Here is a 48,546-nt window from a genome sequence, read left to right on the forward strand (position 1 = left end):
CCGGCTGCGCCGAACTCGACACCGCCCAGCGCGAAGCGCTCGCCCGCACCCTCTGACCCCCCCCCCCCCCCCCCCCCCCCCCGCCGGGGGGGCCCCCCCCCCCCCCCCCCCCCCCCCCCCCCCGCCCCCGTGCGTATGCCGCGCCGTCCGTCAGCCCTTGATCATCGGCCAGGCGAGCAGCCGTGGGTAGGTCCACAGCTCGCCACGGGTCGCCTTGATCGTGCCGATGATGGCGCAGACGATCGCGGCGAGGCCGTTGACGCCCATCAGGACGACGACGGTCAGCAGCGGGACCGCCAGCCCGCCGCTGGAGCTGTTGAAGCTGTCCGCCGCCACCGAGAAGATGATGGCGCTGGCGAAGTACAGCACCAGGCCGATGGCCGACATGATGGCCTGGGTGATGCCGAAGTTCATCCCCTCGGTGGCGTGGTGACGGATGTACGGGTCGTGCTTGTGGCGGTCGTTGGAGCGGATCGACATCGGGACGATCCAGCCCAGGAAGGCGCCGAGACCGCAGCAGATCGCCGATCCGGCGGTGATCGTCAGCAGGGCGCCGAGGTGGGCCCACATCGCCGGACCCGTGGAGTTGGCGGGCGGCCGGCCGTCGTATCCCTGCTGGTACCCCTGGCCGTAGCCCGGGTCGGACGGGTAGCCGTAGCCGCCGGGGGCGGACGGGTAGCCGTAACCGCCGCCGGGAGGGGCGCCGTTGTTCCAGCCCGGCTGCGCGCCGTACGGCTGCTGTGGCCCGCCTGCCTGTGGGCCGTATCCGGGCTGGTGGTAGTCGGACATGCTCTGCTCACCCCGTGGTTGCTGCGTGCTTCGCTCCGCCCCGTCGGCGCGTCGTGGCGCGCGCGGGCGGCTTCCCGTTCCTTCGAGCCTACGGGACCCGTCCGACAGCGGGTGCGGCCGTACCGCTCGGCATGCGCGCGCGGAAGACGAACGCGGCCAGCACGCCGCCGATGAGCCCGAACAGATGGCCCTGCCAGCTGATGCCGCTGTCGGACGGCAGGGCGCCCCAGATGATCGAGCCGTAGACCGCGCCGACGATCACGCCGATGGCGATGTCGAGCGGTTTGCGTTCGATGAAGCCGCGCACCAGGAGGTAGCCGAAGAGGCCGAAGACGACGCCGGAGGCGCCGGCGGTGTTGCTGTGCGGGGCGGCGGTCAGCCAGACGCCCAGGCCGCTGGCGACGATGACGAGGGCGACCACGCCGACGAAGCGGCGCACCCCGCTGCGCAGCGCGGCGACGAGGCCGAGCAGCAGCAGCGGCAGGGTGTTGGCGGCGAGGTGGCCGAAGCCGAAGTGCAGGAAGGCGGCGGGCACGATGTCGACGAGCTCGGCGGGCTCGCGCGGCTGGATGCCGAAGGAGTCCAGGGCGTTGCCGGTCGCGGTATCGACGGCCTCCAGCAGCCAGAGCAGGGCGATCCAGCCCAGCATCAGGCAGATCGCGGGCTTCGCTCGTGAGGTCATCTCCCGCCCTCCCTTCCTCTCCGGCTCGCTCCCGGCGGGTCGGCGCCGGGCGGCACCGCGATGGGTGCACAGGTAAGAACGGCCGTGACGGGGTCCGCGGTTCCGCCGGATAGGCTCGATGGTGTGGAGCCGCCGCACAACAACACCAGTAAGGACCCCGGCCGACGCCGCCCGTGGGTCGTGGGGATCTCCGGCGCGTCCGGGACGCCGTATGCCGCGTCCGTGCTGCGCGGGTTGCTGGCCGCCGGGGAGGCGGTCGATCTCATCGTCAGCCGGGCGTCGCGGCTGACGCTGCTGGACGAGACGGGAATCACGTTCCGGGATGCGCACTGGCGCGGCGACCTGCGCGAATGGCTGGCGCGCGGTGCTGACGGGAAGCCGGGGACGTTTCCGGTGACGGAGGCGGAGCTGGCGGACGTCCGGTATTGGCCGGCCGGGGATCTGGCGGCGGGGCCGTCGTCGGGTTCGTACGCCGTGAAGGGGATGCTGATCGTCCCCGCGAGCACGGCGTGTGTCGCGGGGGTGGCGCTCGGGCTCTCGAAGGATCTGCTGCAGCGGGTGGCGAGCGTGACGCTCAAGGAGCGCCGGCGGCTGGTGGTCACGGTGCGGGAGACCCCGCTGAACGGACCGACGCTGAAGCATCTGGTGACGCTGGACGAGGCGGGCGCCGTGGTGCTGCCCGCCTCTCCGGCGTTCTACGCGGGTGCGACGCACATCCAGGATCTGGTGGATTTCGTCGCGGGCCGGGTGCTCGATGCGGCAGAGGTGCCGCACGGCCTGTACCGGCGATGGGAGGGGGAGCTGAGGGGTGGCTCCAAGGAGGAGGCCCCCGGGGCTCCTTAGCCGGCTAGCTCTTCTCGGCTGCCGTGGTGGTGGCGGCGCGGCGGAAGCGGCGCCGGGCTCGCGGAGCCGCGAGCTGGTGAGCACGTGAACGATTGGCCAGGTCCTGCAGCTCGCGCATGCGGGCGTAGGCCATCTCGATCGAGTACACGGTGACAACTCCTGTGAAGATCGTCGTTGATCGGTGGAAGATTCGAAAGATTTACAGGGTCTGGAGCCCTGTATGCCTTAGATTCTACATGCAGAACTCGAAAATGCGTAAAGATTGGAAGGCTTGAGGGCATGGACGCGGTGGACAGGCAGCTCATCCAGGCACTTCGCGAGAACGGCAGGGCCTCCTATGCGGAGCTCGGCCGGCTCGTCGGCCTCTCCGGACCCAGCGTCACGGACCGGATCAACCGGCTCGAAGCGGCCGGCGTGATCACGGGGTACCGCGCGACGGTCGACGCCACCTCCCTCGGGCTCGGCGTCACCGCACTGGTCGGCATCTCCCTCTCGGACGCCGCCGACCACGAGGACGTCGCGCGCCGGCTCAAGGACCTCGCCGAGATCGAGGACTGCTGGTTCATCGCCGGCGACGACTCGTACATGCTCAAGGTCCGGGTGGACAACGTCGACGGCCTGGAGCGCACCATCCGGCGGCTGTCCGGCACCAGGGGCGTCTCCCGTACGCGCACCACGATCGTGCTCTCCACCAAGTGGGAGAACCGCGTCGGCGAGCTGCCCGAGGAGCCCGTCGAGTAGAGCCCGTCGGGACGGATCGCCGGGTGCCTGAACGGGCGCGTCCCACGGCGCGTCATGGGGCCCCCTCAGGGGGCTCCGTTCGCTCCGGTAACGGGGGAGTAGGCTCGGCGAAGTCCGTTTTTCGGCACCGAAACGGTCAAGATCACGGCAGAAACACTGGGAACTGGGAGGCGACCGGATGGCTGCGTCTATGGATGTGGGCCTCAAGCGTGAGCTGGAGGCGAAGGTCCACGCCGGGGAGCGGCTGACCCGCGAGGACGGCATCGCCCTCTACGAGTCCGACGACCTGGCATGGCTCGGCGGGCTCGCCCACGAGGTGCGCACGCGGAAGAACGGCGACGTCGTTCACTTCAACGTCAACCGCCACCTCAACATGACGAACGTGTGCACCGCGTCGTGCGCCTACTGCTCCTTCCAGCGCAAGCCGGGCGAGAAGGACGCGTACACGATGCGCATCGAGGAGGCCGTCCGCCTCGCCAAGGCGATGGAGGGCGACAACCTCACCGAGCTGCACATCGTCAACGGCCTGCACCCGACCCTGCCGTGGCGCTACTACCCCCGGTCGCTCAGCGCCCTCAAGGAGGCGCTGCCCGACACCGTCTCCCTCAAGGCGTTCACCGCCACCGAGATCCACCACTTCGAGACCATCTCCGGGCTCGACGCGAGCGAGATCCTCGACGAGCTGATCGAGGCCGGCCTGGAGTCGCTGACCGGCGGCGGCGCCGAGATCTTCGACTGGGAGGTCCGACAGCACATCGTCGACCACGCCACCCACTGGGAAGACTGGTCGCGCATCCACCGCCTCGCGCACCAGAAGGGTCTCAAGACCCCCAGCACGATGCTCTACGGGCACATCGAGGAGCCGCGCCACCGCGTGGACCACGTCCTGCGCCTGCGCGAACTCCAGGACGAGACCGGCGGTTTCCAGGTCTTCATCCCGCTGCGCTACCAGCACGACTTCGTGGACATGCAGGACGGCAAGGTCCGCAACAAGCTCCAGGCGCGTACGACGATGGCCACCGGCGCCGAGGCGCTGAAGACCTTCGCGGTCTCCCGGCTGCTCTTCGACAACGTCCCGCACGTCAAGGTCTTCTGGGTCATGCACGGTGTGCAGACCGCTCAGCTCGCGCTGCAGCACGGCGCGGACGACATGGACGGCTCGGTCGTCGAGTACAAGATCACGCACGACGCGGACAACTACGGCACGCCGAACAAGCTCACCCGTGACGATCTGCTCGACCTGATCCGCGACGCCGGCTTCCGCCCCGTCGAGCGCAACACCCGCTACGAGATCATCAACGAGTACCCCGGCCCGGACGCCGAGCGCCGCGAGTCCCCGCAGCCGATGCGCCTTTGACCGGCCGCTGACGCGCCGCCGACCGGCCTGCGCCTTCCCACCGCCGTCCACGTCCCGGAATGCCCCGGGGTGCGGGCGGCGGTGCGCGTTAGGGTCCCCGGCATGAGCGTGCGCTTCGACCTGGACCCTTCTGTCACCCCTGAACTGCGTGACGGGATAGCCGCGCTGTGGACGGACGTCTCCAACGCCGGCGGCGCCGTCGGCTTCGTGCCGCCCGTGACGCGTGAGGACGTCCGCCCCGATCTGCTCCGGCACCTGACGGCGATGGCGGACGGCCGCGAGCGCCTGGTGGTCGGCCGGGACGCGGTCGGCCGGGTAGTGGCGACGGCCTTCCTCACCCTCAACTCCCACCGCCTGATGCGGCACTGGCTGTGGGTCTACACCGTGATGGTGCACCCCGACCTCCAGGGGCAGGGCACCGGCCGCGCCCTGATGGCCGCGGTCGCCGACGCCGCCGACACCCTCGACGGCATCAGCGGCATCCGGCTCACCTGCCGCGGCGGCACCGGCGCCCGCCACTTCTACGAGGCCTGCGGTTACAAGGAGGTCGGCCGGGTGCCCGGTGCGATCAAGGTCGCCGAGGGGGACCTCCGCGACGACATCACCATGTGGCTGGACCTCGGCTGACCCGCCTGACCTGCTGCGCCGGGCCCGGGGACGGGGGCCGGGAAGATCGCCCGGGGCGCTGTGCTTGACTGGACGTGACCCTTTCGGTTGCCGTTGAGAAGAAGGTCCTGTCCGTGAGTAGCCAAAAGTTCGCCACGCTCCGCTACACCGCCCTGCGAATCGGCCTCTTCGTCGCGTCCTTCGCCGTGGTGTGGGTGCTGGCCTACTTCCGGATCATTCCCCTCGGTATCGGCAGCGCCAACGCCGTCTGGCTGCTGCTGCTCGCCATCGTGATCTCCGCGCCGCTCAGCTTCGTGCTGCTGCGCAAGCAGCGGGACGCGATGTCCGAGCAGATCGTGGCCAAGGTCGACCGCTCGCGCGAGCGCCTCGCGGCCAACGCGAGCCAGGAGGACGGGCTGCTGAAGTAGCCCGCCCCCCGGGCACGCGCCCCCCGGGCACGCGCCCCCCGGGCACGCGCCCCCCGGGCACGCGCCCCCCGGGCACGCGCCCCCCGGGCACGCGCCCCCCCGCACACGCACCGACCGCACCGCACACCTGACAGCCGCCCGGCCGTGGAGTCCGCCTCCACGGCCGGGCGGCTGCGTCGTGTCGCCTCCGCTGCGGCCACCCAAAGATTTTCTTTGGGTTCCTCAAAGTTCGAGTGTTAACGTACTTGTCATGAAGACAGCAGCCGCGCACCGTATCCGCATGAGCGTCCCGCTCGTGGAGCGGCTGCACGTCGATCTTTGCCGCTGCATGTCCGCGGCCTGTTGCCGCCGCTGAGCTGAGTCATCGCAGTGGCCGGAGATCCCGTACACACGGACCTCCTGGCGCCTTTCGCCGTTTTCCCGACGTCTGACCTGTCCCCGGAGTGTGTCCGTTGTCCACGTCTGCTGAGTCCTCTGTGTCCGAAGAGGCCCCCCAGAACCCCAAGAAGCCCGCATCCTCGCGAATACCCAAGATCCCGTTCTGGATACAGATCCTGGCCGGCCTCGTCCTGGGCGTGCTGCTCGGCTGGGTCGCCAAGAGCGGTGATGTGGGGTGGCTCACGTCCACCCTGGAGCACGTCGGCGACATCTTCGTCCAGCTGCTGAAGCTGGCGGTCGCCCCGCTGGTGTTCTTCGCGATCCTGGTGTCGATCACCAACCTGCGGCAGGTCAACAACGCCGCCCGGCTCGCCACCCGCACCCTGCTGTGGTTCATGGTCACCTCGCTGATCGCCGTCGCGATCGGCCTGGCGATCGGCCTGTTGACCAACCCCGGCGCGGGCACCGGCCTGACCCCCAAGGACGGCAAGGCCCCCGAGCAGGCCGGCTCCTGGATCGACTTCCTGACCGGCATCGTCCCCAAGGACATCATCACGCCGTTCACCGAACTCAACGTCCTGCAGATCGTCTTCATGGCGGCCGTCGCCGGTATCGCGGCCCTCCAGCTCGGCGCGAAGGCCGAACCGGTCCTCAACATCAGCCGGTCCGTCCTCGAACTGCTGCAGAAGGCCCTGTGGTGGGTCATCCGCCTCGCCCCGATCGGCACCGTCGGCCTCATCGGCCACGCCATCGCGACGTACGGCTGGAACCTCATCGGCAAGTACGCGACCTTCACCGTCGACATCTACGTCGGCTGCGCCATCGTCCTCTTCGGCGTCTACCCGCTGCTGCTCTCGACGGTCGCCAAGGTCAACCCGGTGCAGTTCTTCAAGGGAGCCTGGCCCGCGATCCAGCTGGCCTTCGTCTCCCGCTCCTCGGTCGGCACCATGCCGGTCACCCAGAAGGTCACCGAGCGCCTCGGCGTGCCGAAGGAGTACGCCTCCTTCGCGGTGCCGTTCGGCTCGACGACCAAGATGGACGGCTGCGCCTCGATCTACCCGGCGATCGCCGCGATCTTCATCGCGCAGATCTTCGACGTCCCGCTGGGCATCGGCGACTACATCCTGATCGCCTTCGTCTCGGTCATCGGCTCCGCCGCCACCGCCGGTCTCACCGGCGCGACGGTCATGCTGACCCTGACCCTCTCCACCCTGGGCCTGCCCCTGGAGGGCGTCGGCCTGTTGATGGCCATCGACCCGATCCTGGACATGATGCGTACGGCCACCAACGTGGCGGGCCAGGCGGTCATCCCGATCCTGGTCTCCGCCAAGGAGAAGATCCTGGACCGCGACGCCTACGCCACCGCCCACGGCAGCCGCCTGGACGGGGACACGGAGCCGGGCGCGGACACGGGCGCCGAGCCGGAGCGCACCCCGGGCATCCCGGCGCAGGCCGCCGCGAGCTGACCCCGGGCGCTCCGCCCGGAGCGCGCAGCGCAGCACGGCAGCGCCCCCGCACACCATGACCTCATGGACCGCGGGGGCGCTGCCGTGCGTCGGGCGGGGCTATGCCGCCGGGGGCCGGGACGGTGCCGTCGCGCCCGTATGGGCCAGGATCGCGGTGGCCAGGCGAGGGAGTGCGGCCGGGGGGAGGGCGTGGCCCATACCGGGGATCTCCACGAGCCGGGTGTTGCCGATGACCTGGGCGAGGTGCTCGGCGTGCGGGGGCGGGAAGACCGGATCGGCGGGGGCGGCGAGGGAGAGGGCCGGGATCCTGTTCGCGGCCAGCTCGCCGGTGCGCAGCATGCCCGAGTCGTCGGCGCTGCCGTGCGCGGAGTTGGTGGTGTGGCGGCCGGTGTGCTCGATGATGCGGCGTTCCAGGGTGCGGAAGTGCTCCGCGTCGAACGGGAGCTGGTCGCCGGCGAGGATCCGCCAGTGTTCCGTACGGCGGTCCAGCTCGGCCTCCAGGCCGTGGTCCTCGACGGGGCGTGCCCACAGGTCGAGGACCGCGGGGCTGACGCCCGGGAGGTCGGCGGCCGGGACCTCGGTGCCGTCCGGGCGGGTGTACGGGCGGGTGCTGAGCGCGCAGGTGCTGATCAGCGTGGCGCTGAGGAGCCGGTCGGGGTGATCGGCGAGCGCCATCTGGGCCAGCATGCCGCCCAGTGACATCCCGACGATGTGCGCCCGGCCGATCCCGAGGCCGTCCAGCACGGCGATCGCGTCCTGCGCCAGATCGGCGATCCGGTACGGGTGCTGCGCGAAGGCCCAGGGGGAGCGGCCGGTGTCGCGGTGGTCGTAGCGGATCACCCGGTGGCGGGTGGCGAGCGCGTCGACCAGCGGCTCGGGCCAGCCGAGGCCGGAGGCCTGGGCGCCCATGATCAGCAGCAGCGGGGGCGCGTCGAGGGGGCCGCGCTGCTCGGTCCACAGGCGGATGCCGGGGGTGGCTTCGACGAACTGCTGCATGGGGTGGTCCCTCCGGGGTGCGGCCGCGCGGCGCCATGGGCGGGCGTCCGCGAGTCAACGTAACGATACGTATCGTCTCGCTTGGGCTGGATTGTGTCAAGGCTGAGGAGGCCCGGAGGAGGGAACGTAAACTTACTTCGCGGTAATTCGCGTCAAAGGGGCGGGACGGAAGGGCGTTTTCAGGGTGGGTGCGGTCAAGAGCAAGCGGGTGCCGAGGGCGGTCCGGGAGCAGCAGATGATGGACGCCGCGGTGCTGACGTTCGCGCGGCGCGGCTATCGGGCCGCTTCGATGGACGAGATCGCCGAGGTCGCCGGCGTCTCCAAACCGTTGGTCTATCTGTACTTGAACTCGAAGGAAGAGCTGTTCAGTGCGGTCGTCCGGCGCGAGTCGGCGGCGCTGGTGGAGGCCGTGACGGCGGCTGTCGAAGCGGGCGGACCGGCCGACCGGCAGCTGTGGAGCGGGCTGACGGGCTTCTTCGCGCACACCGCCGAGCGCCCCGACGGGTGGGCGGTGCTGCACCAGCAGGCGCGCACCCACGGCGAGCCGTTCGCGCGCGAAGTCGCCGCGATGCGAGCGGAGATCGTGGACTTCGTCACGGGCCTGATCGGCGCCGCCGCCAAGGAGGCGGGGTGCGCCGGTGAGCTGGCCGAACGCGAGGTGGCGGGGCTCGCCCATGCGCTGGTCGGTGCGGCCGAGTCGCTCGCGGAATGGGCCAATGTCCGCACGGATGAGGGCACTTCGGGGGAGCGGGAGCATCCGGCGGCCAAGGACACGGCGGCGACCTTGATGAACTTCGCCTGGGCGGGGCTGGGCCGCCTGATGGGCGGCGAGCGCTGGACGCCCGGCGGGCGGGCGCAGTGCGCCGGGCGCACGGAAGCCGGCGTCCCGGGGCGTGCGGCGGAGTGACGGAACGGCGCCGGACGGCCCCGGGAGGCGGGAGCCCGCCCGGCGCCGCCGGGTGACGCACCCGGGGCGGCGGTGCCGCGGCCGGGTGCGCCTGCCGGTCGGACCGCTTGGGCTTCGAGCATCCCGGGCCGCGCCGGCGGGTCCTTCTTGTGTGTGTCGGTGCGTCAGTGCGGTGCCCGGCGCACCGTGCCCGAGGTCGTCAGCCGGCCGTCGAGGTGGATGCGCGGGCGGTCGTCCCCGCCGCTGCGGAGCTGGAACGCGAGGGATTCGGCTGCGTCCTCGGCTGCGTTCTCGGTCGCGTCCGGCGTCCCGCCGTCGGTCGTGCCGGTCGGCTCCGTCTGCGCGTACGTGACCGTGGCCGGCAGCAGGACCGGCGCGCGGAACGCGGCGCTGATGCGGACCGCGGCGGCGCCGTGCGGTACGGCTTCGGCGGCGCAGCGGGCGAAGGTCCACATGCCGTGGGCGATGGCGCGCGGGAAGCCGAGGGGGCGGGCGGTGAGCGGGTGGAGGTGGATCGGGTTGTAGTCGCCGGACACGGCGGCGTGCCGACGGCCCAGGCCGGCGGGCAGCTGCCATGCGGCGCGTGCGGGGAGCGGCGCGGGGGGAGGGGGCGCGGGAGCCTCTGCCGGCTCACCCGCCGGCACCCGGTGGCGGGCCAGATAAGTGCTGCGGTCGGTCCACACCAGGGTGTCCCCGCGCCTGGCCTCGGTGGTCATCACGACCTCGGTGCCGCGCCGGTGCGGGAGCAACTGCGCCGCGTACACCGTGAGTTCGAGTGCGTCATCGGGGTGCAGGGGCGCCCACTGCTCGATGCCGATGGCGGTGTGGACCAGGCCCAGCAGCGGCAGCGGGAAGGCGCGGCTGCTCATCAGGCGGGCGGCGAGCGGGAATCCGAGGATGTGCGGGTAGGTGACCGGCAGCGGCCCGGTGGCCGGGAAGCCGCAGACGCGCGCGTACGCGGCGAGCGCGGCCGGGTCGATGCGCTGGGCGGGCAGCACGAGGCGGGTGGCGGGCAACTCCGCGTCCGGGCGCGGGCGTTTGCCGATACCGGTCAGCACGCCCTTGCCGAGGGCCGGCATCAGGCGGGGTGCGCGCCGGAGTGTCCGGCGGCACTCCGCCGCCTGTGCGTCCGCCGCTGACCGCGGGGTGGGTGCGGCGCTCATCAGGCCCCCAGCAGGCTCTGCCCGCAGACGCGGACGATCTGGCCGTTGACGGCCCAGGAGGCGGGGCTCGCCAGCCAGGCGATGGTCTCGGCGACGTCGACGGGGGCGCCGCCCTGGCCGAGCGCACTCATCCGCCGTCCGGCCTCGCGGATGAACAGCGGTACGGCGGCGGTCATCCTGGTCTCGATGAAGCCGGGCGCGACCGCGTTGACGGTGACGCCGTGCGCGGCGGCGGCGCGCGGGGCGAGGGAGCGGACCAGTCCGATGACGCCGGCCTTGCTCGCGGCGTAGTTGGTCTGCCCGGTGTTGCCCGCGATGCCGGCGATGGAGGCGGTGCCGATGACGCGGCCGGTTCCGTGGCGCAGGGCGCCCGCCGACAGGAGGTGGTCGGTGGTGCGCAGCACCGCGCCGAGGTTGACGTCGAGGACCGAACTCCAGCGCTCCTCCGGCATGTTGGCGAGCCGGCGGTCGCGGGTGATGCCCGCGTTGTGGACGAGGACGTCGAGCCCGTCGGCGGGCAGCGCGGCGGCGATCCGGGCGCCCGCGTCGGGGGCGGTGATGTCGAGCGGGAGGGCGGTGCCGCCGAGCCGGTCGGCGACCTCGGCAAGGTCGGCCCCGGCCTGCGGCACGTCGAGGCAGATGACGTGGGCGCCGTCGCGCACCAGCGTGGCGGCGACGGACTCGCCGATGCCGCGTGCGGAGCCGGTGACCAGAGCGGTACGGCCGGCGAGCGGGCGCGTCCAGTCGTCGGGTGCGGTGGTGTGGTCCGGGTCGGTCCCGGACGGGCCGATCTCGATGACCTGGCCGCTGACGAAGGCGGACCGCGGGGAGAGCAGGAAGCGCAGGGTGGATTCGGCGGGGTCGGCGGATCCCGGTGCCAGGCGCAGGAGTTGGGCGGTGCGGGCCTTGCCGAGTTCCTTGCCGAGCGAGCGTATGAAGCCTTCCAGGGCCTGCTGGGCCGCGGCCTGGTGGTGGTCGAGCGGGTCCGGGACGCTGCCGAGGACGACGACCCGGGCGTCGTCGGCGAGTCGGCGCATGACGGGGTGCAGTGCGGCGTGCACCTCCCGCAGGCCCTCGATGCGGGTGACCCCGGTGGCGTCCAGGACGACGGCGGCACAGCGGGATCCGGCTCCGGCGGCGTCATCCGGGATGTCCTCCGGGGAGGTGTGGACGGTCAGTCCCGTACGGGCGATGACCGTGGCCGGGTTGGCGGTGGACTTCCCCGCGGTCAGCCGCAGCACCGGGCCGTCGAGACCGGGGTGTTCGGGCGTCCAGCGGCGGAGCGGGGTGGGCTGCGGCAACCCGAGCCGGCGGGCGAGGAAGCGGCCGGGGCCGGAATTGGTGAGACGAAGGTAGTGATCGGGCATTGGCCAACTCCTGGTCCTCGCGTAAATTTACTTATAAGTAAGGTTACTGGTGGGTCAGGAGTTGGTCGAGGATGAGTGCTCAGGAGCCGGCGGAGGAGTGGGCCGGGACCGGGGAACGGACGCAGCAGACCGGGGGAGCGGCACCCGGCAGGGCGACGCTCGGCGGCACCGTCCGCCGCGTCGCGATCATCGGCGGCAGCCGCATCCCCTTCGCGCGGTCGGACGGCCCGTACGCCACCGCGTCCAACCAGGACATGCTGACCGCCGCGCTGGACGGGCTGGTCGAGCGGTACGGGCTGGACGGCGAGCAGGTCGGCGAGTTCGTGGCCGGCGCGGTGCTCAAGCACAGCCGCGACTTCCAGCTCGCGCGCGAGACCGTGCTCGGCTCCCGGCTGGACCCGCGCACCCCCGCGTACGACATCCAGCAGGCCTGCGGCACCGGGCTGCAGGCCGTCATCGCGGTCGCCAACAAGATCGCGCTCGGCCAGCAGGAATGCGGCATCGCCGGCGGTGCGGACACCGCGAGCGACGCACCGCTGGGCGTCAACGACTCGCTCCGCAAGATCCTGCTGGCCGCCCGCCGCGCCACGTCGGCAGGCGCGCGACTCCGGCAGCTCGCCCGGATCCGGCCGCGCCACCTAGTCCCCGACATCCCCCGCAACGCCGAACCGCGCACCGGCCTGTCGATGGGCGAACACGCGGCGCGCACGGCGAAGGAGTGGGGCATCGAACGGGCCGCGCAGGACGACCTGGCGGCCACCAGCCACCAGCGGCTGGCCGCCGCCTACGACCGCGGTTTCCTCGACGACCTGGTCGTCCCCTTCCAGGGCCTGACCCGCGACCACCCTCTGCGCCCCGGCTCGACGGCCGCGAAACTCGCCACCCTCAAGCCGGTGTTCGGCACGGACCTGGGCGACGCCACGATGACGGCCGGCAACTCCACGCCGCTGACCGACGGCGCGGCGACGGTCCTGCTGGCGAGCGAGGAGTGGGCGCGGGAGCGGGGGCTGCGGCCGCTCGCCTACCTCACCGCGTACGAGACCGGCGCGGTGGACTTCGTCGACGGGACGGACGGCCTGCTGATGGCCCCGGCCCACGCGGTGCCGCGGATGCTGGAGCGGGCCGGTCTGGGCATGGAGGACTTCGAACTGATCGAGATCCATGAGGCGTTCGCGTCCCAGGTGCTGGCCACACTGGCCGCCTGGGAGAAGCGCGGTCTCGCCCCGGTGGACCGGGCCCGGCTGAACACCGCCGGATCCTCCCTCGCCACCGGCCACCCCTTCGCGGCCACCGGCCCCCGGATCGTCGCCACCCTGGCCAAGCTGCTCGCCGAACGCGACCCGGCCGAGGACGACCGTCCGGTGCGCGGCCTGGTCTCCGTCTGCGCGGCGGGCGGGTTGGGGGTGACGGCCGTACTGGAGCGCGGGTAGCCCGCGCCGTCCTGGTCCCGCAGCCAGGCGGGGCCCCGCGACGGCACCTCCCAGCCCGCACACCCACCCGCCCATCCGCCCACCCCTCTACCGCCCCCCGCTGCGTAACCCGCCCCCTTCCGCAAGAACAGCCGTGCCGCGTCGGCCCGTTCCGTCAGCATGGGCCCGGCGGCCGGCTCCACTCCGCAGGAGAGATGAGGAGCCGCTCGTGTTCAGCCAGGAAAGTGCAGCCGCTACCGGAGGACCCGCCGACGCCGTCGGCCGGGGACCCGTCCCTGTCCCCGCCCCCGGCGCCGTGCTCGTCGAGCCCGAGAAGACGGTGCTCGACGGCACCGTGCGTGAGGTGTCGGTGCCGCCGCTGGCGCCCCAGGTGCCCCACGGTTCGCTCGCGGACATCCCGTTCCGCAACGCCCTTGAGGCCCCCGACGACATCGTGCTCGCCCGCAAGCAGCCCAGCGGGGCCTGGCGGGACGTGAGCGCCGCGGAGTTCGCCGTCGAGGTCCGCGCCGTCGCGAAGGGCCTGATCGCTCACGGCATGCGGCCCGGTGACCGCCTCGCGATCATGGCCCGTACGACCTACGAGTGGACCCTCGTCGACTTCGCGGCCTGGGCCGCCGGTCTGGTCCCCGTCCCCATCTACCCCACGTCCTCCGCCCACCAGGCCCAGTGGATCCTGCACGACTCCGGCGCCACCGCCTGCGTTGTCGAAGACGTCGCACAGGCCCGGATGATCAGCGGCTTCCGCAACGAACTCCCCGGCCTCGCGCACCTCTGGCAGTTCGACACCGGCGCCGTCTCCCAACTGGTCTCGGCGGGCCGCGACCTGCCCGACACGGTCGTCGACGAGCGGCGGACGCTCATCAGCCCGGCCACCATCGCCACCCTCATCTACACCTCGGGCACCACCGGCCGCCCCAAGGGCTGCGTCCTCACCCACGCCAACTTCTTCGCCGAGGTCGACAACTCCATCGAACTGCTGCACCCGGTCTTCCGGTCCCTCAGCACGGAACCCGCCTCGACGCTGCTCTTCCTGCCCCTCTCGCACGTCTTCGGCCGGATGGTCGCCATCGGCTGCCTGCGCGCCCGCGTACGCCTCGGCCACGCGCCCAGCATCCAGACCGACGACCTGCTCGCGGACCTCGCCGGCTTCCAGCCGACGTTCCTGCTGGCCATCCCCTACGTCCTCGAAAAGGTCTACAACACCGGCCGGGCCACCGCCGAGAAGATGGGCCGCGCTGCTTCCTTCGACCGGGCCGCACGCATCGCCCGCTCCTACGGCGAGGCCGTCGAGGCCAAGGAACACGGCACCGGCTCCGGCCCCGGGCCCGGCCTGCGGATGGCCCGCAAGCTCTACGACCCGCTCGTCTACCGCCGCATCCGCGCCGCCCTCGGCGGGAAGGTCCGCCACGCCATCTGCGGCGGCTCCCCCCTCGGCCACCGCCTCGCCGCCTTCTACTCCGGCGCCGGCATCGAGATCTTCGAGGGCTACGGCCTCACGGAGACCACGGCGGCCGCCACCATCACCCCGCCCCTGCGGCCCCGCATCGGCACCGTCGGCTGGCCGCTGCCCGGCGGCGGCGTACGGATAGCGGACGACGGCGAGGTGCTGCTGCGCGGCGGCCACGTCTTCGCCGGCTACTGGGACGCGGCACTGGGCGCCGCCCGCCCCGTGACGCGGCAGGGCTGGCTGGCCACCGGCGACCTCGGCTCCCTGGACGCGGACGGCTACCTCTCGATCACCGGCCGCAAGAAGGAAATCATCGTGACGACCGGCGGCAAGAACGTCGCCCCCGCCCCGCTGGAGGACCGGCTCCGGTCCCACTCCCTCGTCGGACACTGCATGGTCATCGGCGACAACCGCTCGTACATCACCGCCCTGATCACCCTCGAACCCGACGGCCTCTCCCACTGGCGCCAGATGAAGAAGAAGCAGGACGTGCCCATCGACGAGCTGGTACGCGACGAGGTACTCCTCGCCGACATCCAGCACGCCGTCGACGACGCCAACAAGCTCGTCTCCCGCGCCGAGTCCATCCGCCGCTTCGCCGTCCTCCCGACGGACTTCACCGAGCAGACCGGCCATCTCACCCCGTCCCTGAAGCTCCGGCGGGCGGCCGTCGCCCGCGACTTCGCCCCGCAGATCCGGGCCCTCTACGAACGCAACTGACCCGGATCCGACCCGATCCGACCCGGATCCGCGCTCGATCCGAACTCGATCCGAGCTGGATCTGTCCGAGATCTGACCCCGCTCTGGAGCGATGGCCCTCGGCGCGTCAGACTGGAACCCCGTGTCACCTCTGTGGGGGAGGTGGCACGGGGTCTGTCTGTGCGGAAAAGGGGCGGGAACGGGCGCGTACCCGCCCGCCCACGTCGTGCATGAGCCGCCCGAGGGGCGCAGTCTGGAAGCAGTGGCGAGCTGTTCCGGAGGTGATCGTCATGTTGCAGAGCGCTGTCGGATGGCATGTCGAGCTGGAATTCGAGGAAGACACCCATCGCACGCGCGCGGCCGCCCTCATACGGCTGCGTGACGGCACCGAGGTACGGGCCCACGGCTACGCCAGCCGCCACCCGGCCGACTCGAACCAGCCCAGGGTCGGCGAGGAGGTCGCAGGCGCCCGCGCACTCAACGAACTGGCCATGAAGCTGCTGACCAAGGCCCACGACGAGATCGACGAGGCCTCCGGCCGAACCTCGAACCCCCTCAGCTGGCCCGGCTGAAACGGCCGGGTGACCCGCCGCTCGGCTCCGGCCGGGCGCCGAAATCCCGTTGCCCGCCGCACCCCCGTACGGGATTCTTCAGCGCATGTCTGACAACGGATCCAGCAGTGCGCAGGGGGTGGCCGCGCTCTTCTCCCAGGGGCGGCTGACGGCGATCCCGCGAAAGGCGGCCCGCCGCAAGCAGCTGCTCGTCCACCTCACGGAGACGCTCTTCGAACCGGACCGCGACTACGACGAGCAGCAGGTCAACCGTGCGCTCCGCACGGTCCACGACGACTGCGCGGCACTGCGGCGCTATCTGGTCATCGCCGGCCTGCTGGCCAGGACACCCGACGGCAGCAGCTACCAGCGAGCCGTGTAGCCCGTCCGCCGGGACGTCGTATCCATTGCGGGGGGCTCGTCGCGCCCTCGGCCCCGTATTACGCGGGCGCTGCCGGCGGCCGACCGCGTGCCGGGTTGGCATCCGGAAAGAGCGGCGGCGGCATCGGGGGGAAACACGGACGGCCGGTAACTCGGTCTCCCGGTGCAATGCTCGCGGCTCCCGCGCGCATTGCGGGAGCCGCTGCCCCACAAAGGCAGGAGCCCCTCTCCCCACCGAAGTGGAGGAGCGGGGCTCCTTGGGTAATGCGTGAGCTCGACCTAGAAATCTTCAGGTCGGACCGGGCAACTCAGACCGGCGTAACGTTCTCCGCCTGCGGGCCCTTCGGACCCTGCGTGACGTCGAAGTTCACCTGCTGGTTCTCCTCCAGGGAGCGAAAACCAGAGGCGTTGATCGCCGAGTAGTGGACGAAGACATCCGGGCCGCCGCCGTCCTGGGCGATGAAGCCGAAGCCCTTTTCAGCGTTGAACCACTTGACGGTTCCGGTAGCCATAAGCCCTCCTTGGGCCAAAGGGTTGCCCTGCTCCAGAACCTGCAAACAAGTCTGAAAACTACAAAAGCCTGCGGGTCACATGCTCCGCAGGCTCTGTACTGCAAGGGAAACCAAACTGCAACTTGCGCTGAGCGTAGCATGTGGGGCTCGTGAGGTGGAAGAGCCAAAGATCACGTTTAGCCGACACCCCCACCGGCCATATGCGCCCCCGCCGCGCCGGGGCGCCGTCGGCAGGTCTAGCCTCCGCATGTGGACAATTCAACCTTCGGAGACGCACCCGCAGGAGCCGCGGCCGACCACCGTCGGAGCCGGCCGCGGGTGGGCCACATCCAGTTCCTGAACTGCATGCCCCTTTACTGGGGCCTCGCCCGTACGGGCACCCTGCTCGATCTGGACCTCACCAAGGACACCCCGGAGAAGCTCAGCGAGCAGCTGGTCCGCGGGGACCTCGACATCGCGCCGATCACGCTCGTCGAGTTCCTGCGTGCCGCTGACGACCTCGTCGCCTTCCCGGACCTCGCCGTCGGCTGCGACGGCCCGGTGATGTCCTGCGTGATCGTTTCGCAGAAGCCGCTGGACCAGCTGGACGGTGCCCGGGTCGCCCTCGGGTCGACCTCGCGCACCTCCGTGCGGCTGGCCCAGCTGCTGCTCGCCGAGAAGATCGGGGTCCGGCCCGACTACTACACCTGCCCGCCCGACCTCGGCGTGATGATGCAGGAGGCGGACGCGGCGGTACTGATCGGTGACGCCGCACTGCGCGCCAACCTGCACGACGGGCCGCAGCTCGGCCTGGAGGTGCACGACCTCGGCCAGATGTGGAAGGACTGGACGGGACTGCCGTTCGTCTTCGCCGTCTGGGCGGCCCGCCGTGACTACCTGGAGCGGGAGCCGCTGGTCGTGCAGAAGGTGCACGAGGCGTTCCTCGCCTCCCGTGACCTGTCGCTGGAAGAGGTCACCAAGGTCGCCGAGCAGGCTGCCCGCTGGGAGAACTTCGACGAGACGGTGCTGGAGCGCTACTTCACGACGCTCGACTTCCGGTTCGGCCCCGACCAGCTGCGCGGCGTCACCGAATTCGCCCGCAGGGTCGGCCCGACGACCGGCTTCCCGGCCGATGTGAAGGTGGACCTGCTGGGGGCGTGAGCGCTCCTGGCTCGCCCCGGTCTCCCTCTTGCCCGCCCCTCTAAGCTGGGGGCGCCGTCAAAGGGGGAGGCAACGCCATGGAGCCGCTGACTGAGCACGATCCGCGGGTCCTGGGCGGATACCGGCTGCTGGGGAGGCTCGGCGCCGGCGGCATGGGGCGGGTCTATCTGGGGCGCAGCGCGGGCGGCCGTACCGTCGCGGTGAAGGCCGTACACGCGCATTTCGCCGCCGATGACCAGTTCCGGGCCCGTTTCCGGCGGGAGATCGAGTCGGCGCGGCGGGTGGGTGGTGCCTGGACGGCTCCGGTGCTGGACGCCGACCCGGACGCGCCCGTCCCGTGGATCGCCACCGGCTATGTCGCGGGCCCCTCCCTCGCCCAGGCCGTCACGGACGTCGGCCCGCTCGCCGAGCACTCGGTACGGACCCTGGGTGCCGGGCTGGCCGAGGCGCTGGCCGCGGTGCACGCCCTCGGGCTCGTGCACCGGGACGTCAAACCGTCCAATGTGCTGCTGACCCTCGACGGCCCGCTGCTGATCGACTTCGGGATCGCCCGTGCCACCGAAGGCACCGCCTCGCTGACCTCGACCGGTGTGTCCGTCGGGTCGCCCGGATACATGGCGCCCGAGCAGATCCTCGGCGACGGTGCGGCGGGCGCCGCCGATGTCTTCTCGCTGGGTGCGGTACTGGCCTACGCGGCCACCGGTGTCAGCCCGTTCGGCGGCGACAGCTCGGCGGCGCTGCTCTACAAGGTCGTCCACGAGGAGCCGCGGCTCGGCCCGGAACTCACCGGCGAACTGCGTGACCTGGTCGCCGGCTGCCTCGCCAAGCGCCCCGGGGACCGCCCGGCCCCCGACGCGCTGGCCGCCCGGTTCGCCGGCGGCGGCAGCGGGGCCGCGGAGCGCGTGCGCGCGGGCTGGCTGCCGGGGCCGCTGGTCGAACAGGTCAGCCGGCAGGCGGTGGAGCTGCTGAACCTCGATACGGGGGCGCCCGGTGCGGGGGAGCGGGTCCCCGGGCAGGCGGCGGCGGTGGACGACGCGGTACGGACGCCGCTCGGCGGGGCCTTCGGACCGCCGGACCCCTCGTACGGCGCGGCCTCCGGGCTGGTGCCGTTCGAGGCGCAGGCCCAGATCCCGGCGGCGCCGGCCGCCCCGCCGCAGCCCACGCCCTGGCCGGTCGCGGGCGCACCCGGCGCCGGGCACCACGGCCCGGGGCCCGGCACCGGCCTCGCCGACCAGCCGACCGGGCCGCCGTCCCCCGCCCCGTACGCCCCCACTGCCGCGCCCGGCGCCCCGAAGGAGCGGCGGATCGCGCTGACCGGTGCGGTCGGGGCCAAGGACCGGGGCGACGGTGCGCCGAGGCGGGTGAGCTGCTCGCTGGTGCTGTCGGTCGCCGGTGCGCTGGCCGCCGCGACGACCGCCGCCGTCGTCTTCCAGGTGCTGCCGGGCACGGGCGGCGGGGACACCGCGACACCGCCGAACGGCGCCGCCAAGCCGTCCCGCACGGTCTCCCCGTCGCCGGGGGCGCCGGACGGTGTGGGCGGCGGCACGGTCGCCAAGGGCTTCCTCGGCACCTGGACCGGCAGCGTCACGACGCGCAGCGGCTTCCCCAACGGCAGGATGACCAGCGTCATCAAGCCCGGCGCCAAGGGCGATTACGTCATCCACACCACCTACGACGCGGTGGTGCTGCGCTGCGAGGCGAAGGCGAAGCTGGAGTCGTCCACGGCCGGCCGGCTGGTGCTCGTGGAGCGGCCCGACGGCAAGCAGGGGCCGGGCTGCACCGGCAACAGGTCCACGGTGACCTACACCCTCGGCAAGAACGGGTCGATCGCCTTCACCTCGGACGACGACGCGGGCGGCACCCCGAAGGCGACCCTCACGAAGAAGTGACCGGAACGGAAAGACGCGAGGGACGCGGCCGTGGCCGGCGGCCCGGCCGCTCCCCGGCCCGTCACACCCCTGGCGTACGCTGGTTCGGTCGTGATGCCCGTCGTCAGACCCGTCGTCCGCGCGCCGCACCGTTCGTCGTCGTACGCCGCTGTTTCGTCGTCATGCCCGCCTTGGAAAGGGACGCCCGGTGACCGAGAACGCCGACCTCCAGTCCGTACTCGACCGCGCCGCGCAGGGTGGCCGCATCACGCCCGAGGAAGCGCTCGACGTGTACCGCTCCGCGCCGCTGCACGCGCTGGGCAAGGCCGCGGACGCCGTGCGCCGCCGCCGCTACGCCGGCACCGAGCACATCGCGACGTACATCATCGAGCGCAACATCAACTACACCAATCTCTGTGTGACGGCCTGCAAGTTCTGTGCGTTCTACGCCGCGCCCAAGGACACCGAGAAGGGCTGGACCCGCGACCTCGACGACATCCTGCGCCGCTGCGCGGAGACCGTCGAACTGGGCGGCACCCAGATCATGTTCCAGGGCGGGCACCACCCTGACTTCGGCGTCGAGTACTACGAAGAGAACTTCGCCGCCATCAAGAAGGCCTTCCCGCAGCTGGTCATCCACTCCCTCGGCGCCTCCGAGGTCGAGCACATGGCCCGGATCTCCAAGGTGACGCCCGAGGAGGCGATCCGCCGGATCCACGCCGCGGGCCTCGACTCCTTCGCGGGCGCCGGCGCCGAGCTGCTGCCGGCCCGCCCCCGCAAGGCCATCGCGCCGCTCAAGGAGTCCGGCGAGCGCTGGCTGGAGATCATGGAGTCGGCCCATAATCTGGGGGTCGAGTCGACGTCCACGATGCTGATGGGCACCGGCGAGACCAACGCCGAGCGCATCGAGCACCTCCGGATGATCCGCGACGTCCAGGACCGTACGGGCGGCTTCCGCGCCTTCATCCCGTACACGTACCAGCCGGAGAACAACCACCTGAAGGGCCAGACGCAGGCCACCCTCTTCGAGTACCTGCGGATGATCGCCATCGCCCGGATCTTCCTCGACAACGTCGCGCACATCCAGGGTTCCTGGCTGACCACCGGCAAGGAGGTCGGCCAGCTGTCGCTGCACTACGGCGCGGACGACCTCGGCTCGATCATGCTGGAGGAGAACGTCGTCTCCTCGGCCGGTGCCAAGCACCGCTCCAACCGCATGGAGATCATCGACCTGATCCGCAAGGCCGGCCGGGTCCCGGCGCAGCGCGCCACGACGTACGAGCACCTCGTCGTGCACGACGACCCGGCGCTGGACCCGGTCGACGACAAGGTCGTCTCGCACTTCTCCTCGACCGCGATCGAGGGCGGCACCGCCCACCCCGAGCTGAAGCTCATCCAGGCCAACTGACGCCGGTGGGGCGGGAATTGACGGGCGAGCCGCCTGAGGGGCGGCCTGAAGCGAGGGGCGGCCGGGGGCTGTCGTGCTGACGATTCACCGGGTACGGGCCGTCCGCCTCGTCGTCGACCGGCCGGACTGCGTGCGGCCGGACGACGAGGGCCATGCGATCGCCGTCTCCGGCGACCGCATCGTGGCCATCGGGCCGTATGAGGTGCTGTTCGCGGAGTACGGCGAATGGGCGCGGATCCGCGTATGGGACGGCGTGCTCACCCCGGGCCGCCATGAGCCGGACGGCGCCGCCCTGTTGGAGGGCGCCTACCACCCCGACCCGCGCGAGGCGGACGAACTCGGCAGCGAGCCCGTCACCGGCCCCGCGCTCGCCGCCCTCGGGATGACCGATGCCCGCTGGGGCGCCGGCGCCCGGCGCGGTCTCCAGCGCCTGCTGGCCGGCGGGACCACCGCCATCACCGGCCCCTTCACCCGCCCCGCGGTCCGTACGGCCGTCCGGCGCTCCGGCCTGCGGGAAATCCCCGAGCGCGTGCCGCGCGCCCTGGCCACGGGCGGCGCCGCCGACTTCGCCGTCTTCGCCGCGGACGGCAGCTGCCTGGTCACCGCCCTCGCCGGGCGGCTGGTGCACCGCCGGCGCTGAGCGGCCGCCGCCCCGGGCGTGCCCGGTGCGGGGCACCCGGGCGGCACGGTGGACAATGGCCGGGTGACCCGAGCATCCCTGGACAAGCAGCCGCACGAAGTCGCCGCGATGTTCGACGACGTGGCGGCACGGTACGACCTCACCAATGACGTGCTCTCCCTGGGGCAGGCGCGTCTGTGGCGCAAGGAGGTGGACCGGGCGGTGGCCGCGCGGCCCGCCGAGCGGGTGCTCGACCTCGCGGCCGGCACCGGCACGTCCTCGCTGCCGTTCGCCAGGACCGGCGCCTACGTCGTGCCGTGCGACTTCTCCGTCGGCATGCTGGGCGAAGGCAAGAAGCGGCACCCCTGGCTGCCGTTCACGGCCGGCGACGGCACCCGCCTGCCGTTCGCGGACGGGGTGTTCGACGCCGTCACCATCTCCTTCGGGCTGCGCAACATCCAGGACACCGACGCCGCGCTCGCCGAGCTGTACCGCGTCACCAAGCCCGGCGGGCGGGTGGTGATCTGCGAGTTCAGCGAGCCGGTCTGGGCGCCGTTCAGGACCGTCTACACCGAGTACCTGATGCGCGCGCTGCCGCCGGTCGCCCGCGCGGTCAGCAGCAACCCCGACGCGTACGTCTATCTCGCCGAGTCCATCCGCAGCTGGCCCAACCAGCCCGAACTCGCCGCCCGGATGCAGGGCGTGGGCTGGGGCAAGGTCGCCTGGCGGAATCTGACGGGCGGCGTCGTGGCACTGCACCGGGGGACCAAGCCGGTCAGGTGAAGCGGGTGAAGCCGGTGACCGGGTGACCGGGCCGGTGGGAGCACGGCCGGCGGCCGGACGGGCCGATGGACTCGCTTGGGTAACGTCCCTTCACACGGCGTGCATACCCGGGAACCATGCGTGGTGCAGCAGTGTCTGTACGTTCGCCGGTGGCAGCTGTCCGCGCTGCCCCTGATCTTCCCGGAGTCCGCCGTGTCCTCGTTCTGCCCGGACTGTGGTTCTTCCTCTCCGCCCGAGGCGCGCTTTTGCATGGGGTGCGGCCGGGAGCGGCAGGCCGCCGCGCCACCCGCACCGGCAGCCCCCACCGGCCCGCCGCCGGCCCCCCTCGGAGCGCCACCGGCCCCGGCCGCGCCGCCCGGCCATGTGCCGTACGCCGCTCCCGCCCGCCCTTCGCCCGTCGGCGCCTTCCTCACCCGCACGGCGAAGGGCGACTGGGTCGCGGCCCTGAAGATCGCGGGCTGGCCCACGCTGCTGCTGCTCGTCCTCGCCGCTCTGCTGGGCATCATCTCCTCCGACGACACCGACTCGGCGGGCATCGGCTGGGGCGTACGGATGCGCAGCATGCTCGCGGTCCTGCTGCAGAGCGTCGGCGGTGGCGTCACCCTCAGCGGCAACGCCACCGGATCGCTGGGGTCATTGGGCGACGGCATGACGGGCGAGGCGTCCCTGTCGCTGGTGCCGCTGGTGGTCACCGCGCTGTGGGTGGCGGTACTGGTGTACGCCGCGCGCCGGGCGGGACGGGCAACCACCGTGCCGGGCACGGACGGTGCGCTCCCGCCGACCGTACGGGGAGCGGTGCCGGAGACGGTGCTGCGGGTCGCCCTGCTGTGCGGCGCCGGCAGCCTCGCGCTGGGTCTGCTGGCCCAGCCGTCCTACGACGGCGTCGAGGTGTCCTCCGCGCCGTGGCTCGCGCTGCTCTGGTCCTTTCTGCTGGCGGTGGTGGTGACCGGCGCGGTGCTGGCCCGCACCGAGGCGGGCGCCTGGCTCGCCGCCCGGCCCGCCTGGCACGCGGCCCTCCGGGCGCTGCGTACCGCGCTCTTCGCGCTGCTGATCGTCATCACCCTGGCGGGGGTGGCCACCTTCGTGACGGTGCTGGCCACCGCCGACGACCTCAAGGGCGGCCAGGTGGTCGCCCTGCTCGTCCTGCTCCCCAACATCGGCGCGATGGCGCTGGCGATGGCCTGGGGCGCGCCGCTGAACGCCGAGTGGAACCTTCCCGACATGCCGTTCCTGGAATCGGGACGCACGTCGATCGGCTACTCCGAACTGGCCGATGGCGTCGGCGGCTGGGGGCTGGCCGGCACCATCGTCGGCGGTCTGCTCTGCGCGCTGCTGGTGGGACTGCTGGCCGTACGGCGCGGCGCCGACCGCCGCGAACAGCTGCTGGCCGCGGGCTTCTTCGTCGCCGCGATGGTGCTGCTGGTGGCCCTCGCGGGCGCGAGCGTGTCCGCGACGTTCCACGGCGACAGCTCCGGATCCGGCCCCGGCTCCGGCTCCGACTACGGAAGCGACTACGGAAGCGACCAGGGGAGCGGCGGGGGTGCGGGCGGCATCGGAGGCATGGGCGGCCTCGGCGATATCGGGGGCCTCGGGGGTTCCGGTGGGGCGAGCGGCCCGAGTGTCGGCGCGCATGCCGAACTGGCCGCCGGGTTCGCCGAGACGCTGCTGTTCGTGCTGCTGTGGACGTGCGGCGCGGTGCTGCTCGCGCCGTATCTGCTGAGGGCGGCAGGCCGCGGCGGCCCGTCCGCGCCCGCCGCACCGGCCGCACCGTACGGCGCTCCCGCGGCGGCGCCCGGCGGTTACGGCTACCCGGCCGCGGCCGGTACGCCCGCCCCGCCGACCGCACCCGCCGACGCGGCGCCCACGCCCCCGCTGCCGACGCCCACGGCTCATGACCTCCCGTCCGTCCCTCCGGCCGACGGGAACCCGGGCCGGGTTCCGGACCAGGGCCGGGTTCCGGACCAGGGCCAGGTTCCGGACCAGGGCCAGGGGCGCAGCGGTGCGGTGAAGTGGGTGGCGATGGCGCTCGCCGCGTTCCTGATCGGCGGCGGCGCCACGGCGGGCGTGCTGTACGTCAAGAACCAGAAGGACGACGGCGACAGCAAGGCCGGCAAGCCCGCCGCCGTCGGCAGCAAGAAGCCCGCCGACGCCCACAGCGCCTCGGCGGCCCCGACCCCGACACCGACGCCGTCGGTCGTGCCCACCAAAGATCCCGCTTCGCCCGCCGCCGACGGTCTCCCCGCCGGCTTCGTCCTCAAGCACGACTCCGGCGGCTTCTCCCTCGGCGTGAAGAGCGACTGGCAGCGCTCGCAGAAGGGCACTCAGACCGACTACAAGGCGCCGACCGGCGTCTCGTATCTCCGCATCGGGGTCATCGCGGGCGCCCCGCAGTCCTCGTACGACAACTTCCGCACCCTGGAGAAGGGCGCCGAGAAGCGGACCGGCTACCGGCGGGTGGAGCTGACGCAGAACACCTTCCGCGGCCACGACGGCGCGCGCTGGGAGTTCCGCTACGTCAACGACGACTCGGGCGACACCATCCACGCCATCGACCAGGCCTACGTCGCCGATGACGGCACCGAGTACAGCATTTACTACGAATGCCTGGAGCCGGACTACGACCCGGCCACGGACCAGGTCTTCCCCACGGCGCTCAACTCCTGGTCGGTCGGCAGCGACGGCTAGACGAGCCGCACGAGCCGCACGAGCCGCACGAGCCGCACGAGCCGGACGTGACGGATGAGCCGCACGGGCCGGATGACCGGGAGGAGGGCGAGGGCCGGGACGAGCCGCCCCTCACCCTCCTCCCTGTCATCCGGCAGCCCTCACGGATCCAGCCCTCACGGATCCAGCCCTCACGGATCCAGCCCCCACGGATCCAGCCCTCACGGATCCAGCCCTCACAGATCCAGCCGGTAGCAGTACGCCGTCCGCTTGCCCACCGGGGTGAGCATCGTCTCCGCCTGCCGCATCCCCAGGCGCCGGGTCACCGCCTGGGAGCGCTCGTTGCGCGAGTCCACCATCGCGACCACATGCCGGACACCGGCGGTCCGCACGGACTCCAGCGCCGCTTGTGCCGCCGCCGTCGCGTACCCCTTGCCCCAGTACGCGCGGCCCAGCCGCCAGCCGATCTCGATCTCGCCGACCGGGCCCCAGTCCCGCGGCCACGGCTGCGCGCCGGTGAACCCGATGACGGCGCCGTCCGCCGGATCCAGCATCGTGAACAGGCAGAAGCCCCGCTCCGCGTGGTGTCTGCGCTGGCGCGCCGTGAGCTCCTCGTACACCGACAACTCGGCCGATGTGCCGCCGTGGAACTCCATGACCTCCGGGTCGTCGAAGACCCGGTGCCAGTGCAGCGCGTCCTCGTCGGCGGGCACCCGCAGCTCGACGGCCGGAAGCTGTGTATTCACGAGCCAACCCTTCAGGATCTGATCACCAAGGCCCCCATAGACTGCACGTGCCCAGTGCCGGTCGGCACCCAGATTTCCAGATCTCGACTTCCGGGAGACACCGCCGTGACCGAGTCCGCGTCCGTGACCGAATCCGTGACCACGCCCCGATCGGAGCACAGCGCGGATGTGATCGTCGTCGGTGCCGGGCCCGCCGGCTCGGCCACCGCCTACCACCTCGCCAAGTCCGGTCTGGACGTCCTCCTTTTGGAGAAGACCGCGTTCCCCCGCGAGAAGGTCTGCGGCGACGGCCTGACCCCGCGCGCGACCAAGCAGCTCGTCTCGATGGGCATCGACATCTCCGAGGAAGCGGGCTGGCTGCGCAACAAGGGCCTGCGCATCATCGGCGGCGGCTCCCGCCTCCAGCTCGACTGGCCGGACCTCGCCTCGTTCCCCGACTACGGACTCGTCCGCAAGCGCGACGACTTCGACGAGCAGCTGGCCCGCCAGGCGCAGAAGGCGGGCGCCCGGCTGTACGAGCGTTGCAACGTCGGCGCCCCGATCATCAACGAGCTGACCGGCCGGATCACCGGCGTCCACGCCAAGCTCGGCGAGCCCGGCTCCGACTCGCGCGACACCACCCCGGTCACCTTCCACGCCCCGCTCGTCGTCGCGGCCGACGGCAACTCCACCCGGCTCTCCCTCGCCATGGGCCTGCACCGCCGCGAGGACCGCCCCATGGGCGTCGCCGTCCGCACGTACTTCACCTCGCCCCGGCACGACGACGACTACCTGGAGTCGTGGCTGGAACTGTGGGACCGCCGCGGTGAACAGGACCGGCTGCTGCCCGGCTACGGCTGGATCTTCGGCATGGGTGACGGCACCTCCAACGTCGGTCTGGGCATCCTCAACTCCAGCTCCGCCTTCCGCGAACTGGACTGGCGGGAGATCCTCAAGGCCTGGTGCGCGTCGATGCCCGAGGACTGGGGCTACACCCCGGAGAACATGACCGGCCCGATCCGCGGCGCCGCCCTCCCCATGGCCTTCAACCGCCAGCCGCACTACACCAAGGGCCTCCTCCTGGTCGGCGACGCCGGCGGCCTGGTCAACCCCTTCAACGGCGAGGGCATCGCGTACGCCATGGAGTCCGGCGCCATCGCCGCCGAGGTCATCGTCCAGGCACACGCCCGCCAGACGTACGCCCAGCGCGAGTTGGCCCTGCAGCGCTACCCGAAGATCCTCAAGGACACCTACGGCGGCTACTACTCCCTGGGCCGCGCCTTCGTGAAGCTCATCGGCAACCCCAAGGTCATGAAGATCGCCACCCAGCGCGGTCTGACCCACCCCCTCCTGATGCGCTTCACCCTCAAGATGCTCGCCAACCTCACCGACCCCACGGGCGGCGACGCGATGGACCGCATCATCAACGGCCTCAGCAAGGTCGCACCCAAGGCGTGATGCCGCCGCAAAAGGCCTCATGGTCAAGGCTGTTCGGAACCGGACTTGCCTGAATGGCCCCTCCCGTTACGTGTAACCCGCGTAGCGGGAGGGGCCATCATGGAATTCTGGGGCAGGTCATGGACCGAACCCGATCTCCGGGCCGCGACCGCGAAAGAGCCCAAGGGCGCGCGTGGCCCCATGCTCTGTTGCCGAAGCCTGCGCTCCAAGGTCGTGGCGCTTCGAGGGTCACCACCGAACCTGAATTCGGCGCGGTCGCCGATCTGATCGGAGCGGCTATGTCGCAACATCGGCCGGCGCGTTGCGTAACCAGGTCGTCCGAGACGTCCAGGTCGATGAAGTCGTCCCTGCTACCTGGAGACTCCAGGCTCGCGCTATTGCTGCGCCGGTGAAGTACTCGGAGTTGCTGAAGATGCCAGGGCACAGTACACCGGAGTGCCCGCTGTTATGGGTACGGTTTTTGCCCTCTCTGCCGGCTTGTTCAGCGAGGTGAAGGATTTCCCGAAGCCTGGATCTGGCTATGACAATGAGGCGGTTTCATCACGTGAATCAGACGCTACCCCGTCGCTTCGCCATCGGCATGGGGATACTCGGCGGAATATTCCTGGTCGTTACTCTCGTCTCCTGCATCAGGGACGGCTTCGACGCGAAGTTGGTTCTCAGCGCCCTCCCCATGGAAGTGAGCGGCCTCCTTGCGGTAATCGGCTGGCGCAGAGAAAAGAACTGGATGATCTTTGCCGCTGCCCTGGTGCTTGTGATCGGGGCCTTCGTGCTCAGTGCGTAGGGCGCCAACTTCACGGAGCTGCGCGACACCGTGTTTCCGGCATGGCTGCCCCGCTCTTTCTTCGGGCCGGGGCAGGCGGTCGCCAGGACAGCCTGACGCGTCCCGCGGCGACGCTGGAGTGAGGTGTGGGCCGCGGGAGCGGTGAACGCGGCGCGGGTGCGGCCCCGGAGCGGTTCCCGGGCCGCACCCGCGGGCGTTGCCGCGAGCGGTGTCCGTCAGCCGGCAGGGACCGACGCCGGGGCCGGCTTGCGGCCCGGGGCGGTCAGCTTGTCGGCGCCCGCGGGGACCGGGACCGCGGCGAAGATCGCGTTCTGCTGCTTCTGGAGTTCCCGCGCCCGCTGGGGCGAGGTGCCGGGCAGCCGCTGCTCCTCGTACAACTTGTGGGTCTCCAGCTGGGCGGCCTTGCTCGCGGGGGTGTGGAACTGGACCTCGAAGAGCTGGCCGGAGCGGGGTGCGCGCCAGGCGGAGTTGACGGCCTTGTAGCCGGCCTCGCGCTGCCAGGTGTTGGCCCAGCGGGTGCTGTCGTTGCCCCAGGAGGAGAGCAGGTCGGAGGCGTGGTTGACGCCCTGGGTGTACTTTCCGGCCGGCCACTGGAGGGTGAAGCGCACCGAGTCGTTGATCATGGCGAGGGATTCCTCGACGGTCTGGCCCGGGGTTTCCTCCATCCAGGTGGCGACCTTGCGCTTGAGCGAGTCCGGGGACTTCAGCCGCTGGTCGAAGCCGATCAGCTGTGCGTGGGTGAGCCAGGCCGCGGCGCGTACCTGCGGGCTGATGGACCGCTCGGCCTTCCGGGCGCGGGCGGCGAACGCGTCGACGGTGTGGTTGTCGGCGGAGTTGAGCGACAGCCCGTCCTGGTGCCAGCCGCCGTCGGGGTCGCCGGCGGGGGCGTGGGACGGGGCGGTGGCCGCCGGGGCGGTCGAGGGGGCGGCGGTCGCGGTGTGGATCGCGCCGAGGCCGAGCGCGGTGGCCAGAGCGGCGGCGGACGCGGCACGGGTGACCGAGCGGCCGGTGAGACGAGCGGAGTTCATCGCGGTGGGGGTACCTCTCTCTTCGGATGCCACATCCCACCTAAGGGGTATGTGTACGGCATGTGACGAGAGAGGAACGGTGCACGCCATCGATCGGTAGCTGTGTGCGCCGCGTTCGGCCCGTACCTGGCTTGATCGCTGCGCTGTACGGCGCGAATCGGACGGCGAATCCGGTGCGGGTGACGCGCGGGACGAGCCCGCTCACGCCGAAGAGCCGCCCCTCCCGAGCGGCGGGAGGAACGGCTCTTTCCGGTGATATCCGGGAAACCCGGACGCACCTGTCCTGTACGGGACCGGGGTGCGGCGGCCCCGTACAGGCCCGGGTGAATCAGAGAACGCGCACCGCACCGGTGGGCTGGTCGTAGTCGAGCGGGCGCTCGACGATGCCGGTGCTGGAGTTCTGCGCGCCGATGAAGTTGCCGCCACCGACGTAGACGCCCACGTGGTAGGCGCTGCCGGAGCTGCCCCAGTACAGGAGGTCGCCGACCTGGAGGTTGTCGAGACCGACCTGGGTGCCGACGGTCGACTGGTCCTGGGAGACGCGGGGCAGGTCGACGCCGACCTGCTTGAACGCGGCCTGGGTCAGGCCGGAGCAGTCGAACGCGGAGGGGCCGCTGGCGCCCAGCACGTAGGACTTGCCGAGCTGCGCCTTGAGGAAGGAGACGAGAGTCGCGGCGCTGCCGGTGGCGTTGGAGGTGGTGGGCGCGGACAGCGTCGTGCGCTCGGAGGAGCGCGAGGCGCGGGCCTCGGCGGCCTCCTTGGCCTTGCGTGCCTCCTCTGCCTTCTTCTTGGCGGCGGCCTTGGCCTTCTTCTCCGCCTCGGCCTTGTGCTTCTCGGCGGCCTTGGCGGCGTGCGAGAAGGCACTGTCCTGCAGGGCCTGGCGCTCGTAGTTGAGGGCGACCTGCTGGGTGGCGTCGACGTTCTGGGCGGCGCTGGTGGCCAGCGCCGAGGTGATGGTCGGCATCTCCTGGGTCTCGGAGACGGGCTTCTCGGCGGCGTTGGCCGGCACGGTCGCGCCGGTCACCGCGAGGGTGAGGATGCCACCGGTCACTCCCGCACGCAGTGCCCGCGAGGACGCGGAACGGCGGGGCTTCCGGTGGCTGGGTATGAGTGCGTTCGGGGACATGGCACCACGGCTATCAGGAGCCGAAGGTTGCTGCCAACAAAGGTGCAGTGCGCCACACTTGACGCGTACGCGATGAACAAAAGGGACTTTTGGCTGCGTGTGGAGGCGGCGGCGCGATGTCCCGGTTTCGCGATCATGTGCCTACGCATGGCATTTGCTGCCCGTTGGGCCGTCCGGAGGGGCTTATCACCTCCTCATCCGCCACGCCAAGGCTTCCCAGCCGTCAAGGACTTAGAGCTCGAAACCTCGTGGGATAGGTCACTCGTGAGTGCCCGTTATGTTCCCGTGACCTCGCGGCGCCCGGTCGGCGATCTGTCGCTCGTGAACCGAAGCACTACCGATGATCACGGTGGGGTCACGGGAAGGTCACGCCGACGGGGCGTCCGCGTATAGCAGTTGACTCCGTCCAGCGCCAATTTGCTTGTACCTGCCACCTCTTGGTAGTGGCGCCGGGTCTCTGACCAGCGGTAACCCAGGTGAATGTCACCTCTCGTGATCACTCGGGCGCTTCACGTATGAAGATCACCGCTCATCCGACTTCATGATCCTTCGTCAGGTGGTGGAGATCACAAAGGCGTTGTGGCAACCCGTGTCGCAGATCACAGACCGGCAGGCATAAGATGCAGGCGGTTCGGGCTTGTGAACTGCCTCACATGTGCACGATCTTCCATGGAGGGCGGCCTGCCGGCCCGAGCGGACCGCCATCCAGTCATCGTCGACTGAAGGGAGCGGGGACGGTGAACGCATACGCGCCCATCCTCGTACTGGGAGCCCTCGGGGCAGGCTTTGCGATCTTCTCTGTCGTCACGGCCATGCTCGTCGGACCCAAGCGCTACAACCGGGCCAAGCTCGAGGCGTACGAGTGCGGAATCGAGCCGACCCCACAGCCATCCGGCGGCGGTCGCTTCCCGATCAAGTACTACCTGACGGCGATGTTGTTCATCGTCTTCGACATCGAAATCGTCTTCCTCTACCCCTGGGCCGTCACCTTCGACGCCCTGGGGCTTTTCGGGCTCGTCGAGATGCTGCTCTTCGCGCTCACCGTCTTCGTCGCCTACGCCTATGTCTGGCGTCGTGGCGGCCTGGAATGGGACTAGGGGTCACCAATGGGACTTGAAGAGAAGCTGCCGAGCGGCTTTTTGCTGACCACTGTCGAGCAGGCCGCCGGCTGGGTGCGTAAGTCATCGGTCTTCCCCGCCACGTTCGGGCTGGCCTGCTGCGCCATCGAGATGATGACGACCGGCGCCGGGCGCTACGACCTCGCCCGCTTCGGCATGGAGGTCTTCCGCGGTTCGCCGCGGCAGGCGGATCTGATGATCGTGGCCGGCCGGGTGAGCCAGAAGATGGCGCCCGTTCTGCGGCAGGTCTACGACCAGATGCCGAACCCGAAGTGGGTGATTTCCATGGGGGTTTGCGCCTCATCGGGTGGAATGTTCAACAATTACGCAATTGTGCAGGGCGTTGACCACATTGTCCCGGTTGATATTTATCTGCCGGGTTGCCCGCCCCGGCCCGAAATGTTGTTGGACGCCATTCTCAAGCTGCACGAGAAGATCCAGGGCACCAAGCTCGGGGTCAACCAGCAGCAGGCGGCCCACGAAGCGGAAGAGGCCGCACTCAAGGCCCTCCCGCTGATCGAGATGAAGGGGCTGCTGCGGTGAGCGAGCAGGACGACCCGAACGCGCCCGGCCAGAACGTCCCGGCGCAGGGCAACGACCCCGGCGACCTCATCGCCACCCGCCGCGGCATGTTCGGTGCCAACAATGGCGGCGACACCTCCGGTTACGGCGGCCTCGTCCGCTCCGTCCGGCTCCCCGGCGCCACCCAGCGGCCCTACGGCGGCTGGTTCGACGAGGTCGCCGACGAGCTGGAGGGCGCCCTCGACGAACAGGGCCTGGTCCCCGAGAACGTCATCGACAAGACCGTCGTCGACCGCGACGAGCTCACCTTCCACATCCAGCGGGAGCATCTGCCGGCCGTCGCCAGGACCCTGCGCGACGACCCGGCGCTGCGCTTCGAGCTCTGTACGGGCGTGAGCGGGGTGCACTTCCCCCACGACAAGGGGCGTGAACTGCACGCCGTTTACCACCTGCGGTCGATCACCCACAACAGGCTCATCCGGCTGGAGGTCTCCGCCCCCGACGCCGACCCGCACGTGCCGTCCCTGGTGTCCGTCTACCCGACCAACGACTGGCACGAGCGCGAGGCCTACGACTTCTTCGGCCTCGTCTTCGACGGCCACCCCGCGCTCACCCGGATCATGATGCCCGACGACTGGCAGGGCTTCCCGCAGCGCAAGGACTACCCGCTCGGCGGCATTCCCGTCGAGTACAAGGGTGCCCAGATCCCGGCTCCCGACCAGCGGAGGTCGTACACCTGATGAGCACTTCCCACGACGCGCCCCCGTCCGCAGCGCGCGAGACCACCGAGGGCACCGTCTACACCGTCACCGGCGGGGACTGGGACGAGGTCGCGGCCGCGGCAGCCAAGTCCGACGACGAGCGCATCATCGTCAACATGGGGCCGCAGCACCCCTCCACGCACGGCGTGCTCCGGCTCATCCTGGAGATCGACGGCGAGACCGTCACCGAGGCCCGCTGCGGCATCGGTTATCTGCACACCGGCATCGAGAAGAACCTCGAATTCCGGACCTGGACGCAGGGCACCACCTTCGTCACGCGGATGGACTACCTCACCCCGTTCTTCAACGAGACGGCGTACTGCCTGGCCGTCGAGAAGCTGCTCGGCATCACCGACCAGATCCCCGACCGGGCCTCCGTCATCCGCGTCATGCTCATGGAGCTCAACCGCCTCTCCTCCCACCTGGTGGCCATCGCCACCGGCGGCATGGAGCTCGGCGCCACCACGATCATGATCTACGGCTTCCGCGACCGTGAACTCGTGCTCGACCTCTACGAGTTGATCACCGGCCTGCGGATGAACCACGCCTACATCCGGCCCGGCGGCCTCGCCCAGGACCTGCCCCCGGGCACCGTCGACCAGGTGCGCGCCTTCATCAAGAAGATGCGCAAGAACATCCCCGAATACGACAAGCTCGCCTCCGGCAACCCCGTCTTCAAGGGCCGCATGGAAGGCATCGGCTACCTCGACCTGGCAGGCTGCCTGGCCACCGGCGCCACCGGGCCCGTGCTCCGCTCCGCCGGACTCCCGCACGACCTGCGCAAGACCCAGCCCTACTGCGGCTACGAGAACTACGACTTCGACGTCCCCACCGCCGACACCTGCGACTCCTACGGCCGGTTCCTGATCCGGCTGGAGGAGATGCGCCAGTCGCTGCGGATCGTCGAACAGTGCCTGGACCGGCTGGAGCCCGGCCCCGTGATGGTGGCGGACAAGAAGATCGCCTGGCCCGCCCAACTGGCCCTCGGCCCGGACGGTCTCGGCAACTCCCTCGACCACATCAAGAAGATCATGGGCACCTCGATGGAGTCCTTGATCCACCACTTCAAGCTGGTCACGGAGGGCTTCCGGGTCCCGCCCGGACAGACCTACGCCGCCGTCGAGTCGCCCAAGGGCGAACTGGGCGTCCACGCGGTCAGCGACGGCGGAACCCGCCCCTACCGGGTGCACTTCCGCGACCCGTCCTTCACCAACCTGCAGGCCATGGCGGCGATGTGCGAAGGCGGCCAGGTCGCCGACGTCATCGTCGCCGTCGCATCCATCGACCCCGTGATGGGAGGCGTCGACCGGTGACTGATGTCCATAACGTCAGTTTGGGGATGCCCGAGCTCCCCGCCCCCGACTACCCGGCCGACGTGCGGGCCCGGCTCGAAGCCGACGCCAAGGAGGTGATCGCCCGCTACCCCGGCTCCCGCTCCGCGCTGCTGCCGCTGCTGCACCTCGTGCAGTCCGAGGACGGACACATCACCCGCACCGGCATCCGCTTCTGCGCCGAACAGCTCGACCTGACCACCGCCGAGGTCACAGCGGTGTCGACCTTCTACTCCATGTACCGCCGCAAGAAGGGCGGCGACTACCAGGTGGGGGTCTGCACCAACACCCTCTGCGCGGTGATGGGCGGCGACGCCATCTTCGATGAGCTCAAGGACCACCTCGGCGTCGGCAACGGCGAAACCACCGAGGACGGCGCCGTCTCCCTCGAACACATCGAGTGCAACGCCGCCTGCGACTTCGCGCCCGTCGTGATGGTCAACTGGGAGTTCTTCGACAACCAGACACCGCAGAGCGCCAAGCAGCTCGTCGACGACCTGCGGGCCGGACGCACCGTCGAACCCACCCGCGGCGCGCCCCTGTGCACGTACAAGGAAACCGCGCGGATGCTCGCCGGCTTCCCCGACGAGCGGCCCGGAGCCGTCGAGGCCACCGGCGGCGCCGGCGCCGCCTCGCTGATCGGACTGCGGCTCGCCAAGGGCGAAGGCCTCCCCGGCCGCGGCGCCGACCACGTCATCGCGCCGCGCACCGCGGACCGCCCCCAGGGGCCCTCCGCCAACCACGCACCGGGCGGCCAGGCACCCGACACCCACCCGAGCTCGCACGACGCACCGCAACAGACCTCGGCCTCCGACCCAGAACACCCGGCCGGGCCCGCAGCCGAGGAGGGGGAGTGATGACGGTGGCAGCCGAGATCAACGAGACAAGTCCGGAGAAGATCCTCGCACCCGTCCTGTCGGCCTTCTGGGACCAGCCCGAATCCTGGACGCTGGAGACCTACCACCGGCACGAGGGCTACGCAGGTCTGCGCAAGGCGCTCGCCATGCCCCCGGACGACGTCATCGCGTACGTCAAGGACGCCGGACTGCGCGGCCGTGGCGGCGCGGGCTTCCCGACCGGCATGAAATGGCAGTTCATCCCGCAGGGCGACGGCAAACCGCACTACCTCGTCGTCAACGCCGACGAGTCGGAGCCGGGCACCTGCAAGGACATCCCGCTGCTCTTCGCCAATCCGCACTCCCTCATCGAAGGCATCGTGATCGCCTGCCACGCGATCCGCTCGAACCACGCCTTCATCTACCTGCGCGGCGAGGTCGTCCCCGTCCTGCGGCGGCTGCACGAAGCCGTACGCGAGGCCTACGCGGCCGGGTACCTCGGAAAGAACATCCTCGGGTCCGGGCTCGACCTGGACGTCATCGTGCACGCGGGCGCCGGCGCGTACATCTGCGGTGAGGAAACCGCGCTGCTGGACTCCCTGGAGGGCCGTCGCGGACAGCCCCGGCTGCGTCCCCCCTTCCCGGCGGTGGCCGGCCTCTACGCCTGCCCCACCGTCGTGAACAACGTCGAATCCATCGCCTCGGTTCCCGCCATCATGAACAAGGGCAAGGACTGGTTCCGGTCCATGGGCAGCGAGAAGTCCCCGGGCTTCACGCTCTACTCGCTCAGCGGCCACGTCACCAACCCCGGCCAGTACGAAGCCCCGCTGGGCATCACCCTGCGCCAGCTGCTCGACATGAGCGGCGGCATCCGGCGCGGCCACCGGCTGAAGTTCTGGACGCCCGGCGGCTCCTCCACACCGATGTTCACCGACGAACACCTCGACGTCCCCCTCGACTACGAGGGCGTCGGCGCGGCCGGCTCGATGCTCGGCACCAAAGCGCTCCAGTGCTTCGACGAAACGACCTGCGTCGTACGGGCCGTCACCCGCTGGACGGAGTTCTACGCCCACGAGTCCTGCGGAAAGTGCACGCCCTGCCGCGAAGGCACCTACTGGCTGGTGCAGCTGCTGCGCGACATCGAAGCAGGCAAGGGCCGGATGGACGACATCGACAAGATCGACGACATCGCCGACAACATCAACGGCAAGTCCTTCTGCGCCCTCGGCGACGGCGCCGCCTCGCCGATCTTCTCCTCGCTCAAGTACTTCCGTGAGGAATACGAGCAGCACATCACCGGCAAGGGCTGCCCCTTCGACCCCGCCAAGTCGACCGTCTGGGCCGACAACGACGCTCACCTGGGGGTGAACGCATGACCGTCACGACCACGGGGTCGAACAGTGGCTCCGCACCGGGCCCCAACGGGGGCGGCGAGGCGGCGATCCCGCCGGAAGACCTCGTCTCCCTGACGATCGACGGCATCCAGATCTCCGTCCCCAAGGGGACCCTCGTCATCCGCGCCGCCGAACTCCTCGGCATCGAGATCCCGCGCTTCTGCGATCACCCGCTGCTCGACCCGGCAGGCGCCTGCCGGCAATGCATCGTCGAGGTTGAGGGCCAGCGCAAGCCGATGGCCTCCTGCACCATCACCTGCACCGACGGCATGGTCGTCAAATCGCAGCTCACCTCCCCGGTGGCCGAGAAGGCCCAGCGCGGAGTCATGGAGCTGCTGCTGATCAACCACCCGCTCGACTGCCCGGTCTGCGACAAGGGCGGCGAATGCCCCCTGCAGAACCAGGCGATGCAGGTCGGCGACACCGACACCCGCTTCGAGGGCAAGAAGCGCACCTTCCAGAAGCCGGTGCCGATCTCGAAGCAGGTCCTGCTGGACCGCGAACGCTGCGTGCTGTGCGCACGCTGCACCCGCTTCAGCAACCAGGTCGCCGGCGACCCCATGATCGAGCTGATCGAGCGCGGCGCACTCCAGCAGGTCGGCACCGGAGAAGGCGACCCCTTCCAGTCGTACTTCTCCGGCAACACCATCCAGATCTGCCCGGTCGGCGCGCTCACCTCCGCCGCCTACCGCTTCCGCTCCCGCCCCTTCGACCTGGTCTCCTCCCCGTCGGTGTGCGAGCACTGCGCCGGCGGCTGCGCGACCCGCACCGACCACCGGCGCGGCAAGGTCATGCGACGGCTCGCCGAGAACGACCCCGAGGTCAACGAGGAGTGGATCTGCGACAAGGGACGGTTCGGCTTCCGCTACGCACAGCAGCGCGACCGGCTGGAACACCCCCTCCTGCGTAACGCGGAAACCGGTGAACTGGAGCCCGCGAGCTGGCCCGAGGCGCTGGCGGCCGCGGCCCGCGGACTGACCGCGGCCAAGGGCCGCACCGGCGTCCTGACCGGCGGCCGGCTGACTGTCGAGGACGCCTACGCCTACGCCAAGTTCGCCCGGGTCGCCCTCGACACCAACGACATCGACTTCCGGGCGCGGGCACACAGCGCCGAGGAGGCCGACTTCCTGGCGGCCCGGATCGCCGGCCGCGGCCGCGACCTGGACGGCAGCGGCGTCACCTACACCACGCTGGAGAAGGCGCCGGCCGTCCTGCTGGCCGGCATCGAGGCGGAGGAGGAGGCCCCCGGCGTCTTCCTCCGGCTGCGCAAGGCCCACCGCAAGAGCGGCCAGCGCACCTTCAGCCTCGCCTCCTACGCCACCCGCGGACTGATCAAGGCCGGTGGCACCCTGCTGCCGGCCGCCCCCGGCACCGAAACCGAATGGCTGGACGCGCTCGCGGGCGGCGTCGGCCTGGAGGGCGAGGGCCGCACCGCCGCCGACGCGCTGCGCGCCGACGGCGCCGTGATCGTCGTCGGCGAGCGGCTGGCCGCCATCCCCGGCGCCCTGACCGCGGCGGTCCGCGCCGCCTCCGCCACCGGCGCCCGCCTCGTGTGGATCCCCCGCCGGGCCGGCGAACGCGGCGCCGTCGAGGCAGGCGCCCTGCCGGGGCTGCTGCCCGGCGGCCGCCCCGCCACCGACCCGCGGGCCCGCGACGAGGTCGCCGCCGCCTGGGGCGTGAGCGGGCTGCCGCACCGGCACGGCCGGGACACCGGCCAGATCATCGAGGCCGCGGCGACCGGCGAACTCAGCGCCCTGCTGATCGCCGGCGTCGAGCTCGCCGACCTGCCCGACCCGGCCCGCGCGGCGGCCGCCCTCGACGAGGTCGGCTTCCTGGTCAGCCTGGAACTGCGGCCCTCGGAAGTCACCGACCGGGCGGACGTCGTCCTCCCGGTGGCGGCCGTCGTCGAGAAGGCCGGCACCTTCCTCAACTGGGAAGGCCGGGCCCGGCTGTTCGAGGCCGCGCTCAAGCCGGACCAGCTCACCCGCCGGCACCTGCTGCCGGACGCCCGGGTGCTGCACATGCTCGCCGACGCCCTCGCCGCCGCCGAAGGCCCGCACGGCCGCAACCACTTGGCGCTGCCGGACCTGCGCGCGGTGCGCCGCGAACTGGACCGGCTCGGCGGCTGGACCGGCCCGTACGCCGGCGAACCACTTGAGACCGGGCGCCCGCTGCCCCGCCCCGAGCCCGGCCAGGCCGTCCTCGCCGGCCACCGGATGCTGCTGGACCAGGGCCTGCTCCAGGAAGGCGACGAAGCGCTGGCCGGCACCCGGCACGCCGTCGTCGCCCGGCTGTCGCAGACCACCGCGCAGGAGACCGGCGTCAAGGACGGCGACCAGCTGGCCGTCGCCGGGCCCACCGGAGCGGTCCACCTGCCCCTGCAGATCACACCGATGCCCGACCGGGTGGTGTGGCTGCCGCTGAACTCGACCGGCCACGGCATCGCCGCCGACACCGGCGCGCGCCCCGGTGACCTGGTGAAGGTCTCCGCCGTTCCCGGTACCGGGTCCGCGGCGACGGCCAAGGAGGTGGACGCATGATGCAGCAACTCGCCCTCGCCGGCAGCACGCTGGCCCAGGAAGACCTCTCGATGTTCGGCCTCGACCCGTGGTGGCTGGTCGTCGTCAAGGCGGTCTTCTGCTTCGCGTTCCTGATGCTGACCGTGCTGTTCTCGATCGTCTGGGAACGCAAGGTCGTCGCCTGGATGCAGCTGCGCATCGGCCCCAACCGGCACGGGCCCTGGGGGATGCTCCAGTCCCTCGCCGACGGCGTCAAGCTGATGCTGAAGGAAGACCTGGTCGTCAAGCGGGCCGACAAGGCGGTCTACATCCTCGCGCCGATCGTGGCCGCCGTACCCGCCTTCATGGCGTTCGCGGTGATCCCCTTCGGGCCGGCCGGCAACGAGATCTCGATCTTCGGGCACCGCACCACGATGCAGCTGACCGACCTGCCGATCGGGATCCTCTACATCCTGGCCACCGCCTCCATCGGCATCTACGGCATCGTCCTCGCCGGCTGGTCCTCCGGCTCGACCTACCCGCTGCTCGGCGGCCTCCGCTCGTGCGCCCAGATGATCTCCTACGAGATCGCGATGGGCATCTCCTTCGCGGCGGTCTTCCTCTACTCCGGGTCGATGTCGACCTCGGCGATCGTCGAATCGCAGCACGACAAGTGGTACTTCCTGCTGCTGCCGGTCTCCTTCATCATCTACATCGTCGCGATGGTGGGCGAGACCAACCGCGCGCCGTTCGACATGCCGGAGTCCGAGGGCGACCTCGTCGGCGGCTTCAACACCGAGTACTCGTCCATCAAGTTCGCGATGTTCATGCTCGCCGAGTACGTCAACATGGTCACCGTCTCGGCCGTCGCCGTCACCCTCTTCCTGGGCGGCTGGCGGGCGCCGTACCCCATCAGCACCTTCTGGGAGGGCGCTAACCACGGCTGGTGGCCGATGCTCTGGTTCATCATCAAGGTCCAACTGCTGCTGTTCTTCTTCATCTGGCTGCGCGGCACCCTCCCCCGCGTGCGCTACGACCAGTTCATGAAACTGGGCTGGAAGGTCCTCATCCCCGTCTCGATGGTCTGGCTGATGCTGGTCGCCACCGTCCGGGCGCTGAAGAACGAGGGCTACGCCTTCCAGGAAATCGTGCTCTACGTCGCCGGGGCCGCGGTCGCCCTGCTGCTGATCTCCCTCGTCGTCGACTTCTTCCGGCGCAGCGAGAAGGAGGACGAGACGGACGGCGACGAAGTCTTCGACCCGATGGCCGGCGGCTTCCCCGTACCGCCGCTGCCCGGACAGAGCCTGCCACCCGTGCCACGCCGACGGCCGCGCCAGGAGCGCGAGTTGATTGTCAGTGGCGGGGTGGACACTGTCAGTGACGGAAACGGAATCGACGGAAAGGGGGGCGACGGTGCCTGAGTTCCAGAACCCCGTGGCCGGCTTCGGCGTGACCTTCAAGGCCATGTTCAAGAAGCGGCTGACCGAGCAGTACCCGGAGGAGAAAAAGCCGACGGCGCCGCGCTTCCACGGCCGTCATCAGCTCAACCGCCATCCGGACGGCCTGGAGAAGTGCATCGGCTGCGAGCTGTGCGCCTGGGCCTGCCCGGCGGACGCCATCTACGTCGAGGGCGCCGACAACACCGAGGAGGAGCGCTACTCCCCGGGCGAGCGCTACGGCCGCGTCTACCAGATCAACTACCTGCGCTGCATCCTCTGCGGCCTGTGCGTCGAGGCCTGCCCCACCCGCGCCCTGACGATGACCAACGAGTACGAACTCGCCGACAGCTCCCGCGAATCGCTCATCTACACCAAGGAGGAGCTGCTCTCCGGGCTCCAGGACACCATGGTCGATTCGCCGCACGCGATCTTCCCCGGCATGACGGAGAAGGACTACTACAACGGCCTGGTGAGCGAAGCCGCCCCCGGCACCGTCCGCCAGACCGCCGTCTCCAAGGGCGAAGCCCCGCAGGAAGGCGCCGCCACGACCGGCCCGAACGAGCCCGGCGCGCCGGAGGTGATCGAGCGATGACCACCCTCGCCGCCGCGGCCTCCTCGGGGGAAGCCGTGCAGTTCTGGATCCTGGGCATCGTCGCCGTCGCCGGCGCGCTGTGCACGATCCTGATGAAGCGGGCCGTGCACAGCGCCCTGTCGCTCGCCGGCACCATGATCATCCTGGCGGTCTTCTACCTCGCCAACGGCGCGTACTTCCTCGGCATCGTCCAGATCGTCGTCTACACCGGCGCGATCATGATGCTGTTCCTCTTCGTCGTCATGCTGGTCGGCGTCACCGCCGCCGACTCCCTCAAGGAAACCCTCAAAGGCCAGCGCTGGCTCGCCGCCGGCTTCGGCATCGGCTTCGGCATCCTGCTCATCGCCGGCATCGGCAACGCCTCGCTCAAGGAATTCAACGGCCTGGGCGAGGCCAACGCCGGCGGCAACGTCCAGGGCCTGGCCGCCCTCATCTTCACCAAATACGTCTTCGCCTTCGAAATCACCGGCGCCCTGCTCATCACGGCAGCCGTCGGCGCGATGGTGCTCACCCACCGCGAGCGCACCGAACGCGCCAAGACCCAGCGCGAGCAGGCCGAGGCCCGGGTCCGCGAAGGCAAGCAGATCCCCCCGCTGCCCGCCCCCGGCGTCTACGCCCGCCACAACGCCGTCGACATCCCCGGCCTGCTCCCCGACGGCACCCCGTCCGAGCTGACCGTCAACCCCACACTCCGCGGCCGCGGCCAGATCCGCGACGTCTCCGGTGAATCGCTCGCCGAACTCAAGGCACTGGAGCAGCGCTCCGAGGAATGGCTGGAGCGCGACTCCGAGGGCTCCCCCTCGTCCGCCGCGCCCACCTCGGCAGCGGGCACCAACGGCCCGAAGGAGGAGGCCAAGAAATGAACCCGGTCTACTACCTCTATCTCGCCGCTCTGCTGTTCACCATCGGCGCGGCCGGAGTCGTGATCAGGCGGAACGCCATCGTGGTGTTCATGTGCATCGAACTGATGCTGAACGCCTGCAACCTCGCCTTCGTGGTCTTCTCGCGGATGCACGGAAATCTGGACGGCCAGATCATCGCCTTCTTCACCATGGTCGTCGCCGCGGCCGAAGTCGTGGTCGGCCTGGCGATCATCGTGTCGATCTTCCGCACCCGTCATACGGCCTCGGTCGACGACGCCAGCCTGATGAAGCTGTAAGGGGTCGCACAAAGTGGAGAACTTGATCGCGCTGCTCGTCGCGGCACCGCTGGTCGGTGCGGCCCTGCTGCTGTGCGGCGGCAAACGACTCGACCGCACCGGCCATCTGCTCGGCACCCTCTTCGCGGCGGCGTCCTTCGCCATCGCCGTGGTGCTCTTCGCCGACATGCTCGGCAAGGGCGCCGAGGACCGCGCCCTGCACCAACACCTGTTCAGCTGGATCCCGGTCGGCGGCTTCCAGGCCGACCTCGCCTTCCAGCTCGACCAACTGTCGATGACCTTCGTCCTCCTGATCACCGGTGTCGGATCGCTGATCCACATCTACTCGATCGGCTACATGGAGCACGACGAGCGGCGCCGCCGCTTCTTCGGCTACCTCAACCTCTTCCTCGCGGCGATGCTGCTCCTCGTCCTCGCCGACAACTACCTCCTGCTGTACGTCGGTTGGGAGGGCGTCGGCCTCGCCTCGTACCTCCTCATCGGCTTCTGGCAGCACAAGCCCAGCGCGGCCACCGCCGCCAAGAAGGCGTTCCTCGTCAACCGCGTCGGCGACATCGGCCTGTCCATCGCGATCATGCTGATGTTCACCACGTTCGGGTCCTTCGCCTTCGGCCCGGTGCTCGCCGCGACCGGCGACACGAGCGAGGGAAAACTGACCGCCATCGGCCTGATGCTGCTGCTGGCCGCCTGCGGCAAGTCCGCGCAGGTGCCGCTGCAGTCCTGGCTGGGTGACGCGATGGAGGGCCCGACCCCGGTCTCGGCCCTGATCCACGCCGCCACCATGGTCACCGCCGGCGTCTACCTCATCACCCGCTCCGGCGCGATCTTCAACGCCGCCCCGGACGCCCAGATGGCCGTCGTCGTGGTCGGCGCCGTCACGCTCCTCTTCGGTGCGATCGTCGGTTGCGCCAAGGACGACATCAAGAAGGCCCTGGCCGGATCGACGATGTCGCAGATCGGCTACATGATCATGGCCGCGGGCCTCGGCCCCATCGGCTACGCCTTCGCGATCATGCACCTCGTCACCCACGGCTTCTTCAAGGCAGGCCTCTTCCTCGGCGCCGGTTCCGTGATGCACGGAATGAACGACGAGGTGGACATGCGCCGTTTCGGCGGCCTGCGGACCTACATGCCCATCACCTTCGTCACCTTCGGGCTCGGCTATCTGGCGATCATCGGCTTCCCCGGCTTGTCCGGCTTCTTCTCCAAGGACAAGATCATCGAAGCCGCCTTCGCCAAGGGCGGCACCGAAGGCTGGATCCTCGGCGGTGCGGCCCTGCTGGGCGCAGCGATCACCGCGTTCTACATGACCCGCGTCATGCTGATGACGTTCTTCGGCGAGAAGCGCTGGGACCCGGAAAAGGTCCGCCCGCACGAGTCGCCGAAGTCCATGACGATCCCGATGATCGTCCTCGCCATCGGATCGGTCTTCGCCGGCGGGCTGTTCAGCATCAACGAAGCCTTCGTGAAGTGGCTGGAGCCGGTCACCTCCTTCGAGCACGGCCACCCCCCGATCGGCGCCGGCGCCGTCACCGCCGCCACCATCGTCGTGATGATCGTCGGCGTCGGCATCGCCTGGCTGATGTACGGCCGTAAGCCCGTCCCCGTGCTCGCCCCACGCGGCTCGCTGCTGACCCGGGCCGCCCGCCGCGACCTCCTCCAGGACGACTTCAACCACATCGTCCTGGTCCGCGGCGGCGAGCAGCTCACCCGCACGCTCGTCCAGATCGACCACTCCCTGGTCGACGGCGCGGTCAACGGCACGGCCGCCTCCATGGGCGGACTCTCCGGCACCCTGCGCCGATTGCAGACCGGCTTCGTCCGCTCCTACGCAGTCCAGATGTTGGGCGGGGCCGCCGTACTTGTCGCCGCGACCCTGCTGATGAGGGGTGTCTGAGCCATGTCGTTTCCCCTGCTGACGGTGACCGCCGCGGTCCCGGCGATCGGCGCGATCGCCACCGCCGCGGTCCCCGCGGCCAAGCGCACCGCGGCCAAATGGCTGGCCCTGCTGTTCTCCCTGGCCACCTTCGCCCTCGCCGTGACCATCGCGGTCCGCTTCGCCCCAGGCGCCAAGGGCGGCCCCTACCAACTCACCGAATCCCACTCCTGGATCCGCGACTTCGGGGTCCGCTACGAACTCGGCGTCGACGGCATCGCGGTCGCCATGATCGCGCTGACCGCCCTGCTGATCCCGTTCGTGATCCTTGCCGGCTGGCACGACGCCGACCCCCTCGAAGAGGTCCGCCCCAACCGCCGCTGGCGGCCCACCCAGGGCTTCTTCGCCCTGATCCTGGCCGTCGAGGCGATGGTGGTGCTCTCCTTCGAGGCCACCGACGTCTTCCTCTTCTACGTCTTCTTCGAAGCCATGCTGATCCCGCTGTACTTCCTCATCGGCGGCTTCGGCGACCGCGCGGGCACCAGCGGCGGCAAGGACGGGGACGAAGACGCGGGCCGACGCTCCTCCGCCGCCGTGAAGTTCCTGCTCTACAACCTCGTCGGCGGCCTCATCATGCTGGCTGCGGTCATCGGGCTGTACGCCGTCACCGCCGACCAGCTCGGCACCGGCACCTTCTCGCTCCAGCAGATCGTCGAGGCGCGGGCGGCCGGCAAGCTCGACATCGGCACCGGCACCGAACGGCTGCTGTTCCTCGGCTTCTTCTTCGCCTTCGCGGTGAAGGCGCCGCTGTGGCCGCTGCACACCTGGCTGCCGGGCGCCATGGGCGAATCCACCGCACCCGTCGCCGTACTCATCACCGCGGTGGTGGACAAGGTCGGCACCTTCGCGATGCTCCGCTTCTGCCTCCAGCTCTTCCCGGAGGCCAGCAGCTGGGCGACCCCCGTCATCCTGGTCCTCGCGGTGATCAGCGTGATCTACGGCGCGCTGGTCGCCGTCGCCCAGCGCGACATCAAGCGCCTGATCGCCTACGCCTCGATCTCCCACTTCGGGTTCATCGTGCTGGGCATCTTCGCGATGACCTCCCAGGGCCAGAGCGGCGCGACCCTCTACATGGTCAACCACGGCATCTCCACCGCCGCCCTGATGCTCGTCGCCGGCTTCCTGATCAGCCGCCGCGGCTCGCGCCTCATCGCGGACTACGGCGGCGTCCAGAAGGTCGCCCCGATCCTCGCCGGCACGTTCCTGATCGGCGGCCTGGCGACCCTGTCACTGCCCGGACTCGCCCCGTTCGTCAGCGAATTCCTGGTCCTGGTCGGCACCTTCAGCCGCTACCCGGTCATCGGCATCATCGCCACCGTCGGCATCGTCCTCGCCGCGCTCTACGTCCTCGTCCTCTACCAGCGGACGATGACCGGACCGGTGAAGACCGAGGAAGTGCGCGCCATGCCCGACCTCCGGGTCCGCGAGCTGGTCGTGGTCGCGCCGCTGATCGCGCTGCTGATCTTCCTCGGGGTGTACCCCAAGCCGCTGACCGACATCGTCAATCCGGCTGTCGACCACACCCTGTCCGTCGTGGACAAAAAGGACCCCAAGCCCCCAGTGCAGGTGGACGCCGTGCCCGGTGAAGGCCGGCACGGCCACCCGGCGCGTAACAACGACGTGGAGGCCGCGAAGTGAGTTCCGTGGCAAGTGTCCACAGCCTGTGGACGGCGGCGGCCGAGGCGCCGGCCAAGATCCCGGCGCCGCATATCGAGTACGCCCAGCTGGCACCCACGCTGATCGTCCTCGGCGCCGCGGTGATCGGCGTACTGATCGAGGCGTTCCTGCCGCGCCGCAGCCGCTACCACGCCCAACTGCTGCTGTCCGTGGTGGCGCTGGCCGCCGCGTTCGCCGCGGTGATCGGCCTGGCGGCCGGCGGCTTCGGCTCATCGAAGGCACATATCGCCGCCATGGGGGCGCTCGCCGTCGACGGCCCCGCGCTGTTCCTGCAGGGCACGATCCTGCTGGTGTCGCTCATCGCGGTCTTCACCTTCGCCGAGCGCCGCCTCGACCCGGCAGCACACGGCAACCGCGTGGACTCCTTCGTCGCCCAGGCCGCGGCCGTCCCCGGCGGCAAGGCCGAACAGGCCGCGGTCAAGGCCGGGTTCACCACCACCGAGGTCTTCCCGATCGTGCTCTTCGCGGTCGGCGGCATGCTGGTCTTCCCGGCAGCCAACGACCTGCTGACCCTCTTCGTCGCGCTGGAGGTCTTCTCCCTCCCGCTCTACATCCTGTGCGCGCTCGCCCGCCGCCAGCGGCTGATGTCGCAGGAAGCGGCGGTCAAGTACTTCCTGCTCGGCGCGTTCTCATCCGCGTTCCTGCTCTTCGGCATCGCCCTCCTCTACGGCTACGCCGGCACGGTCGGCTACGCCGGCATCGCCGAGGTCGTCGCCGACGGCGCCAAGCAGATCAACCCGGCGCTGGCCGGCACCATGGGCAATGACGCGCTGCTGCTGATCGGCGCGGCCATGGTCCTGATGGGCCTGCTGTTCAAGGTCGGTGCGGTCCCCTTCCACATGTGGACACCGGACGTCTACCAAGGCGCCCCGACCCCCGTCACCGGCTTCATGGCGGCCGCCACCAAGGTCGCGGCCTTCGGCGCGCTGCTGCGGCTGCTCTATGTCGTGCTGCCCGGCATGCGCTGGGACTGGCGGCCGGTGATGTGGGGCATCGCGATCATCACCATGCTGGCCGGTGCGATCGTCGCCATCACCCAGACCGACATCAAGCGGCTGCTGGCCTACTCCTCGATCGCCCACGCCGGCTTCATCCTCGCCGGTGTCATCGCCACCAGCGAGAACGGCATCTCCTCGGTGCTCTTCTACCTCGCCGCCTACTCCTTCGTGACCCTCGGCGCATTCGCCGTCGTCACCCTGGTGCGGGACGCGAGCGGCGAGGCCACACAACTGTCCAAGTGGGCGGGCCTCGGCCGGCGTTCACCCCTGGTGGCCGCCGTCTTCGCGGTCTTCCTGCTGGCCTTCGCCGGAATCCCGCTGACCTCCGGCTTCTCCGGAAAGTTCGCGGTCTTCAAGGCGGCGGCGGAGAGCGGCGCGGGCTGGCTGGTCGTGATCGGTGTGATCTCGTCGGCCATCGCGGCGTTCTTCTACATCCGAGTGATCGTCCTGATGTTCTTCAACGAGCCCAAGGCCGACGGCCCGACGGTCGCCGTGCCCAGCCCGCTGACGACCACGGCCATTGCGATCGGCGTCGCGGTCACCCTGGTGCTCGGACTGGCACCGCAGTACTTCCTCGACCTGGCCGGCCAAGCGAGCGTATTCGTCCGCTGACGGACGCGGGCATCCCGCGTCGCGCTGGATCCGCCGGACACGTCCCAGTGGATGTCACGTCAACGGCCGCCGCCCGGCACCCTCCTGGGGTGCCGGGCGGCGGCCGTTGACGCGTGGAAGCGACAAGGCCACCGGTGCGGCTTGGGCAATCGCCCTCGCGGTGGCGAGCCTGCTGAGGGAGGGGCCGGCGGGCGCTTGGAGGCGGCGCGACGGTGCCGCGTCAGCTGCCGTTGGGGACGCCGCTGGGCATCTCCGGCACGTCCGGGATCTTGAGGTTGCCGTCGGTGGACTTCGTGAACTTATCGGTGGGTCCGTTCTTCCACGTCACCGTCAGCGTCTTGCCGTCGGCGCCGGGCTTGAGCGTGCCCATCGTGCGGGTGTCGTCCCCGGTGGTGCACTTCAGCGCAGCCATGGAGACACCGGCCATCTCCTGGACCTTGCCGAGACAGGCCGTCTTGTGTCCCTCGCTGAGGACCGCGGTGCCCTTGGTGATCATGAAGATCAGCTTGCTGTCGGCGGTCTTCGTCTCCCAGGCGCCCGTGAGCGCGGAGCCATCCGCAGGCTTGTCGGCGCCTCCCGGAGTCGACGGCGCGGACTCCGGCTGCTTGCTCGGCGCGCTCTCCTTACCTTCGTCGCCGCTGTTGCCGCAACCACTGAGCAGCATTGCGGCGATGGCGGCCGCCCCGGCGATCTGTGCTGCCTTGCGCACGTGCGTCTCCTCCGTTGTGGGACAGGAAACGCGAGGCTAGCAGCCGGTCGGCGAGCCATGGCCGGGGTCGTAGGGGGGAGGGGGGTGTGGGGATGCGGCGGGGGTGCGGGGCGAGAGGGCGTGGGGATGCGGCGAGGGTGTGGGGATGCGGCGGAGGTGCGGGGGCGGGGCGGTGGTGCGGGAGCGCAGGGGGCGGTGCGGGGGCGGTGCGGGAGCAGGGCGGTGAGGTTGGGGGCGCGCGGCGGGGGCGGTGTGTGGTGGTGAGGTGAGGGCGCGGACAGGGGACGCGGCTGGGTGTGAGGGTGGGGTGGGGTGGGGGGAAGTCGGCATTCTCGGCTTCCCCCTTGCCCCGCGGCCCCCCCCCGGGGGGGGGGGGGGGCGGGGGGGGCCCCCCCCCCCCCCCGCCCGGGGGGGGGGGGGGGGGGGGGGGGGGGGGGGGGCGGGCGGGGGGGGGGGGGGGGGGGGGGGGGGGGGGGGGGGGGGGGGGGGGGGGGGGGGGGGGGGGGGGGGGGGGGGGGGGGGGGGGGGGGGGGGGGTTGGGGGGGGGGGGGGGGGGGGGGGGGGGGGGGGGGGGGGGGGGGTGGGGGGGGGGGGGGGGGGGGCCGGAAGTCGGCATTC

At 70.8% G+C, this 48,546-nt stretch carries 44 protein-coding genes; 33 read left to right on the top strand and 11 right to left on the bottom strand.

All coding sequences use genetic code 11. The features are described from left to right. Positions 1 to 150: 150 nt before the first annotated feature. Both ACIRQ7_RS35505 and ACIRQ7_RS35510 read right to left on the bottom strand, forming a co-directional pair. Positions 151 to 789, bottom strand: a complete 639-nt coding sequence (locus ACIRQ7_RS35505) for a DUF4870 domain-containing protein (protein WP_404266637.1) — start codon at positions 787 to 789, stop codon at positions 151 to 153. Positions 790 to 877: 88 nt separating this feature from the next. Next, positions 878 to 1,471 carry a rhomboid family intramembrane serine protease gene (locus tag ACIRQ7_RS35510; RefSeq protein ID WP_404266638.1) on the bottom strand — a complete coding sequence of 198 codons (594 nt, stop codon included), beginning with the start codon at positions 1,469 to 1,471 and terminating at the stop codon, positions 878 to 880. A gap of 123 nt (positions 1,472 to 1,594) precedes the next feature. Here ACIRQ7_RS35510 and ACIRQ7_RS35515 point away from each other — a divergent pair, with 123 nt between their 5' ends. Beyond that, entirely contained in the window at positions 1,595 to 2,314 is a 720-nt protein-coding gene (locus ACIRQ7_RS35515; protein ID WP_404266639.1) for a UbiX family flavin prenyltransferase, read from the top strand. Positions 2,315 to 2,318: 4 nt separating this feature from the next. Here ACIRQ7_RS35515 and ACIRQ7_RS35520 read toward each other — a convergent pair whose 3' ends face one another. Beyond that, on the bottom strand, positions 2,319 to 2,462 hold the full coding sequence (locus tag ACIRQ7_RS35520) for a hypothetical protein (protein ID WP_401474206.1): 144 nt from the start codon (positions 2,460 to 2,462) through the stop codon (positions 2,319 to 2,321). Between the two features lie 131 nt (positions 2,463 to 2,593). On the opposite strand from ACIRQ7_RS35520, the gene ACIRQ7_RS35525 reads away from it, so the two are divergent. The 5 genes from ACIRQ7_RS35525 (at position 2,594) to ACIRQ7_RS35545 (ending at position 7,290) form a co-directional block, all read left to right on the top strand. Continuing rightward, on the top strand, positions 2,594 to 3,055 hold the full coding sequence (locus ACIRQ7_RS35525; RefSeq protein ID WP_401474209.1) for an Lrp/AsnC family transcriptional regulator: 462 nt from the start codon (positions 2,594 to 2,596) through the stop codon (positions 3,053 to 3,055). Positions 3,056 to 3,245: 190 nt separating this feature from the next. Then, positions 3,246 to 4,412: an aminofutalosine synthase MqnE gene (gene mqnE, locus ACIRQ7_RS35530; RefSeq protein ID WP_401474814.1), complete on the top strand. Its 1,167-nt coding sequence runs from the start codon at positions 3,246 to 3,248 to the stop codon at positions 4,410 to 4,412. A 102-nt stretch (positions 4,413 to 4,514) separates the two neighbouring features. Further along, complete coding sequence (locus ACIRQ7_RS35535; RefSeq protein WP_404266640.1) at positions 4,515 to 5,039, top strand: GNAT family N-acetyltransferase; 525 nt, start codon at positions 4,515 to 4,517, stop codon at positions 5,037 to 5,039. A gap of 113 nt (positions 5,040 to 5,152) precedes the next feature. Continuing rightward, positions 5,153 to 5,446 (top strand): DUF4229 domain-containing protein, encoded by a 294-nt coding sequence (locus ACIRQ7_RS35540; RefSeq protein WP_401474215.1) that lies wholly within the window; start codon positions 5,153 to 5,155, stop codon positions 5,444 to 5,446. Positions 5,447 to 5,922: 476 nt separating this feature from the next. After that, positions 5,923 to 7,290 carry a dicarboxylate/amino acid:cation symporter gene (locus ACIRQ7_RS35545; protein ID WP_404266641.1) on the top strand — a complete coding sequence of 456 codons (1,368 nt, stop codon included), beginning with the start codon at positions 5,923 to 5,925 and terminating at the stop codon, positions 7,288 to 7,290. A 99-nt stretch (positions 7,291 to 7,389) separates the two neighbouring features. Here the strand turns inward: ACIRQ7_RS35545 and ACIRQ7_RS35550 are convergent, their stop codons facing one another. Further along, a complete protein-coding gene (locus ACIRQ7_RS35550; protein WP_404266642.1) occupies positions 7,390 to 8,286 on the bottom strand; it encodes an alpha/beta fold hydrolase in 897 nt (298 codons plus the stop codon). A 184-nt stretch (positions 8,287 to 8,470) separates the two neighbouring features. Here ACIRQ7_RS35550 and ACIRQ7_RS35555 point away from each other — a divergent pair, with 184 nt between their 5' ends. Beyond that, positions 8,471 to 9,193: a TetR/AcrR family transcriptional regulator gene (locus tag ACIRQ7_RS35555; RefSeq protein ID WP_404266643.1), complete on the top strand. Its 723-nt coding sequence runs from the start codon at positions 8,471 to 8,473 to the stop codon at positions 9,191 to 9,193. Positions 9,194 to 9,357: 164 nt separating this feature from the next. Here the strand turns inward: ACIRQ7_RS35555 and ACIRQ7_RS35560 are convergent, their stop codons facing one another. Together ACIRQ7_RS35560 and ACIRQ7_RS35565 are read right to left on the bottom strand one after the other, a co-directional pair. After that, complete coding sequence (locus ACIRQ7_RS35560; protein ID WP_404266644.1) at positions 9,358 to 10,356, bottom strand: MaoC/PaaZ C-terminal domain-containing protein; 999 nt, start codon at positions 10,354 to 10,356, stop codon at positions 9,358 to 9,360. Then, a complete protein-coding gene (locus ACIRQ7_RS35565; protein ID WP_404266645.1) occupies positions 10,356 to 11,723 on the bottom strand; it encodes a 3-oxoacyl-ACP reductase in 1,368 nt (455 codons plus the stop codon). The genes ACIRQ7_RS35560 and ACIRQ7_RS35565 overlap by 1 nt, the downstream gene beginning before the upstream one ends. Positions 11,724 to 11,794: 71 nt before the next feature. Between ACIRQ7_RS35565 and ACIRQ7_RS35570 the strand changes: the two genes are divergently transcribed. The 4 genes from ACIRQ7_RS35570 (at position 11,795) to ACIRQ7_RS35585 (ending at position 16,232) form a co-directional block, all read left to right on the top strand. Continuing rightward, the gene (locus ACIRQ7_RS35570; protein WP_404266646.1) at positions 11,795 to 13,153 is read left to right on the top strand and encodes an acetyl-CoA C-acetyltransferase; all 1,359 of its coding nucleotides are present in this window, start codon (positions 11,795 to 11,797) and stop codon (positions 13,151 to 13,153) included. 208 nt (positions 13,154 to 13,361) lie between these two features. Beyond that, positions 13,362 to 15,320 carry an AMP-dependent synthetase/ligase gene (locus tag ACIRQ7_RS35575; RefSeq protein ID WP_404266647.1) on the top strand — a complete coding sequence of 653 codons (1,959 nt, stop codon included), beginning with the start codon at positions 13,362 to 13,364 and terminating at the stop codon, positions 15,318 to 15,320. 269 nt (positions 15,321 to 15,589) lie between these two features. Then, entirely contained in the window at positions 15,590 to 15,871 is a 282-nt protein-coding gene (locus tag ACIRQ7_RS35580; protein WP_401474239.1) for a DUF1876 domain-containing protein, read from the top strand. Between the two features lie 85 nt (positions 15,872 to 15,956). Further along, a complete protein-coding gene (locus tag ACIRQ7_RS35585; RefSeq protein ID WP_404266648.1) occupies positions 15,957 to 16,232 on the top strand; it encodes a DUF2087 domain-containing protein in 276 nt (91 codons plus the stop codon). Positions 16,233 to 16,539: 307 nt separating this feature from the next. On the opposite strand, the gene ACIRQ7_RS35590 is transcribed toward ACIRQ7_RS35585, so the two are convergent. Next, positions 16,540 to 16,743, bottom strand: coding sequence for a cold-shock protein (locus tag ACIRQ7_RS35590; protein ID WP_003984261.1), 204 nt, complete (start codon positions 16,741 to 16,743; stop codon positions 16,540 to 16,542). A 249-nt stretch (positions 16,744 to 16,992) separates the two neighbouring features. On the opposite strand from ACIRQ7_RS35590, the gene ACIRQ7_RS35595 reads away from it, so the two are divergent. The 6 genes from ACIRQ7_RS35595 (at position 16,993) to ACIRQ7_RS35620 (ending at position 25,246) form a co-directional block, all read left to right on the top strand. Further along, entirely contained in the window at positions 16,993 to 17,883 is an 891-nt protein-coding gene (locus tag ACIRQ7_RS35595; protein WP_401474246.1) for a menaquinone biosynthetic enzyme MqnA/MqnD family protein, read from the top strand. 77 nt (positions 17,884 to 17,960) lie between these two features. Continuing rightward, the gene (locus ACIRQ7_RS35600; RefSeq protein WP_404266649.1) at positions 17,961 to 19,772 is read left to right on the top strand and encodes a serine/threonine-protein kinase; all 1,812 of its coding nucleotides are present in this window, start codon (positions 17,961 to 17,963) and stop codon (positions 19,770 to 19,772) included. Between the two features lie 187 nt (positions 19,773 to 19,959). Beyond that, on the top strand, positions 19,960 to 21,159 hold the full coding sequence (gene mqnC, locus ACIRQ7_RS35605; protein WP_404266650.1) for a cyclic dehypoxanthinyl futalosine synthase: 1,200 nt from the start codon (positions 19,960 to 19,962) through the stop codon (positions 21,157 to 21,159). A gap of 73 nt (positions 21,160 to 21,232) precedes the next feature. Beyond that, positions 21,233 to 21,799, top strand: a complete 567-nt coding sequence (locus ACIRQ7_RS35610; protein ID WP_404266651.1) for a hypothetical protein — start codon at positions 21,233 to 21,235, stop codon at positions 21,797 to 21,799. 63 nt (positions 21,800 to 21,862) lie between these two features. Further along, on the top strand, positions 21,863 to 22,561 hold the full coding sequence (locus ACIRQ7_RS35615; protein WP_404266652.1) for a demethylmenaquinone methyltransferase: 699 nt from the start codon (positions 21,863 to 21,865) through the stop codon (positions 22,559 to 22,561). Positions 22,562 to 22,681: 120 nt separating this feature from the next. Next, positions 22,682 to 25,246 (top strand): hypothetical protein, encoded by a 2,565-nt coding sequence (locus ACIRQ7_RS35620; protein WP_404266653.1) that lies wholly within the window; start codon positions 22,682 to 22,684, stop codon positions 25,244 to 25,246. 215 nt (positions 25,247 to 25,461) lie between these two features. On the opposite strand, the gene ACIRQ7_RS35625 is transcribed toward ACIRQ7_RS35620, so the two are convergent. Further along, entirely contained in the window at positions 25,462 to 25,971 is a 510-nt protein-coding gene (locus tag ACIRQ7_RS35625; protein WP_404266654.1) for a GNAT family N-acetyltransferase, read from the bottom strand. Positions 25,972 to 26,076: 105 nt separating this feature from the next. On the opposite strand from ACIRQ7_RS35625, the gene ACIRQ7_RS35630 reads away from it, so the two are divergent. After that, positions 26,077 to 27,408 carry a geranylgeranyl reductase family protein gene (locus ACIRQ7_RS35630; RefSeq protein ID WP_404266655.1) on the top strand — a complete coding sequence of 444 codons (1,332 nt, stop codon included), beginning with the start codon at positions 26,077 to 26,079 and terminating at the stop codon, positions 27,406 to 27,408. Positions 27,409 to 27,952: 544 nt separating this feature from the next. Then, the gene (locus ACIRQ7_RS35635) at positions 27,953 to 28,192 is read left to right on the top strand and encodes a hypothetical protein (RefSeq protein ID WP_404266656.1); all 240 of its coding nucleotides are present in this window, start codon (positions 27,953 to 27,955) and stop codon (positions 28,190 to 28,192) included. Positions 28,193 to 28,407: 215 nt separating this feature from the next. Here the strand turns inward: ACIRQ7_RS35635 and ACIRQ7_RS35640 are convergent, their stop codons facing one another. Together ACIRQ7_RS35640 and ACIRQ7_RS35645 are read right to left on the bottom strand one after the other, a co-directional pair. Beyond that, the gene (locus ACIRQ7_RS35640; RefSeq protein WP_404266657.1) at positions 28,408 to 29,220 is read right to left on the bottom strand and encodes an ATP nucleotide 3'-pyrophosphokinase; all 813 of its coding nucleotides are present in this window, start codon (positions 29,218 to 29,220) and stop codon (positions 28,408 to 28,410) included. A 328-nt stretch (positions 29,221 to 29,548) separates the two neighbouring features. Then, positions 29,549 to 30,346, bottom strand: a complete 798-nt coding sequence (locus tag ACIRQ7_RS35645; protein ID WP_401474275.1) for a C40 family peptidase — start codon at positions 30,344 to 30,346, stop codon at positions 29,549 to 29,551. 737 nt (positions 30,347 to 31,083) lie between these two features. Here ACIRQ7_RS35645 and ACIRQ7_RS35650 point away from each other — a divergent pair. Genes ACIRQ7_RS35650 through nuoN form a run of 14 tightly spaced genes read left to right on the top strand, consistent with a single transcriptional unit; the run spans position 31,084 to position 47,219 of the window. Next, complete coding sequence (locus tag ACIRQ7_RS35650) at positions 31,084 to 31,443, top strand: NADH-quinone oxidoreductase subunit A (RefSeq protein ID WP_401474278.1); 360 nt, start codon at positions 31,084 to 31,086, stop codon at positions 31,441 to 31,443. A 9-nt stretch (positions 31,444 to 31,452) separates the two neighbouring features. Further along, on the top strand, positions 31,453 to 32,007 hold the full coding sequence (locus tag ACIRQ7_RS35655) for a NuoB/complex I 20 kDa subunit family protein (RefSeq protein WP_401474281.1): 555 nt from the start codon (positions 31,453 to 31,455) through the stop codon (positions 32,005 to 32,007). Then, positions 32,004 to 32,726, top strand: coding sequence for an NADH-quinone oxidoreductase subunit C (locus ACIRQ7_RS35660; RefSeq protein WP_404266658.1), 723 nt, complete (start codon positions 32,004 to 32,006; stop codon positions 32,724 to 32,726). The genes ACIRQ7_RS35655 and ACIRQ7_RS35660 overlap by 4 nt, the downstream gene beginning before the upstream one ends. Then, positions 32,726 to 34,060 carry an NADH-quinone oxidoreductase subunit D gene (locus tag ACIRQ7_RS35665; RefSeq protein ID WP_403677269.1) on the top strand — a complete coding sequence of 445 codons (1,335 nt, stop codon included), beginning with the start codon at positions 32,726 to 32,728 and terminating at the stop codon, positions 34,058 to 34,060. The genes ACIRQ7_RS35660 and ACIRQ7_RS35665 overlap by 1 nt, the downstream gene beginning before the upstream one ends. 26 nt (positions 34,061 to 34,086) lie before the next feature. Then, positions 34,087 to 34,935, top strand: coding sequence for an NADH-quinone oxidoreductase subunit NuoE (gene nuoE / locus ACIRQ7_RS35670; protein ID WP_401474289.1), 849 nt, complete (start codon positions 34,087 to 34,089; stop codon positions 34,933 to 34,935). Next, positions 34,935 to 36,290, top strand: a complete 1,356-nt coding sequence (gene nuoF, locus ACIRQ7_RS35675) for an NADH-quinone oxidoreductase subunit NuoF (protein ID WP_401474292.1) — start codon at positions 34,935 to 34,937, stop codon at positions 36,288 to 36,290. Before nuoE ends, nuoF begins: the two co-directional genes overlap by 1 nt. Continuing rightward, entirely contained in the window at positions 36,287 to 38,848 is a 2,562-nt protein-coding gene (locus tag ACIRQ7_RS35680) for an NADH-quinone oxidoreductase subunit G (RefSeq protein ID WP_404266659.1), read from the top strand. The genes nuoF and ACIRQ7_RS35680 overlap by 4 nt, the downstream gene beginning before the upstream one ends. Then, complete coding sequence (gene nuoH / locus ACIRQ7_RS35685; RefSeq protein WP_401474297.1) at positions 38,845 to 40,227, top strand: NADH-quinone oxidoreductase subunit NuoH; 1,383 nt, start codon at positions 38,845 to 38,847, stop codon at positions 40,225 to 40,227. The genes ACIRQ7_RS35680 and nuoH overlap by 4 nt, the downstream gene beginning before the upstream one ends. Further along, positions 40,220 to 40,837, top strand: a complete 618-nt coding sequence (nuoI, locus tag ACIRQ7_RS35690) for an NADH-quinone oxidoreductase subunit NuoI (RefSeq protein WP_404266660.1) — start codon at positions 40,220 to 40,222, stop codon at positions 40,835 to 40,837. The genes nuoH and nuoI overlap by 8 nt, the downstream gene beginning before the upstream one ends. After that, positions 40,834 to 41,700, top strand: coding sequence for an NADH-quinone oxidoreductase subunit J (locus tag ACIRQ7_RS35695; protein WP_401474303.1), 867 nt, complete (start codon positions 40,834 to 40,836; stop codon positions 41,698 to 41,700). The genes nuoI and ACIRQ7_RS35695 overlap by 4 nt, the downstream gene beginning before the upstream one ends. Next, positions 41,697 to 41,996 carry an NADH-quinone oxidoreductase subunit NuoK gene (nuoK, locus tag ACIRQ7_RS35700; protein WP_401474306.1) on the top strand — a complete coding sequence of 100 codons (300 nt, stop codon included), beginning with the start codon at positions 41,697 to 41,699 and terminating at the stop codon, positions 41,994 to 41,996. The genes ACIRQ7_RS35695 and nuoK overlap by 4 nt, the downstream gene beginning before the upstream one ends. A gap of 13 nt (positions 41,997 to 42,009) precedes the next feature. After that, the gene (gene nuoL / locus ACIRQ7_RS35705; RefSeq protein ID WP_404266661.1) at positions 42,010 to 43,893 is read left to right on the top strand and encodes an NADH-quinone oxidoreductase subunit L; all 1,884 of its coding nucleotides are present in this window, start codon (positions 42,010 to 42,012) and stop codon (positions 43,891 to 43,893) included. Positions 43,894 to 43,896: 3 nt separating this feature from the next. Continuing rightward, positions 43,897 to 45,570: an NADH-quinone oxidoreductase subunit M gene (locus tag ACIRQ7_RS35710; protein ID WP_404266662.1), complete on the top strand. Its 1,674-nt coding sequence runs from the start codon at positions 43,897 to 43,899 to the stop codon at positions 45,568 to 45,570. Then, positions 45,567 to 47,219, top strand: coding sequence for an NADH-quinone oxidoreductase subunit NuoN (gene nuoN / locus ACIRQ7_RS35715; protein ID WP_401474315.1), 1,653 nt, complete (start codon positions 45,567 to 45,569; stop codon positions 47,217 to 47,219). The genes ACIRQ7_RS35710 and nuoN overlap by 4 nt, the downstream gene beginning before the upstream one ends. A gap of 220 nt (positions 47,220 to 47,439) precedes the next feature. Here the strand turns inward: nuoN and ACIRQ7_RS35720 are convergent, their stop codons facing one another. Further along, positions 47,440 to 47,928, bottom strand: a complete 489-nt coding sequence (locus tag ACIRQ7_RS35720; RefSeq protein WP_404266663.1) for a hypothetical protein — start codon at positions 47,926 to 47,928, stop codon at positions 47,440 to 47,442. Between the last annotated feature and the right edge of the window lie 618 nt (positions 47,929 to 48,546).

This window comes from Streptomyces sp. NPDC101393, assembly GCF_044767385.1.
Classification (GTDB): Bacteria; Actinomycetota; Actinomycetes; order Streptomycetales; family Streptomycetaceae; genus Streptomyces.

Bases quoted from the DNA above. Each gene is read 5' to 3' on its own strand.
- nuoF (WP_401474292.1), top strand. From the start codon at position 34,935: ATGACGGTGGCAGCCGAGATCAACGAGACAAGTCCGGAGAAGATCCTC.
- ACIRQ7_RS35525 (WP_401474209.1), top strand. From the start codon at position 2,594: ATGGACGCGGTGGACAGGCAGCTCATCCAGGCACTTCGCGAGAACGGC.
- ACIRQ7_RS35590 (WP_003984261.1), bottom strand. From the start codon at position 16,743: ATGGCTACCGGAACCGTCAAGTGGTTCAACGCTGAAAAGGGCTTCGGC.
- nuoK (WP_401474306.1), top strand. From the start codon at position 41,697: ATGAACCCGGTCTACTACCTCTATCTCGCCGCTCTGCTGTTCACCATC.
- ACIRQ7_RS35655 (WP_401474281.1), top strand. From the start codon at position 31,453: ATGGGACTTGAAGAGAAGCTGCCGAGCGGCTTTTTGCTGACCACTGTC.
- ACIRQ7_RS35645 (WP_401474275.1), bottom strand. From the start codon at position 30,346: ATGTCCCCGAACGCACTCATACCCAGCCACCGGAAGCCCCGCCGTTCC.
- ACIRQ7_RS35600 (WP_404266649.1), top strand. From the start codon at position 17,961: ATGGAGCCGCTGACTGAGCACGATCCGCGGGTCCTGGGCGGATACCGG.
- ACIRQ7_RS35640 (WP_404266657.1), bottom strand. From the start codon at position 29,220: ATGAACTCCGCTCGTCTCACCGGCCGCTCGGTCACCCGTGCCGCGTCC.
- ACIRQ7_RS35585 (WP_404266648.1), top strand. From the start codon at position 15,957: ATGTCTGACAACGGATCCAGCAGTGCGCAGGGGGTGGCCGCGCTCTTC.
- ACIRQ7_RS35570 (WP_404266646.1), top strand. From the start codon at position 11,795: ATGAGTGCTCAGGAGCCGGCGGAGGAGTGGGCCGGGACCGGGGAACGG.
- ACIRQ7_RS35710 (WP_404266662.1), top strand. From the start codon at position 43,897: ATGTCGTTTCCCCTGCTGACGGTGACCGCCGCGGTCCCGGCGATCGGC.
- ACIRQ7_RS35560 (WP_404266644.1), bottom strand. From the start codon at position 10,356: ATGAGCGCCGCACCCACCCCGCGGTCAGCGGCGGACGCACAGGCGGCG.
- ACIRQ7_RS35680 (WP_404266659.1), top strand. From the start codon at position 36,287: ATGACCGTCACGACCACGGGGTCGAACAGTGGCTCCGCACCGGGCCCC.
- ACIRQ7_RS35550 (WP_404266642.1), bottom strand. From the start codon at position 8,286: ATGCAGCAGTTCGTCGAAGCCACCCCCGGCATCCGCCTGTGGACCGAG.
- mqnE (WP_401474814.1), top strand. From the start codon at position 3,246: ATGGATGTGGGCCTCAAGCGTGAGCTGGAGGCGAAGGTCCACGCCGGG.
- ACIRQ7_RS35580 (WP_401474239.1), top strand. From the start codon at position 15,590: ATGTTGCAGAGCGCTGTCGGATGGCATGTCGAGCTGGAATTCGAGGAA.
- ACIRQ7_RS35665 (WP_403677269.1), top strand. From the start codon at position 32,726: ATGAGCACTTCCCACGACGCGCCCCCGTCCGCAGCGCGCGAGACCACC.
- ACIRQ7_RS35565 (WP_404266645.1), bottom strand. From the start codon at position 11,723: ATGCCCGATCACTACCTTCGTCTCACCAATTCCGGCCCCGGCCGCTTC.
- ACIRQ7_RS35695 (WP_401474303.1), top strand. From the start codon at position 40,834: ATGACCACCCTCGCCGCCGCGGCCTCCTCGGGGGAAGCCGTGCAGTTC.
- ACIRQ7_RS35535 (WP_404266640.1), top strand. From the start codon at position 4,515: ATGAGCGTGCGCTTCGACCTGGACCCTTCTGTCACCCCTGAACTGCGT.
- ACIRQ7_RS35505 (WP_404266637.1), bottom strand. From the start codon at position 789: ATGTCCGACTACCACCAGCCCGGATACGGCCCACAGGCAGGCGGGCCA.
- nuoH (WP_401474297.1), top strand. From the start codon at position 38,845: ATGATGCAGCAACTCGCCCTCGCCGGCAGCACGCTGGCCCAGGAAGAC.
- nuoE (WP_401474289.1), top strand. From the start codon at position 34,087: ATGCCCGAGCTCCCCGCCCCCGACTACCCGGCCGACGTGCGGGCCCGG.
- ACIRQ7_RS35510 (WP_404266638.1), bottom strand. From the start codon at position 1,471: ATGACCTCACGAGCGAAGCCCGCGATCTGCCTGATGCTGGGCTGGATC.